The organism is Streptomyces sp. CC208A (assembly GCF_030010625.1).
Classification (GTDB): domain Bacteria; phylum Actinomycetota; class Actinomycetes; order Streptomycetales; family Streptomycetaceae; genus Streptomyces.
Map to the genome: position 1 here is coordinate 398,321 of NZ_JASCXN010000002.1, position 56,995 is coordinate 455,315.

At 73.0% G+C, this 56,995-nt stretch carries 46 protein-coding genes, 1 pseudogene and 1 riboswitch (1 of these 48 only partly in view); of the genes and pseudogenes, 18 read left to right on the plus strand and 29 right to left on the minus strand.

Annotated elements, in window-relative coordinates; genetic code table 11:
- Positions 1-8 precede the first annotated feature (8 nt).
- Positions 9-231: riboswitch (cobalamin riboswitch) on the minus strand.
- A 44-nt stretch (positions 232-275) separates the two neighbouring features.
- The 3 genes from QK442_RS04085 to dhaK are packed head-to-tail and all read right to left on the minus strand — an operon-like array spanning position 276 to position 2,297.
- Positions 276-683: a PTS fructose transporter subunit IIA gene (locus QK442_RS04085; RefSeq protein ID WP_282692392.1), complete on the minus strand. Its 408-nt coding sequence runs from the start codon at positions 681-683 to the stop codon at positions 276-278.
- Complete coding sequence (dhaL, locus tag QK442_RS04090; RefSeq protein WP_282692393.1) at positions 680-1,297, minus strand: dihydroxyacetone kinase subunit DhaL; 618 nt, start codon at positions 1,295-1,297, stop codon at positions 680-682. The genes QK442_RS04085 and dhaL overlap by 4 nt, the downstream gene beginning before the upstream one ends.
- 7 nt (positions 1,298-1,304) lie before the next feature.
- Positions 1,305-2,297, minus strand: a complete 993-nt coding sequence (dhaK, locus tag QK442_RS04095) for a dihydroxyacetone kinase subunit DhaK (RefSeq protein WP_282692394.1) — start codon at positions 2,295-2,297, stop codon at positions 1,305-1,307.
- A 277-nt stretch (positions 2,298-2,574) separates the two neighbouring features.
- On the opposite strand from dhaK, the gene QK442_RS04100 reads away from it, so the two are divergent.
- The 6 genes from QK442_RS04100 (at position 2,575) to QK442_RS04125 (ending at position 11,678) form a co-directional block, all read left to right on the plus strand.
- The gene (locus tag QK442_RS04100; RefSeq protein WP_282692395.1) at positions 2,575-3,558 is read left to right on the plus strand and encodes an esterase family protein; all 984 of its coding nucleotides are present in this window, start codon (positions 2,575-2,577) and stop codon (positions 3,556-3,558) included.
- Between the two features lie 87 nt (positions 3,559-3,645).
- The gene (locus QK442_RS04105) at positions 3,646-5,100 is read left to right on the plus strand and encodes a hypothetical protein (protein WP_282692396.1); all 1,455 of its coding nucleotides are present in this window, start codon (positions 3,646-3,648) and stop codon (positions 5,098-5,100) included.
- 628 nt (positions 5,101-5,728) lie between these two features.
- Positions 5,729-6,529, plus strand: coding sequence for a serine/threonine protein kinase (locus QK442_RS04110; protein WP_282692397.1), 801 nt, complete (start codon positions 5,729-5,731; stop codon positions 6,527-6,529).
- Positions 6,526-7,953: a serine/threonine-protein kinase gene (locus QK442_RS04115; protein WP_282692398.1), complete on the plus strand. Its 1,428-nt coding sequence runs from the start codon at positions 6,526-6,528 to the stop codon at positions 7,951-7,953. The genes QK442_RS04110 and QK442_RS04115 overlap by 4 nt, the downstream gene beginning before the upstream one ends.
- A 104-nt stretch (positions 7,954-8,057) precedes the next feature.
- Positions 8,058-10,544: a penicillin acylase family protein gene (locus QK442_RS04120; protein WP_282692399.1), complete on the plus strand. Its 2,487-nt coding sequence runs from the start codon at positions 8,058-8,060 to the stop codon at positions 10,542-10,544.
- Positions 10,545-10,601: 57 nt separating this feature from the next.
- Positions 10,602-11,678, plus strand: coding sequence for an alpha/beta hydrolase-fold protein (locus QK442_RS04125; protein WP_282692400.1), 1,077 nt, complete (start codon positions 10,602-10,604; stop codon positions 11,676-11,678).
- Between the two features lie 87 nt (positions 11,679-11,765).
- On the opposite strand, the gene QK442_RS04130 is transcribed toward QK442_RS04125, so the two are convergent.
- Positions 11,766-13,322 carry a hypothetical protein gene (locus QK442_RS04130; protein ID WP_282692401.1) on the minus strand — a complete coding sequence of 519 codons (1,557 nt, stop codon included), beginning with the start codon at positions 13,320-13,322 and terminating at the stop codon, positions 11,766-11,768.
- 111 nt (positions 13,323-13,433) lie between these two features.
- Positions 13,434-14,513 carry a BTAD domain-containing putative transcriptional regulator gene (locus QK442_RS04135; RefSeq protein ID WP_282692402.1) on the minus strand — a complete coding sequence of 360 codons (1,080 nt, stop codon included), beginning with the start codon at positions 14,511-14,513 and terminating at the stop codon, positions 13,434-13,436.
- 185 nt (positions 14,514-14,698) lie between these two features.
- Between QK442_RS04135 and QK442_RS04140 the strand changes: the two genes are divergently transcribed.
- Entirely contained in the window at positions 14,699-15,481 is a 783-nt protein-coding gene (locus tag QK442_RS04140) for an SAM-dependent methyltransferase (RefSeq protein WP_282692403.1), read from the plus strand.
- Positions 15,482-15,523: 42 nt separating this feature from the next.
- Here QK442_RS04140 and QK442_RS04145 read toward each other — a convergent pair whose 3' ends face one another.
- Entirely contained in the window at positions 15,524-15,799 is a 276-nt protein-coding gene (locus QK442_RS04145; RefSeq protein ID WP_282692404.1) for a hypothetical protein, read from the minus strand.
- A 201-nt stretch (positions 15,800-16,000) separates the two neighbouring features.
- Here QK442_RS04145 and QK442_RS04150 point away from each other — a divergent pair, with 201 nt between their 5' ends.
- On the plus strand, positions 16,001-16,300 hold the full coding sequence (locus QK442_RS04150) for a dsRBD fold-containing protein (protein WP_282692405.1): 300 nt from the start codon (positions 16,001-16,003) through the stop codon (positions 16,298-16,300).
- Positions 16,301-16,325: 25 nt separating this feature from the next.
- On the opposite strand, the gene QK442_RS04155 is transcribed toward QK442_RS04150, so the two are convergent.
- Positions 16,326-16,922: a CBS domain-containing protein gene (locus QK442_RS04155; protein ID WP_282692406.1), complete on the minus strand. Its 597-nt coding sequence runs from the start codon at positions 16,920-16,922 to the stop codon at positions 16,326-16,328.
- Positions 16,923-17,099: 177 nt separating this feature from the next.
- On the opposite strand from QK442_RS04155, the gene QK442_RS04160 reads away from it, so the two are divergent.
- Positions 17,100-18,386, plus strand: a complete 1,287-nt coding sequence (locus QK442_RS04160) for a YncE family protein (RefSeq protein WP_282692407.1) — start codon at positions 17,100-17,102, stop codon at positions 18,384-18,386.
- Between the two features lie 112 nt (positions 18,387-18,498).
- On the opposite strand, the gene QK442_RS04165 is transcribed toward QK442_RS04160, so the two are convergent.
- The 4 genes from QK442_RS04165 to QK442_RS04180 form a co-directional block, all read right to left on the minus strand.
- On the minus strand, positions 18,499-20,574 hold the full coding sequence (locus tag QK442_RS04165) for a discoidin domain-containing protein (protein ID WP_282692408.1): 2,076 nt from the start codon (positions 20,572-20,574) through the stop codon (positions 18,499-18,501).
- 149 nt (positions 20,575-20,723) lie between these two features.
- The gene (locus QK442_RS04170) at positions 20,724-21,317 is read right to left on the minus strand and encodes a TetR/AcrR family transcriptional regulator (RefSeq protein ID WP_282692409.1); all 594 of its coding nucleotides are present in this window, start codon (positions 21,315-21,317) and stop codon (positions 20,724-20,726) included.
- Between the two features lie 40 nt (positions 21,318-21,357).
- Positions 21,358-22,047, minus strand: a complete 690-nt coding sequence (locus tag QK442_RS04175; RefSeq protein WP_282692410.1) for a GntR family transcriptional regulator — start codon at positions 22,045-22,047, stop codon at positions 21,358-21,360.
- 76 nt (positions 22,048-22,123) lie between these two features.
- Entirely contained in the window at positions 22,124-23,308 is a 1,185-nt protein-coding gene (locus QK442_RS04180; protein ID WP_282692411.1) for a CoA transferase, read from the minus strand.
- Between the two features lie 201 nt (positions 23,309-23,509).
- Between QK442_RS04180 and QK442_RS04185 the strand changes: the two genes are divergently transcribed.
- Complete coding sequence (locus tag QK442_RS04185; RefSeq protein WP_282692412.1) at positions 23,510-24,694, plus strand: acyl-CoA dehydrogenase family protein; 1,185 nt, start codon at positions 23,510-23,512, stop codon at positions 24,692-24,694.
- Positions 24,695-24,728: 34 nt separating this feature from the next.
- On the opposite strand, the gene QK442_RS04190 is transcribed toward QK442_RS04185, so the two are convergent.
- From QK442_RS04190 to ectA, 10 genes are all read right to left on the minus strand, one after another.
- Positions 24,729-25,232, minus strand: coding sequence for an FBP domain-containing protein (locus QK442_RS04190; protein WP_282692413.1), 504 nt, complete (start codon positions 25,230-25,232; stop codon positions 24,729-24,731).
- 72 nt (positions 25,233-25,304) lie between these two features.
- The gene (locus QK442_RS04195; RefSeq protein ID WP_282692414.1) at positions 25,305-26,417 is read right to left on the minus strand and encodes a DUF6777 domain-containing protein; all 1,113 of its coding nucleotides are present in this window, start codon (positions 26,415-26,417) and stop codon (positions 25,305-25,307) included.
- Between the two features lie 366 nt (positions 26,418-26,783).
- Complete coding sequence (gene ehuA / locus QK442_RS04200; protein ID WP_282692464.1) at positions 26,784-27,566, minus strand: ectoine/hydroxyectoine ABC transporter ATP-binding protein EhuA; 783 nt, start codon at positions 27,564-27,566, stop codon at positions 26,784-26,786.
- Between the two features lie 46 nt (positions 27,567-27,612).
- On the minus strand, positions 27,613-28,248 hold the full coding sequence (ehuD, locus tag QK442_RS04205) for an ectoine/hydroxyectoine ABC transporter permease subunit EhuD (RefSeq protein WP_282692415.1): 636 nt from the start codon (positions 28,246-28,248) through the stop codon (positions 27,613-27,615).
- Positions 28,248-28,925: an ectoine/hydroxyectoine ABC transporter permease subunit EhuC gene (ehuC, locus tag QK442_RS04210; RefSeq protein ID WP_282692416.1), complete on the minus strand. Its 678-nt coding sequence runs from the start codon at positions 28,923-28,925 to the stop codon at positions 28,248-28,250. The genes ehuD and ehuC overlap by 1 nt, the downstream gene beginning before the upstream one ends.
- An 11-nt stretch (positions 28,926-28,936) precedes the next feature.
- The gene (gene ehuB / locus QK442_RS04215; RefSeq protein ID WP_282692417.1) at positions 28,937-29,848 is read right to left on the minus strand and encodes an ectoine/hydroxyectoine ABC transporter substrate-binding protein EhuB; all 912 of its coding nucleotides are present in this window, start codon (positions 29,846-29,848) and stop codon (positions 28,937-28,939) included.
- Positions 29,849-29,890: 42 nt separating this feature from the next.
- Positions 29,891-30,790, minus strand: a complete 900-nt coding sequence (gene thpD / locus QK442_RS04220; protein WP_282692418.1) for an ectoine hydroxylase — start codon at positions 30,788-30,790, stop codon at positions 29,891-29,893.
- Between the two features lie 161 nt (positions 30,791-30,951).
- Positions 30,952-31,356: an ectoine synthase gene (locus QK442_RS04225; protein WP_282692419.1), complete on the minus strand. Its 405-nt coding sequence runs from the start codon at positions 31,354-31,356 to the stop codon at positions 30,952-30,954.
- 29 nt (positions 31,357-31,385) lie between these two features.
- Positions 31,386-32,642, minus strand: coding sequence for a diaminobutyrate--2-oxoglutarate transaminase (gene ectB / locus QK442_RS04230; RefSeq protein WP_282692420.1), 1,257 nt, complete (start codon positions 32,640-32,642; stop codon positions 31,386-31,388).
- Positions 32,643-32,686: 44 nt separating this feature from the next.
- Entirely contained in the window at positions 32,687-33,235 is a 549-nt protein-coding gene (gene ectA, locus QK442_RS04235) for a diaminobutyrate acetyltransferase (RefSeq protein WP_282692421.1), read from the minus strand.
- 374 nt (positions 33,236-33,609) lie between these two features.
- Here ectA and QK442_RS04240 point away from each other — a divergent pair, with 374 nt between their 5' ends.
- Positions 33,610-34,944 carry a streptophobe family protein gene (locus QK442_RS04240; protein ID WP_282692422.1) on the plus strand — a complete coding sequence of 445 codons (1,335 nt, stop codon included), beginning with the start codon at positions 33,610-33,612 and terminating at the stop codon, positions 34,942-34,944.
- 23 nt (positions 34,945-34,967) lie between these two features.
- Here the strand turns inward: QK442_RS04240 and QK442_RS04245 are convergent, their stop codons facing one another.
- From QK442_RS04245 to QK442_RS04255, 3 genes are all read right to left on the minus strand, one after another.
- Positions 34,968-35,972: a serine/threonine-protein kinase gene (locus tag QK442_RS04245; protein ID WP_282692423.1), complete on the minus strand. Its 1,005-nt coding sequence runs from the start codon at positions 35,970-35,972 to the stop codon at positions 34,968-34,970.
- Entirely contained in the window at positions 35,969-36,703 is a 735-nt protein-coding gene (locus QK442_RS04250) for a hypothetical protein (protein ID WP_282692424.1), read from the minus strand. The genes QK442_RS04245 and QK442_RS04250 overlap by 4 nt, the downstream gene beginning before the upstream one ends.
- A gap of 135 nt (positions 36,704-36,838) precedes the next feature.
- Positions 36,839-39,382: an FHA domain-containing protein gene (locus QK442_RS04255; protein ID WP_282692425.1), complete on the minus strand. Its 2,544-nt coding sequence runs from the start codon at positions 39,380-39,382 to the stop codon at positions 36,839-36,841.
- 126 nt (positions 39,383-39,508) lie between these two features.
- Between QK442_RS04255 and QK442_RS04260 the strand changes: the two genes are divergently transcribed.
- A complete protein-coding gene (locus QK442_RS04260) occupies positions 39,509-40,147 on the plus strand; it encodes a TetR/AcrR family transcriptional regulator (protein WP_282692426.1) in 639 nt (212 codons plus the stop codon).
- 111 nt (positions 40,148-40,258) lie between these two features.
- On the opposite strand, the gene QK442_RS04265 is transcribed toward QK442_RS04260, so the two are convergent.
- Positions 40,259-41,104, minus strand: a complete 846-nt coding sequence (locus QK442_RS04265; protein WP_282692427.1) for a DUF3626 domain-containing protein — start codon at positions 41,102-41,104, stop codon at positions 40,259-40,261.
- Positions 41,105-41,386: 282 nt separating this feature from the next.
- Here QK442_RS04265 and QK442_RS04270 point away from each other — a divergent pair, with 282 nt between their 5' ends.
- Positions 41,387-42,784 carry an NADP-dependent succinic semialdehyde dehydrogenase gene (locus tag QK442_RS04270; protein WP_282692428.1) on the plus strand — a complete coding sequence of 466 codons (1,398 nt, stop codon included), beginning with the start codon at positions 41,387-41,389 and terminating at the stop codon, positions 42,782-42,784.
- Positions 42,785-42,834: 50 nt separating this feature from the next.
- Here the strand turns inward: QK442_RS04270 and QK442_RS04275 are convergent, their stop codons facing one another.
- Complete coding sequence (locus QK442_RS04275; protein WP_282692429.1) at positions 42,835-44,919, minus strand: SpoIIE family protein phosphatase; 2,085 nt, start codon at positions 44,917-44,919, stop codon at positions 42,835-42,837.
- Positions 44,920-45,093: 174 nt separating this feature from the next.
- On the opposite strand from QK442_RS04275, the gene QK442_RS04280 reads away from it, so the two are divergent.
- The 4 genes and pseudogenes from QK442_RS04280 to QK442_RS04295 form a co-directional block, all read left to right on the plus strand.
- Complete coding sequence (locus QK442_RS04280) at positions 45,094-45,294, plus strand: hypothetical protein (protein WP_282692430.1); 201 nt, start codon at positions 45,094-45,096, stop codon at positions 45,292-45,294.
- Between the two features lie 131 nt (positions 45,295-45,425).
- Complete coding sequence (locus QK442_RS04285; RefSeq protein ID WP_282692431.1) at positions 45,426-46,604, plus strand: acyl-CoA dehydrogenase family protein; 1,179 nt, start codon at positions 45,426-45,428, stop codon at positions 46,602-46,604.
- A 437-nt stretch (positions 46,605-47,041) separates the two neighbouring features.
- Positions 47,042-48,388, plus strand: coding sequence for a PHB depolymerase family esterase (locus QK442_RS04290; protein WP_282692432.1), 1,347 nt, complete (start codon positions 47,042-47,044; stop codon positions 48,386-48,388).
- A 7-nt stretch (positions 48,389-48,395) separates the two neighbouring features.
- Positions 48,396-48,636, plus strand: a pseudogene (locus tag QK442_RS04295) (transposase); the annotation flags it as partial.
- An 897-nt stretch (positions 48,637-49,533) separates the two neighbouring features.
- Here the strand turns inward: QK442_RS04295 and QK442_RS04300 are convergent.
- The 3 genes from QK442_RS04300 to QK442_RS04310 form a co-directional block, all read right to left on the minus strand.
- Complete coding sequence (locus QK442_RS04300) at positions 49,534-52,356, minus strand: glycoside hydrolase family 2 TIM barrel-domain containing protein (protein WP_282692433.1); 2,823 nt, start codon at positions 52,354-52,356, stop codon at positions 49,534-49,536.
- 740 nt (positions 52,357-53,096) lie between these two features.
- Positions 53,097-54,980: an NAD-binding protein gene (locus tag QK442_RS04305; RefSeq protein ID WP_282692465.1), complete on the minus strand. Its 1,884-nt coding sequence runs from the start codon at positions 54,978-54,980 to the stop codon at positions 53,097-53,099.
- A 105-nt stretch (positions 54,981-55,085) separates the two neighbouring features.
- On the minus strand, positions 55,086-55,877 hold the full coding sequence (locus tag QK442_RS04310) for a hypothetical protein (RefSeq protein WP_282692434.1): 792 nt from the start codon (positions 55,875-55,877) through the stop codon (positions 55,086-55,088).
- Positions 55,878-56,480: 603 nt separating this feature from the next.
- On the opposite strand from QK442_RS04310, the gene QK442_RS04320 reads away from it, so the two are divergent.
- Positions 56,481-56,995: the 5' portion of a TrkA family potassium uptake protein gene (locus tag QK442_RS04320; protein ID WP_282692435.1), read on the plus strand. Its footprint extends 118 nt past the window's final position; only the first 515 of its 633 coding nucleotides appear in the window; its start codon is at positions 56,481-56,483; its stop codon lies off the right edge, out of view.

Consider the following 56,995-nt stretch of genomic DNA (forward strand, 5'->3'; position numbering starts at 1 on the left):
CACCTCGTGGATGGACAACGCGCCCTGGCCGGTCTCCTGGCTGACGGTCATGACGTCCGACTCCGCCTTCCCACCCCACGACGGTCTCCCGCGGCGGAGCAGTGGCTTCCCCTGAGGGACGGAGCCGGACCTCCCGATCACAGTGGCGAGGGCCGCACCGGTACTGCACCGGTTTCCCGAACACCAAGGCCCTGTGACAGTAGTGGGTTGACCTGCTTCATCACAATGCGGGGTCGCTCACGTGCGCTCCGGCACCCCCCTGCCACCCCGGACGGTCACTCCTTGCGGTAGGCGTACGCCTCCGAGGCCGCGGCCGCCACCGCGTCGAGACCGGCCCCCGCGCTCGCCGTCACCAGGGCCGCCACCGCACCCTCCACGAACGGCGCGTCCACCAGGCGCGCGCCCTCCGGCAGCTCGTCGCCCTCCGCGAGCAGGGCCTTCACCGTGAGGACCGCGCTGCCCAGGTCCACCAGGAGCGCCACCCCGGCCCCCGCGTCCACGGACCTCGCCGCCGCGGTGATCAGCTCGGCGCTCGTACCGAGGCCGCCGTCCGGGGTGCCGCCCGCCGCCGCGACCGGCGCCAGGTCCCCGCCGCCGGCGAGGCCGCGGGCCAGCTCCGCCACGGCCGCCGCGACGGCCGCGCTGTGCGAGACCAGCACGATCCCGACCCGCTCGCCGCTCATCCGGCGGCCACCTCCTCCAGCGCCGCGAAGAGCAGGGCCGAGGACGTCGCCCCCGGATCCTGGTGCCCGACCGACCGTTCGCCGAGATAACTGGCCCTGCCCTTGCGGGCCCGCAGCGGGACGGTCGCCGCCGCGCCCTCCTCCGCCGCCGCGCGCGCCGCCGCGAAGGACTCGTGCAGCGCCGCCGCCGCGGGCGTCAACGCGTCCAGCATCGTCTTGTCGCCCGCCACCGCCCCGCCGAGCCGCCCGACCGCGACGACCCCGGTCGCCAGCGCCTCCGCGAGCTCCGCCCGCGTGACCTCACCGGCCTCGCCCAGCGCCTTGCCCGCCCGCCGCAGCAGCGTCCCGTACAGCGGTCCCGAGGCGCCGCCCACCGTCGAGACGAGCTGCCGTCCGGCGGTCGCCAGGACGGCGCCGGGCGTCGCGGGCGGCTCCTTCGCCAGAGTGTCGGCCACGGCGGCGAAACCGCGCCGCAGATTGGCGCCGTGGTCCGCGTCGCCGATCGCCGCGTCGAGTTCGGTCAGCCGGCCGGCCTCGCGGTCCACCGCCCGCGCCGCCGCCTCCATCCACCGCACCGCGAAGGCGCCGTCGTACGTCTCCGCCGTCCCCGTCATCGCCGGCTCACCGGCCCCAGCGCAGCGCGGCCGTCGACACCGGCGCGTCCCACAGCCGCAGCAGCTCCTCGTCCGCCGCGCACACCGTCACCGAACAGCCCGCCATGTCCAGCGAGGTCACGTAGTTCCCGACCAGCGTCCGCGCCACCGGCACCCCGCGCGCGTCGAGCATCCGCCGCACCTCCGCGTTGAACCCGTACAGCTCCAGGAGCGGCGTCCCGCCCATCCCGTTCACCAGGAGGAGGACCGGGTCCGAGGGCCGCAGGTCGTCGAGGACGGCGTCGACGGCGACCTCCGCGATCTCCCGCGCGGTCATCATCCCGCGCCGTTCCCGTCCCGGTTCACCGTGGATGCCGACGCCCAACTCCAGCTCCCCGGGCGGCAGATCGAAGGTCGGACTGCCCTTCGCGGGCGTGGTGCAGGCGCTCAGGGCGACCCCGAACGACCGCGACCGCCCGACCACCCGCCGGGCCAGCGCCTCCACCCGCTCCAGCGGCGCCCCCTCCTCGGCGGCCGCCCCGGCCAGCTTCTCCACGAAGAGGGTGGCGCCGGTCCCGCGCCGCCCCGCCGTGTACAGACTGTCCGTCACCGCCACGTCGTCGTCGACGAGGACCTTGGCCACCTGAATGCCCTCGTCCTCGGCGAGCTCCGCCGCCATCTCGAAGTTCAGCACGTCCCCGGTGTAGTTCTTCACCACGAACAGCACCCCCGCCCCGCTGTCCACCGCCGCGGCGGCCCGCACCATCTGGTCGGGCACCGGACTCGTGAACACCTCCCCGGGACAGGCGGCGTCCAGCATCCCCGGCCCCACGAACCCGGCATGCAGCGGCTCGTGCCCCGACCCACCCCCCGACACCAGCGCCACCTTCCCCGCCACCGGCGCGTCCCGCCGCACCACCACCCGCCGCTCGGCGTCCACGGTCAGCTCGGGATGAGCGGCGGCGATCCCCCGCAGGGCATCGGCGACGACGGTCTCCGGTACGTTGATCAGCATTTTCACTGGTACCTCCTGGGCCGACCTGTCGCCGACTCTTCCGACGGCACGTCAGACCGGGTCGGCGGCGGGCGATCTTCGCGAAGGTGCATCATGGCGCAATTATCGGCGCGAGGGTGCGACCGCGCACCGGTGCGTCATCGGCCGGGTGCCGTTCCCCGCCGGTGCCTCCTAGCCCACGTGCCCTCGGGTGTCAGTCCGTAATCTTCCGGGGTCCCTGCTCTGCCGTCCCGTTGCTACTTTCCAGGCCGTCCGACCACACGGTCCCGACCAGGAGGCCACGTTGAGTGCGCAGCAACCCTCCCGCAGGAACATTCTCAAGACCGCAGGCGGCCTGTCGGCCGCGTTGGCCCTGGGCGGCGCGGGGGTCGTCGCCGCGGCCGGGCCGGCGGCCGCCGTCGGTGACGGTTTCGGACTGCGGATCGTGGAGCGCGGGGAGACCGACCACCGCATGTGGTACTACCGGTTCTCCACCGGCGCGATCGGCTGGAACCCCGCCGTGAACGTGCTCCTTCCCGACGACTACCACTGGAGCGGGCGCCGGTATCCGGTGCTGTACCTCCTCCACGGCGGCGAGCAGGACTTCATCACCTTCGACCGCGAGGGCGTCCGCGCCTGGACCGCGGGCAAGCCGATCATCGTCGTCATGCCCGACGGCGGGCGGACGGGCTGGTACTCCAACCCGGTCAGCTCCCACGTCGGCCCGCGCAACTGGGAGCACTTCCACATCGCGCAGCTGATCCCGTGGATCGACGCGAACTTCCGGACCTACGCCGAGTACGACGGCCGTGCCGTATCCGGCTTCTCCATGGGCGGCTTCGGCGCACTGAAGTACGCGGCCAAGTACTACGGCCACTTCGCGTCCGTCAGCGCCCACTCGGGCCCGGCCAGCCTCCGCCGCGACAACGGCATGGTGGTCCACTGGGCCAACGCCACCTCCGCGGCGCTCGAACTGGGCGGCGGTACGGTCTACGGCGCGCCGTTCTGGGACGAGGCGCGGGTGAGCGCCGACAACCCGGTGCAGCGGATCGAGAGCTACCGCCACAAGCGCGTCTTCCTGGTCGCCGGCACCAGCCCGGACCCGGTCAACTGGTTCGACACCGCCAACGAGACCCATGTCCTCGCCGGGCAGCGGGAGTTCCGCTCCCTCCTGGGGAACGCGGGGATCCCGCACGAGTGGCACGAACCGTCGGGCGGCCACTTCATCCGCCACGACATGATGCAGCGCGACATCGACGGCATCATCGGCCGGCTCCGCAAGGCGTGAGCACCGGTGTGCGGCGCCGGTACCGGTGCCGCACACCTGCCCCACCCGTCCCATCCGTCCGAGACGTTCGAAGGGGAGGAGCGGCTCGTGTCACTCGGACTTTCCCGCCGCGCGCTGAACTGGGTCCTCACGTCGCTGCTCGTCACCGGCGCCGCGCTCGCCGGCGCGTCGCCCGCGCACGCGGCGGCGAGCGACCTGTGCGCCCAGGTCGGTCACCAGGCCGGCTTCCGGGGCGACGCGCTGGTGACCGCTGTGGCCGTCGCCCTCGCCGAGTCCGGCTGCGACCCGTCCGCCTCCAACACGCAGAACAACTCGCCCGCCTCCACCGACCGCGGTCTGTGGCAGATCAACGACTACTGGCACGCCGAGGTCGACGACGCCTGCGCGTACGACGCGCAGTGCAACGCGAACGCGGCGTTCGCGATCTCCTCCGGTGGGACGAACTGGCAGCCCTGGTCCACCTACAACCAGGGTCTGCACCGGCGGCACATGGACGAGGCGCGGGCCGCCGTGGACCGTCTCGGGCGCCCGGACGAGCCCGGGCCCGCTCCGCTGGTGCATCCGGCCGAGTCGGGCCGCGTCGTCTCCGCCCGGTCGGCGGACGGCCGGCTCGAGGTGTTCGCCGCCGGTGCCGACGGCGTGCACCACGCCTGGCAGGTCGAGGCGAACGGCGCCTGGTCGGCCTGGGAGCCGATCGGCGGCCCGGCCGGCGCGGAGCTGGCCGTCGCGCCGAACGCGGACGGCCGCCTGGAGCTGTTCGCGATCAACGGGAACACCTTCCAGCACCGTTACCAACTGTCCCCGTCCGGGGGCTGGTCGGGCTGGGAGGCCTTCGGCGGTGGCGGCGAGGACGCGGCCGCCGGGGTGAACGCCGACGGCCGGATCGAGGTGTTCGCCTCCGGGCCGGTGGGGCTGTTCCACAAGTACCAGACGGCGCCGAACGGCGGGTGGTCGGACTGGGAACCCACCGGCGGCGGTCCTGCGGACAGCCGGGTGGAGATGGGGAAGTCCCGGGACGGGCGCCTTGAGGTCTTCGCCCTCAACGGGGACGTCTTCCAGCACCAGTACCAGACCGCGCCGAGCGGCGGCTGGTCGTCGTGGGCCACCTTCGGAGGCGGCGGCCGCGACCTGACCGTGGACCACAACGCCGACGGGCGCCTTGAGGTCTTCGCCTCCGGTCCGGTCGGTGTCTTCCACAAGTACCAGACCAGCCCGACGAGTTGGTCGGAGTGGGAACCCACCGGCGGGCCGGCGGACTCGCAGCTCACCAGCGAGCGCTCCCCGGACGGACGCGTCGAGGTCTTCGCGATCAACGGCAGCACCGCCGCGCACGCCTGGCAGACGGCGGTCGACGCGCCCTACAGCGCCTGGGAGACCTTCGGCGGCGGAGGCACCGAGATCGGCGCCGCCGCCAACGCCGACGGCCGGATCGAGGTCTTCGGCGCCAACCCCACCGGCACCTTCCACCGCTGGCAGACCGGCTTCTCCACCTGGTCCGCATGGGGCTGGGTCAACGACACCCCGGGCCCCGGCCTCGACTGACCCGCCACCGGCCGGCCGAGCCCTCGCGGCACGGCCGGCCGCCTCGCACCTTCTCCTCGGCGCCCGGTGGTGCCCGGTGGTGCCCGGCCCGCCCACCGCCGGCAGCTCGTTCCAGACGGGGCCCGGGACCCCGGGAGCCTTCGGGGCCGACGTCCGGATCGCGCCACCCGGCGGGCGGGAAGGGGCCCCGGGCGGGCCGGAAAAGCGGCTGAGTCCGCCCGGTCGGCCGCCTTGGGCAGTGACCTTTCCCACTTTGCGGCCCAAGGCGGGGTCGTTCAGAGCCCTTCCCCGCTTCCCCTGTCGTGGCTTGATCCGGCCGTTCCGCCGACGTTCGTCGCGTCCGGACGGATTCCGGGAACCGCTTCCTCCGCCGACCAGAAAACTGGAAATCCGTTCTAAAAGACCGCCTTTGGCGGAGGGTGGAGGTGTCCTGCGTCACAGCGGGCGCCCCCCAGGTCCGCCTGCCACCGGAGCGCGCCCGCCACGGCCTTGTCGTATCCGCGACCCCGTCATGGAAAGCCCGGGTCCACGACCTCCGCCGAGTGGCCGAAGCATGCCGGTCCACCCCGTCAAGGGGTGGGTATCGTTCCGCGCGTCCGACCATCGGGACATGCGGAAGGGGGGAGCGATGAGCGGCGTGGTCGTCCATCTGCCGCGGGGCGGCAGGGGCACCGACGGCGACGAACGGTGCGCCGACGCGGTGACGTTACGGCTCGGTCCGGGGGAGGTCGCCCGCTTCGGCCGCGGCTCCCCGGACACCCCGGTCGAACTCCGTCTCTCCGACGCGGCGATCTCCCGGCTCGCCGGCGAGATACGCGTGACCGACGACCACTGGCAGCTGACGAACCACAGCGGCACCCACAGCTACCTCGTGGAGAACCCCGAGGGAGCGGGCGAGTACCTCAGGGTCCCGCCGCGCCGGGTCGGGGCGCCGGTCCCCTTCGAGTTCGCGCGGGTCGTGCTGCCCACCCGCGGTGAACTCCCCGTCGCCTTCCAGGTGTTCGCGCCCGACCACCTGTACCTCGACCCCGGGGTCATGGGCGGCCCCTGGGGGAGTCGTACGGTCACCGCGTACTCCCTGGACGAGACCGCCACGTACTTCCTCGTCCTCGTCGCGCTCTGCGAACCGCGGCTGCGCGACCAGTCCCGCGTCGCCGTCCCCACCACGCCCCAGATCGTCGACAGGCTCAGGGGACACGCCGGCTGCGCCGCGCTCACCGCGCGGGCCGTCAGCTCGCACATCGACTACCTCGCCGAGGAGAAGCTGCGCATCGACGGCCGCGAGCCGGGCAAGGGCGACCGCCGCAACGGCAAGCGGGAGGAGATCGTCGGGCTCGCGCTCCGCTTCGGGCTCGTACAGGAGGAACACCTCGCCCTTCTGCCGCCCGCGACCGGGACGGGCGGACGCGGAGGGAACGCCGCCCGATGACACCTCCGTACGCACGGGGTGGCACCACGGGGCTCGACGACCGTCCCGAACTCCTCCCGGCCGGCCACCGGGTGGGGGAGTGGGAGGTCATCGAGCCGATCGGGACCGGTGGCTGGTCCACGGTCTACGCGGCGCGCCCGGCCGGTACCACCCGCCGGGCCCCGGGACGCCCCCGTACCGCCTCCACGGGACGGGCGTCGGATTCCGCCGAGGTCGCCCTCAAGATCATGCCGACGGCGGGGCTCGCGCCCCTCCAGACGCGCAGGATCGTGGAGTCCGCGCACCGCGAGGTCGAACTCGGCCGCAGAGCCGGACATCCCCGGCTGATCGGTCTCCTGGACTCCTTCGCGCTCTCCGCACCGGACCGCCCCTCGGCGGACGGCGCGATCGTACTGGTCATGGAACGGGCCGCGGGCAGCCTGCGGGAGCTCCTCGACGCGGGCGTTCCCGAAGCCGACCGCGGCCGCATCGTCGAGGGCATCTGCGAAGGACTCGCCCACCTCCACCGCTCGGGCTGGGTCCACGCCGACCTCAAACCGGAGAACGTCCTGCTGGGCGAGGACGGCTCCGTGAAGCTCTCCGACTTCGGTCTCGCCACCGAACTGACCGGCACCCACGGCTACGCGCCCCCTCTGGGCACTCTCGACTACCTGCCCCCTGAACGCTGGCGGGCTCCCCTGGGGGAGCTCGGCGTCCAGATCCGCACGAGCGCCGACATCTGGGCCCTCGGCATCGTCATCCACGAGATCTTCGCCTCCGGCGTCCCGCCGTTCCCCGGCGCCACCCCCGTCGCCCGCGGCGCCGCCGTCCAGGAGTACGGGGCGGGCCGCGCCCCGCTCCGCCTGGACCCCGCCGTACCGCCGTTCTGGCGCGAGCTCACCGCCGACTGCCTTTCCCCCACCCACGCGGCCCGCGCCCCGCACACGGCCGAAAGCCTGCTCGCCCGCATCGCCGCCCGGCGCGGCGGTTCCGGCGGCCCCGGCGCGCGGACACGCCGGATCCGCGCCGCCGTCCTCGCCGCCGCGCTCTGCGGAGTCGGCGCGGCCCTGTGCTCCGACGCGACGGGGCACGGTCCCGCCGCGCCGGCCGGCACCGTCCTCCGGGTCTTCAACGCGGAGCGGGGCTGCCAGGAGCGGACCGACCGGGACCCGCGGTGCAGCCTCGGCCTGGCGGTCGACCCCCACCGGCCGTACACGGCGGAGAACGTCGTACGGACCCGGGTCTGGCACGACGACCTGCTCACCGCCGACTGCCGGGTCACCGACGGGCAGCCCATCGTCGACGAGGAGGACCTGCGGTCCACGGGCTGGTTCCGCGTCCGTCTCCCCCGCGGCTCCGTACCACCCGACGCCTGGCTCCCCGCCGTCCGTACGAGGGACCGCCCGGCCCTGCCGACGTGCCCCCGCACCACCGCCGCCCCCTGACACCCTTCGTCCGCATCACCGGATCGCATCATCGGGATTTCATCGCTCCTGCCTAGCGTGGCCGCGTCCGGACGAAGGCCCGAACCCCAGGGAGAGGCGTATCGATGGCGCGAAGAAGATCACGAGCGAGACTTCCGGTGGCGGTCGCCGCCGCGGTGGCGGTGGTGAGCACCACGGCGCTGGGCGGGACACCGGCAGGCGCTGCCGGCACGGGACCGGAGCGGCCGACGATCCGCTACACCGAGTACGGGATCCCGCACATCATTGCCTCCGACTGGGAGGGGCTGGGGACGGGGTACGGATACGCGGCGGCCAAGGACAACATCTGCACCCTGGCCGACACCTATCTGATGGTCAACGCAGAGAGGTCCCGCCACCTGGGACCCGACGGCAGGGCGAGCCCCGGGCAGAACCAGCACACCACCACCAACCTCAACAGCGATCTGTACTTCCAGCGGATCAAGGACGACGGCGTGGTGGAACGGCTGCTGGCCCGGCCCGCGCCCGACGGGCCGGAACCGGAGGTCAAGGAGGCCATCCGCGGCTACGTCCGGGGATACAACAGGTACCTGGCGGAGACGGGCGTGGACGGCCTCTCCGATCCTGCCTGCCGCGGAGCGGCCTGGGTACGGCCGATCACGGAGCTGGACGTCTACCGGCACGCGCACGCCGAGATCATCATGGGCAGCGCCGACGTGCTGCTCGACGGCCAGGTCACCGCCGCGCCCCCGGGGGCGCCGGCCGCCGCGGAGGCTTCCACGCCGTCGTCCGAGGAGCGCGCGAGGACCGCGAAGAAGACGGCGAAGGAGACCGCGAAGAAGATCGGCGAAGCGCTCGCGGCGAGCCGCCGGCAGAGCATGGGCAGCAACGCGCTGGCGGTCGGCTCGCAGGGCGTCTCCGGCGGCACCGGCATGCTCCTCGCCAACCCGCACTTCCCGTGGCACGGCAAGAACCGGATGTGGCAGAGCCACCTGACGATCCCGGGGAAGATCAACGTCTCCGGAGCCAGTCTGCTCGGCCTTCCCGCCGTGAACATCGGGCACAACGACGACGTCGCCTGGAGCCACACCGTCGCCACCGTGGCGCCGTTCGGCCTGTTCGACGTGCAGGTGGACCCGTTGAACCCGACCATGTACCTGGTCGACGGCGCCTGGGAGCGGATGACCTCGCAGCAGGTCTCCGTCGACGTCCGCAACGCGAACGGCACGATCGGCAAGGTCACCCGGACGCTGTGGGCCACCCGCTACGGTCCGGTCACCACGTCGATCCTCGGCTACCCGCTGCCCTGGGTGGTCAGCGCCCACGCCGTACGCGACGTGAACATGGACAACCTGCGCGCGCTGAACACCTGGTTCGGCCTCGACAAGGCCAAGGACGTCCACGACGTGGTGAACGTCCTGGAGACCACCCAGGGCGTCCCCTTCTTCAACACGGTTGCCGCGGACCGCAAGGGGAACGCCCTGTACGCGGACATCCAGGCGGTCCCGAACATCACCGACGCCCACGCGCAGTCCTGCCTCACCGAGACCGGCAAACTGCTGTTCCACCAGACCCTGGCGCTGTCGAACGTGCCGCCGGTCTCCATCCTCGACGGCAAGCGCAGCACCTGCGACTGGCCCGACGACCCGAACGCGGCCGCGCCGGGCCTCCTCGACCCGGCGAAACAACCACGGCTGATCCGCTCCGACTTCGTGGGCAACGCCAACGACAGCCCCTGGCTGGCCAACCCGGCGCAGCCGCTGTCCTTCCCCCGGGTGATGGGGGACAGGGCGACGCCCCGATCGCTGCGCACCCAGGAACTGATCCTGACCGCGCGGAAGCGGATCGACGGCACCGACGGCCTGCCCGGCAGGGGCTTCACACCGGAGACCATGGGGAAGCTGCTCTTCGCGGACAACAGCAGGGCGGCCGACCTCACGCTCAACACGACGGTGGCGGCGTGCCAGGGCGTCGCCTTCGGGCTCGTCCTGGTCGACGGCAACCTCGTCGACATCAGGGAGGCGTGTCCGGTCCTGGCCGGCTGGAAGAGCCACGACTTCACGGCGGACAGCCGCGGGTCCTGGCTGTTCGCGAACTACTGGCACCACCTGCAGGGTTCACGGCGGATCGACAAGCTGCCGTGGCGGGTCCCCTTCGACCCCGAGGACCCGGTGCACACGCCCAACTCGCTGGACGGCGGCAGCTCCGCCGTCCGCGACTCCCTCGCGCGGGCCGTCCTCGCGCTGCGCAAGGCCGGCATTCCGCTGAACGCGGCACTGTCGGACGTGCAGAGGATCACCCGCGGCGGTGAACGGATCCCGATCCACGGCTCGTTCGGCGCCCTGGGAGTGCTGAACGTGATCGAACCCGGCCAGGTCGACGGCGAGTTCGACATCGTCTTCGGGTCCAGCTTCATCCAGCAGGTGCGGTTCACCGCCGAGGGCCCGCCGGAGACGTACTCCGTCCTGGCCTACTCCCAGTCGGCGGACCCGAACTCGCCGCACCACGCCGACCAGACGAAGTTGTTCGCGGCCGGCGGATGGGTGACCGAGCGGTTCACCGAGGAACAGATCGCGGCCGCCCCGGACCTGCGGGTCGTGGTCCTGGACTGAGACCGGCCGGCGGGCCGGCCGTGCACGAACGACCCCACTCGTGAAGGGAACAGCACTGTGACGAGGACATCGCTCTGGTGGAGAACGGTGGTGGCGTGGACGATCGCCGCCGTGGCCGTCATCGCACCGGCCGGCTCGGCCCGGGCCGGCGGCGGCACCACCCCGCCGCACCTGCCGGACGGCTTCGGCCTGACCCGGACCGGCCCGGCCGTGGGGAACGCCCACGACTTCTACCTCACGGTCACCACACCCCAGGTGTCGGGCGAGCAGCACATCAGGATCATCCTTCCGCGCGGGTACTACGACGACCCGGACCGGCGCTATCCGGTCCTGTACTTCCTGCACGGCTCACCCGACGACCCCGTCAACCAGACCTACCCGGCGCTGTCCATGTCGGACCGGATGATCACCGTCATCCCCGACGGCGGCGCGCGCAGCTGGTACGCCAACTGGCTCAACCAGAACACCGTCCTCGGCGCCCAGAACTGGGAGACCTTCCACCTCGACCAGGTGATCCCGTTCATCGACGCGAACCTGCGGACCCTCGCGACCAAGAAGTCCCGGGCGATCGCCGGCATCTCCATGGGCGGCTTCGGCGCCTTCCACTACGCCCAGGCCCGCCCCGACCTCTTCGCCCAGACCGCGTCCCTGTCCGGCGACATCGACCTGTCGGCCAACTCCATGGACCTGCGCATGGCCGTCGTCGCCTCCGTCACCGACGCGCTGGGCGCGATGTGCGCCTCCTCGTCCGGCTACTGCGACCCGGACAACTCGGCGTACAAACCCGGCGTGGACAGCGACGCCCTGTTCGGCTCGCCCTACCCGGTGTTCAACGTCGACTGGCGGTGGAACCAGGTCGACCCGTCGCAGCACATGGACCGGCTCAAGGGCATGGGGATCTCCCTCTACACGGGGGACGGCGGCGGCTCGCCCCTGAACATGGAGTTCTGGGTCTCGGGCGCCTCCAAGAACGTCAAGGCCCGCATGGACGCCCTGGGCATGCCCTACTACTACGTCAACTACGGTGACGGTTCCGGCTGGGGCACCGAGTGCGACGGCGGCCACAACGCCGGCTGCTGGGCGCAGTCCCTGCTGGACCTGATCCCCCGGCTGGAGCGGGCCTTCGCCTCCTGACCGCACGGCTTCGCCGTCCCGCAGACCGTACCGGCGGCCTGCGGGACGGCGGCGTTCACCCTCCGAAGCGGTCCGCCGACGGACCGGTCAGGGCATCGCCGGGCCGGGACCGTTCAGCCAGGCCCACTCCGACCAGTCGGAGAAGCCCGTCTGCCACCGGTGGTAGACGCCGGCGCGGCTCGTGCCGAAGACTTCGATCCGGCCGTCGGCGTTGGCGGCGGCGCCGATCTCGGTGCCTCCGCCGCCGAAGGTCTCCCAGGCCGAGTACGGGGCGTTCGGCCCCGTCTGCCAGGAGTGGCTCGCCGTGGCGGCGTTGATCGCGAACACCTCGACGCGGCCGTCGGCCGTCCGCGCGGTGGTCAGCTCGGCGTCGGGGATTCCCCCGGTGCCCGTCCACTGCGACCACGAGGCCGGACCGGTCTGCCACTTGTGGAAGACGCCGTCGGCGTTGGAGGCGAACACCTCCAGCCTGCCGTCCTGGTTGTGGCTGACGGCGACGTCGTGCCCGCCGCCGCCGAAGTGCTCCCAGCCGGACCAGCCGCCGTTGACGGCGGTCTGGTACAGGTGGCCGAAGGTCGAGTCCGACAGGGCGAAGACCTCGAGGCGCCCGTCGGGCGCGGTCTCCATGGCGAGCCGGGAGAGGGCCGGGCCGCCTTCGACGCCCTCCCATGACGACCAGCCGCCGCCGGGCGCGGTCTGCCAGCGGTGGAACACACCGCCGGCGTTGGACGCGAACACCTCGATGCGGCCGTCGGCGTTGCTGCCCGCGGCCAGCCGGTACCCGCCGGTGCCGAAGTTCGCCCAGCCGGACCAGCCCGCGCCGGGCGCGGTCTGCCACATGTGGTCGAAGGTGCTGTCCGAGAGCGCCAACAGCTCAAGCCGGCCGTCGGCGTTGGGCGTCAGCGCCAGCTGCGCGTTGCGCGGACCCCCCTTGAACCGCCAGGGTGACCAGCCGCCGTTCACCTCCGTCTGCCAGGAGTGGTAGACGCCGTCGGCGCCGGCCGCGAAGGCCTCCAGACGCCCGTCCGCGGACCGCGCGGAGACCACCCGGCCGGAGGGGGTGGGGTGCGGCCTTCGCGTCTCGGGCTCCTCGACGATGTTGTCGTACCGGCGCGCCTGGTAGTCGCCGTTCGGGTGGCCGTCGATCGAGGCGCTGTTGATGTTCCCGATGAAGTGCCCGGGCGGCTCGACTCCGCTGGAACCGCCGCCGAAGCTGTAGTAGGAGAAGCCGCCACGGTCGTCCACCCACTCATGGAAGACGATCACGTGGTTGTAGAACGAGTTGAGGATGTCTCCGGCCCGCAGCTCGTCGCGCGCGATCGCGTGGGAGAAGTTCGGCAGGGTCCGCGTGTTCGGGTTCGCGTCGAGATGCCAGGCCATGGCGACGAACCCGGAGCAGTCGGTGCGGTAGGCGAAGTCGCCCCCGGGCCCCGGCACATAGGCTCCCTGGCTGTACGGCGGCCGCTGGTCGACCCAGTACTGGGCGCGCCAGATCACCTCGCTCCGGGTGATCGGGCCGCCGCGCTCGGAGGACACGGCGGCCGTGGCGCCTGCCGCGGCGGGGGGCGCGGCCGCGGCCAGCAGGAGCGTGCCGGCTATCAGGGGCAGGAGGAATCTGCCCCACCAGGATCGTGACGTGGTCATGCGGACCTCCCAGGTCGTCGGCGGCCGACCCTAGGAGGGAGCGATGAAATACGGATGGAATCGCCGGGGGAGACCGGCACCCCGGCGCGACCCCGTCCGACCCCCGCGTCGTCAGGCGAACGGCACCGACACGTCCGCCCCCGCCGGCGCGTCAGGACCGGCCTCGTCCCCGCACAGGATCATCCGGCGGGCCCGCCGCAGCAGCATGCTCGGAGCGACCCCCAGATCGTCGGCGAGGCGCCGGCGGGTGCGGTCGAACACCGCCAGCGCCTCGGCCTGCCGGCCGGTCCGGTACAGCGCGCGCATCAGCAGCGCCGCCACCGGCTCGTTCCACGGACGCTCCGCGGCCAGGGCGGACAGCTCGGCCACGGCGTCCGCGCACCGGCCGAGCCGCAGCTGCCCCTCCGCCTTCCGCTGTACGAGGGCGGTCCTGCGCTCGCCGAGCCGCACCCGCTCCAGCTCGGCGAGCGGCCCCGGCAGGCCGTCCAGGGGCTCGCCCCTGAACAGTTCGAGCGCCCGGGAGCAGAGGCGTACCGCCTCGGCCGGATCGCCCTCCCGGTCCGCCGCCCCGATCTCGGCCGTCAGCTCCTCCAGGCGCGCGAGGTCCACGTCGACCGCGCCCGGCACCAGGCGATAGCCGCGTCGCCGGTCGTGCTCGATGACCGTGTCCGGTCCGTCGCCGGTCCGCAGGTTCCCGCGCAGGCGGTAGACGTACACCGGCACCACGTTGGCGGCCGGGGGCTCCATTCCCCAGATGCCGTCGAGCAGTTCCCGTCGGCTCAGGGTCCGCCCCGCGTCCAGTGCGAGCGCGGCCAGGACGGCCTGCTGGCGCGGCGGCCCCAGACCCAGCGGCCGCCCGTCCTTCCACGCCCGCAGCGGCCCGAGCACGGAGATCCGTATCTCCGGCGCGCGCCCCCGGCCGGCGTGGGCCCCCGACGCCGGCCGCGCACGGGGGCCGTGCCCCGGAGAGACCAGACCCGAGTCGAAGGCGTGGACGATGGCGGCGGCCCGGTCCCGCAGACCGAGCTTCACGAGAACCCGCGCGAGGTGCTCGGCCACCCTCTCCTCGGGCAGGGCGAGGGCGGCGGCGATCTCGTCGTCCCGCAGACCGCAGCCGACCGCGGCGAGAACCCGGCGCTCCAGGTGCCCGAGCGCGACGGCGGTCGGTCGACCGGTGGTGGTCGTCGGCAACACTGTTCCCCCGGCTCAGGACTGCTCGCTCTGGCGGACTCCGCCGCCACGGTAGGACGGGACACGGCGGGCACGGCATCCGGAACGATCCGGAGTGACACGCGCGGGGGAACGAGCCGGGGGGAACACGCGGATCCGGCACGGGGGCAAGGGAGTTGTCGGGAGGACTGCGCTACGTTGAAGGGGTGACCGACAACGAATCGCGCATCGACACGTCCCGGCCGCACACCGCCCGGATCTGGAACTACTGGACCGGCGGCAAGGACAACTATCCGGTCGACCGGGAGGCGGGGGACCGGATCCGGGAGCTGCACCCCGGCATCGGGGAGTACGCGAAGGCGGACCGGCTGTTCCTGGGGCGGGCGGTCCGGTACCTGGCCGAGCAGGAGGGCATCCGGCAGTTCCTGGACATCGGCACGGGACTGCCGAGCGCCGACAACACGCACGAGGTCGCCCAGCGCGTCGCCCCCGACGCGCGGGTGGTGTACGTGGACAACGACCCGCTCGTGCTCGCCCACGCCCGCGCGCTGCTCGTCGGGACGCCCGAGGGGCGGACGGACTACCTGGACGCGGACCTGCGGGACGTCGACACGATCCTGGCCGACGCCTCGAAGACGCTCGACCTGTCGAAGCCGGTCGCGCTGATGCTGCTCGGGGTCGTCATCTTCGTCGAGGACGACGAGGAGTCGTACGCGATCGTCCGCCGGCTCATGGACGCCCTCGCGCCCGGCAGCCACCTCGTCCTGTCCCACACCGTCACCCACCCCGACATGCCGGACGTCGACGCGGCGGTGGCCTTCTGGAACGAGCACGGCACCCCGAAGCTCACCCAGCGCACCCCCGAGGCGATCGCCCGCTACTTCGACGGCCTGGAGCTGCTGGAGCCCGGCGTGGTGTCCTGCTCGGCGTGGCGGCCGGAGACCCCGGCGCCGGACGTCGCGATGTACGGGGGCGTCGGCCGCAAGTAGGCGCGGGCGAAGGCGCGCGCGGCCGCGTGACGCCGGGCCCGCTCAGGAGGACCCGCCCCCGTGCCCGCCGCCGTCCGGGTGGCGTGGGCGGCTCCTCCGCGAGGGCGGGGCGGGGTGGCGGGACAGGAAGGCGTCCAGCTTCGCGAGCGCGGCGGCCGTGGCCATGAGGACGAGCGCCGTCGCCGCGAGGCCGACGCCGACGTGCAGGCCGTACGCGGTCAGGACCACGCCGATGCCCAGGCTCCCGGGGACCCCCAGACCGGCCACGGCCATCTGGAGCACCTCCAGCCGTCTGCGCGCGCCGAACCGGCCGCCCATAGCGGTTCCCCCTCGCCGTGAAGTGTCGGTGCGGGGGTGGTTCCCGTGCCGCCGGGGCGGAACACACGCCTCCAGGTACCGTCCGCCGCCCCGTCCCCGTGCGGCCGGGGCCCCGCGGGCGGATCCTGGAAGGGACGGGGGAGCAGCGCCCCGGGGCCGTACGGCACCGGCGGCGCCGGACGGCATGTGAGGAGGCAGACCATGACGCGGCACCTGGAGTGGAGGGTCGGCCTGGAGCTGAACGAGGAGGCCGGCCGGACCGAGGCCGAGGCACGGCTCGACACGGGGACGACGACCTTCACCGGGCACGGTACGGCCCGCTGCAACCCGTCGGACACGGACGTGCCGGTGATCGGCGACGAGCTCGCCGCGAGCCGGGCCATGAAGGACCTGGCGGGCAAGCTGATGCGGGAGGCGAACCGCGAGATGGAGGCGGTGGGCGCCGGGACGGTACCCGGGCGCACCGGTCCCGGATACGGCTGGCCGGAGGCGGTCTCCTGAGGAGCCCGCCACCCCGTGCCGCCGCTCACTCCTGAGGCGGCTCCACGGTCAGGTGGTCGACGACCTCGACCACCCCGTCCACGGCCTCGCACAGGCGCACCAGGAGCGGGGCGAGGTCCTTGCGGTGCACGGTGCCGCTGAGGGTGACGCGCCCCTCGTCGACGTCGATGTGGACCGCCGCGGGGGAGAGCCCGAGGATGCGCATGACGACGTCCTCGCGGATCTCCTCCTGGATGGCGCGGTCGCGGCGCAGGAAGAGCTGGATCAGGTCGCTGCGGCTGAGGACGCCGATGAGCCGGCCGTCCGCGTCCACCACCGGCAGCCGCTTGATCCGGTGCCGCTCCATCAGCCGGGCGGCCTCGACGGCCGTCCAGGAGGGGCGGGCGGTGTGCACCGGGCTGGACATCATCGCCTCGGCGCTGCTGGGGCCGTCCTTGGCGGTGTGCCGGCGCAGCAGGTCCGCCTCGGAGACCACGCCCACCGGCCGGTTCTCCTCGTCGACCACCGGCACCGCCGTGATGCCGTACTCGTCGAGGAGCCGCGCGATCTCCTTGAACGGTGTCCCGCGCTGGACCGAGACCGCCGTCGGGGTCATCAGGTCCGCGACACTGCGGTTCCTCATCGTCCGTTCCGTCCCTTCTGCGGGTGATGATTCCATGATCCCGCATCCGCTGCGAAGGGGATGCGAGCGGGGTCGGCGCAGGCTGACGCGGAAGGCGTCTTGTGGGCGTGGCGGGTCCGTGGTTACCTCCGAGTTACCTCCGGTAAGTCGCTGTCCCCACACGGAAGAAGGCTTCCCATGCCCTCGGTTCGTACGACCCGGACCCGCCGTCTCGCGGTCGCCCTCGCCGCCTCCCTCACGGCCTCCCTCGCGCTCCTCGCGCCGGCCGCCGCCGCGCCCCCGCCCGCCCCGTCCGCCTTGTCGGGGGCCACCGACACGCCCCTGCGCGAGGTCATGTTCGTCGGCAACAACTGGGACGGCACCGCCGATGTCATCGCCGCCCGCGGCGACTTCCACCGCATCGGCCGGGTGAACGTGATCCCGGACAAGGAGGAGCGCCTCCGCGAGATCTACCTCAACCCCGTCAAGCTCGCCTTCTTCCTCGGCGTCCGCAGCGGCCCGGGCGAGGGCCACGACCAGTTCGTCGACGACATGTACGCCACCCCCGACGGCACCGCCATGGTCGTCTCGCGTCCCAGCTTCGCCGACGTCGTCTCCCTCGACCTCCGCACCGGACGGATCAATTGGCGCTTCCCGGTGGCCGGTTACCGCTCCGACCACATGGCCGTCTCGCCCGACGGCACCCGCGTCGCCGTCTCCGCGTCCACCGCGAACACCGTCCACGTCCTCGACGTCTCCACCGGCCGCCAGGTCGGCTCCTTCAAGACCGGCGACAAGCCCCACGAGAACGTCTTCACCTCCGACGGGCGCCTGTGGAACATGTCGATCGGCGAGGTCACCACCGCCCTCGACGCGCCCTGGCTCGACTGGACCAAGGGCGACCGGAGGATCACCGTCGTGGACGCCACCACCTTCGAGACGGTCCGCGTCATCGACATGCGCTCGCGCCTCGACGCCTTCGGCCGCGACGACCTCTCCGACGCCGTCCGCCCCCTCGTCCTCACCCCCGACGAGAAGAAGCTCTACTTCCAGGTCTCCTTCCTCAACGGCTTCCTGGAGTACGACGTGGAGAGCGACCGGATCACCCGGCTGAAGACCCTGCCGGGCAACCCCGCCACCAACCCCGACCGCACCACCTGGGTCAACGACTCGCGCCACCACGGCCTGTCGATCAGCCCGGACGGCCGCAAGCTCTGCGTCGCCGGCACCATGGACGACTACGCCACCGTCGTCGACCGCGAGACCCTGCGGCAGGGCCCGCTCGTCCCGGCGGACAAGCCCTACTGGGCCACGGTGAGCGGCGACGGACGGGCCTGCGTCGTCTCGGAGAGCGGCGCCGACCGGGTCAGCGCCATCGACTTCGCCACCGGCGAGCGCGTCGCCTCGGTGGCCGTCGGCGACCACCCCCAGCGGGTCAGGCTCGCCCGCGTACCCGCCGACTGGGCGTCCCCCACGGGGAACTGACGTCACGCCGTACAGGAGGAGGGGCCGGCCGGATCACCGTCGGTCCGGCCGGCCCCTCTTCTCAGGACCGGGTCAGGTTTCCCAGGGACGGGTCAGGTTTCCCAGGGACGGGTCAGGAACGGGTGACCGTCACCTCGTAGAGCGAGTAGCCCCACTGTGTGGCCCGCCGCTCCCCGTGGATCCGTACGTACCGGGCGGGCGTGGAGGAGAACACGGCCGTGTCGTAGCCGCCGTCCCCGGCCTCCGTCGACCAGACCGTACGCCACGCCTCGCCGTCCTCGGAGACCTCGATCCGGTACTGGCGGGCGTAGGCCCGCTCCCAGTCCAGGGTCACCCGGCCGACCCGCCGCACCTCGCCCAGGTCCACCCGGAGCCACTGGTCGTCCGACCAGCCGCTGGCCCAGCGGGTGCCGGTGTCGCCGTCGAAGGCGCGCCCGGAGGCGTAGCTGACGAAGGGGTTCCACTCGGTGGAGCTGGCCGAGGTGGGCCTGCCGGCCGCCAGGTTCACGCCCGGCTCGTGCCGCTCGGTCGCCCGCCAGGTCCGCAGGTAGGACTCGGCGCCGAGCGCCAGGTCGTCGATGACGGCCGGACCGCCGGGGGTGAGCCGGATCTGCTCGATCCAGTCCGGCACCAGGCCCGCGTGCGCGGCGCCGTCCGTGTTGAGGTCCCAGGTCCGCTCGCCGGTGACCTGACGGTCGAGGACGGTGCCGCCGTCGAAGCTGCGGTACGGGTACGTCACCGCGTTCGGCGCGTCCGTGCCGACCGGGCCCGGCCAGCCGCCGACGCCGTTCATGTCCGTGCCGTACCCGAGGCCGACCCCGTACTTCTCACGCAGCTCGGCCTTGCCGTCCGCCTCGCCGATGAAGCCCTCGGCGCTGTGCATGTACGGGGCGGTGAACCCGCCCAGCTTGTACAGCCGTTCCGTCCAGTCGAGGTCCATCCAGCTGTGCGTGGACAGCACGCCCGGATACTCCTCGGCCTCCAGGATGTCCAGCGCCCGGCCGGCCGCCTTCACGCTCATGTGGTCGAGCTCCAGCATCATGCCCCGGTCGATCATGCCCCGGAGGGCGTACTCGCCGAGCCGGGTCAGGCCACGGGTGTTGCAGCGGGCGGCGGAGTCGTAACCCGGCACGCTCACCCCGGCTGGCAGCTTCGCCGCCATGCCGGCGGGCGCGGTCAGGCCGATCGGGTTGTCCTTCTGCGGGCCCGCGCACCGCTCGGTCGCCCAGAAGGTGCCGGTGGACAGGAACTGGCCGATGTTCACCGCCACCCCCGTCGTGCCGCTGTCGAAGCGGACGCCGCACAGCGCGTTGTCGAACTTGTGGCACAGGAACATGCTGCGCACCCCGAGCCGGTACAGCTCGTCCAGGCCGCGGTCGATGTCGGCCTTGTCGCACTGGGCCACGTCGAGGATCTGCTTGCAGCCGAACGGCTCCGAGGTCTCCACGCCGAGGACGACGGCGAGCTTGCCCTGCTCGATCACCGAGCGGGCCTGGTCGGCGCTGGTGACGATGCGGAACCAGCCCTTGCCGGGGCCGCCGAACATCGAGTCGACGTAGTCCTGCATCTCATAGGTCTTGCGGGCCTCCAGGCGGATGGCCTCCATCTCGTCGCAGCCCCGGTCCCGGGGCATGAGCGAGCACAACAGGCCATTGGAGACCAGGTCGTTGACGAGCACGCGCTGCCCGCCGCGCCAGGCCCGCTCCAGCCAGGCGTAGTAGTTCTGCTGGTGGGTCAGTGAGTTGTGGGCCGGCCAGTCGGTGAAGGTGGGCCAGCCGTCCGGGTCGTGCTTCCCGTTCGCGCCGCCGGTCAGGTTCTCGAAGAGGGCGCCGGAACCGTCCGGATAGTGCTCGGGACAGTCCTTGAGGGCGTCGGCCACGCCTGCCGTCGAGAACGGTTTGCCGCAGATCAGCCGGCCGCCGAAGCCCTCGTTGGACATCACGTGGTTGTGCGCGTCGACGAAGCCGCGCACGCGCCCCTGGGCGTCGGTGCCGGTGAACGGCGTGCCCGTGGCGTTGATCTGGGAATCGGGCGCCGGTCGTGCGGACGGCTCCCACCAGGGGGAACCGGCGGCGGGAACGGGGGCGGCGCCGAAGAGCACGGCCGCGAGGGCGAGGAAGAGGGACACGAGGCCGAGGCGGCGTGTCCCGCGGAAGGGGGAGGTGCTCCGGGTGGTGCGTGGGCTCATGGTCGCGAAGCCTCCGGTCGGTGGGGGTGTACCGGGCGCGGGTGTACCGGGCGCCCCGAGGATCGCGGTGCGGGAGGACCGAGTCAAGAGTCCGGGTCAAATGACCTGTTGATGAGGAGGGAGCCCCTGTGCCGTCCCGCCCCGGAGGTTCAGCCCTCGATCAGCCGAACCAGCTGATCAGCCGTCAGTTCCAGTTGCTCCGCGGCCGCCTCCTCGTCCCGCAGGACCAGGTACTGGAGCGTCATCCCGTCCACGGCCGCCGCCAGGTGCCGGGCCAGCGTCCCCACCGGAACCTTCGGCTCCTCCCCGCGCACCGCCCCCACCTGCTCCACGAGCGCCGTCGCCGACCGCACGTACTGCTCGTACTGGGCGCGCGCCAGATGCTCGAAGCCGGGCTCGCGCAGCGCGTACTGGGTGAGGTCGTACGTGAGCAGGTGGTGCCCCGGGTGGGCGGTGACGTCCTCCCAGTACGTCCGCAGCGCCGCCAGCACCGTCTCGCGCAGGGTCGCCCTCGGCTCGACCGCCTTCATCACCCGTGCCACGTAGTCGCCGATGATGGTCTCGATGGCCGCTTCGAGCAGGGCCTGCTTGGAGTCGAAGCAGTAGTGGAAGACGCTCAGCGAGACCCCGGCCTCGGCGGAGATGGACCGCGTGGTGGTCCTGGCCACGCCGTCCCGGGTCATCGCCCTGATCGCCGCCTCGACCAGCTGCCGGCGTCGCTCCGCCGACGGCATCCGCGCCATGCTTCCTCCTCGGGTCCGGGCGTCAGGGTAACCGCCGGGTTCAGTCCTGTTCCGCGGCCGGGGCCGGTCCCGGGGCGAGGACGGCGCGCAGGGCCGCCACCGCGTGGGCGCGGTGGTCGTCGAGCCAGTGGACGGCGGCGGCCTTGTCGCCCTCGCGCAGGGCGGAGAGGACGGCGCGGTGCTCGTGGACGGCCTGGGCGCGGTGGGCGGCGTCGGTGTAGTAGAGGGAGCGGTAGGCGTCCGTGGCGTCCCACAGGGTGGTGATCATGCGGACCAGGCGGGGCATGCCGCAGGCGTCGATCAGGGTGAAGTGGAAGCGGCGGTTGGCCTCGGCCATGGCCGTCACGTCACCGGCCCCCGCGGCCCGTTCGACCTCGCGCTGGATGGCCTCCAGGGTCGCGGTGAGGTCCTCCGGGCCGACGTCCATGGAGCGGCGGACCGCCTCCGTCTCCAGGAGGGCGCGGATGCGGTAGATCTCCTCCAGGTCGGCGAGGGACAGCTCGGCGACGAAGTAGCCGCGGTGTATGTGGTGGACGACCAGGCCCTCGGCCTCCAGGGCCTTGAGTGCCTCCCGCAGCGGGACGCGGCTCACTTCGAGGCGAGCGGCGAGGGCGTCCTGCCGGATGGGCGCGCCCGGGCGGAGCTCACCGCTGGTGATGGCACCCCGCAGCTCCTCCAGGACGAACTGCTGGGCCGTCCGGGGCCGTCGCCTTTCCACCGCGTCGCTCATCGATCCGACCTTCCCTCGCCGTTCCTCGCGCACCGGCGGCTGTCTCCGCCGCCGGTGACCGTCATCTTCCTACGGATCACGGCCCCGCCGCCGAGTTGTCCACAGGCGGGATTCCGGCCAGCACCTCGGCGGTGTGCTCGCCGAGCCGCGGGGGAGCGGAGCGGTACGAGGGCGGGGTGGCGCCGAAGCGGACCGGGTGGGCGACCTGGCCGGGGCCCGCGGCGTCCCCGGGGACCCGGGCGCCGAGCCCCAGCCGGTCGGCGAGCGCGAAGGCGCCCGCCAGGTCGTTGATCGGGCCGCAGGGCACACCGGCGGCGGTCAGCTCCTCGAACCAGGCGTCGGCGGTGCGGGAGGCGAGCGGCCCCGCCAGCGCCGCCGTCAGCTCCTCGCGGTGGGCGACCCGGGCCGTGTTGGTGGCGAAGCGGGCGTCCTCGGCCAGGCCGGGGAGTCCGATCCGCTCGCACAGCGCCCGGAACTGCCGGTCGTTGCCGACCGCCAGGACCAGCGGCCGGTCCCGCGCCTCGAAGACCTCGTACGGCGTGATGCTCGGGTGGCGGTTGCCCATGGCGCGCGGGACGACGCCGGCGCCGAGGTGGGCGGCGGCCTGGTTGGTGAGCGCGGAGAGCAGCGAGCCGAGCAGCGAGACCTCGACGCGCTGGCCCTCGCCGGTGCGCTCGCGGTGGCGCAGGGCGGCGAGGACGCCGAACCCGGCGTGCAGGCCGGTGATGACGTCGACGAGGGCGACGCCCGCCTTCGTCCCCGGCCCTCCGGGCTCGCCGGTGACGCTCATCAGGCCGCCCATGGCCTGGACGAGCAGGTCGTAGCCGGGGAGCGCGGCGCCCCCGTCGGTGCCGAACCCGGTCACCGAGCAGTAGACGAGGCCGGGGTTGGTGCGGCGGACCTTCTCGAAGCCGAGGCCCAGCTTCTCCATGGTGCCCGGCCGGAAGTTCTCCACGAGGACGTCGGCGCGGTCGACGATCGCCCGTGCCGCGGCCAGGCCGTCGGGGTCGGTGAGGTCGAGGGCGACGGACCGCTTGTTGCGGTTGACCCCGAGGAAGTAGGTGGCCTGGCCGTCCGCGAAGGGCGGGCCCCAGGCGCGGGTGTCGTCCCCCGCGCCCGGCCGCTCGATCTTGATCACGTCGGCGCCGAGGTCGGCGAGGAGCATCGTCATGTACGGCCCGGCGAGGACCCGGCCGAAGTCGGCGACGACGATGCCGGAGAGGGCGCCGGGGCCGGTCTCGTGGGGGTGGTCCGTGGGCATTCCCGCGCTCCCTCGGTGGTGGCATCGGACGTGGTGCGTCGGACAGTGGATCCAGGAGATTGGAGATCGGAGATTGGATCCAATCGGACCGTAGGGGCCGGAGATCGGATTTTCAATACTGGATCCAAAATCCAATCTGCGGCTACGCTTCGGCACGCCACGCCGAGCACGACCCTCGTCACAGCCGCCAGGAGGCCGCCCGTGAAGTCCTCGCCGTCCACCCCCACCCACCCTCTCGCCCTCCTCGCCGTCGACGGCCTGCTCAGCGACGAGGAGCGCGAGATCCGCGCCACCGTCCGCGCCGCCGCCGACCGCGAGCTGCGCCCGCACATCGCCGGCTGGTTCGAGAAGGGGGAGATCCCGGCGCGTGAACTCGCCCGCACCCTCGGCGGCCTCGGCGTGCTCGGCATGCACCTGGAGGGGTACGGCTGCGCGGGCACCAACTCCGTGGCGTACGGCCTGGCCTGCATGGAGCTGGAGGCCGTCGACTCCGGCCTGCGCTCCCTCGTCTCCGTCCAGGGCTCGCTGGCGATGTACGCGATCTGGAGGCACGGCTCCGAGGAGCAGAAGCAGCGGTGGCTGCCGAAGATGGCGGCCGGCGAGTACATCGGCTGCTTCGGCCTCACCGAGCCCGACGCCGGCTCCGACCCGGGCGCGATGCGGACGAACGCCAAGCGGGACGGCGACGACTGGATCCTCAACGGCACCAAGATGTGGATCACCAACGGGTCCGTCGCCGACGTCGCCGTCGTCTGGGCCCGCACCGAGGAGGGCGTCCGCGGCTTCCTCGTCCCGGCCGGCACCCCCGGCTTCAGCGCCCCCGAGATCAGGATGAAGCTGTCGCTGCGGGCGAGCGTCACCGCCGAACTGGTCCTGGAGGACGTCCGGCTCCCCGCCGACGCGATGCTGCCCGGCGCCCGCGGCCTCTCCGGCCCGCTCGGCTGCCTCAACGAGGCCCGCTTCGGCATCGTCTTCGGCGCCCTCGGCGCCGCCCGCGACTGCCTGGAGACCGCGATCTCCTACGCGAAGGACCGCACCGTCTTCGCCCGCTCCCTCGCCTCGTACCAGCTCACCCAGCAGAAGCTCGCCGACATGTCCGTCGAGCTCGGCAAGGGCATGCTGCTCGCCCTCCACCTCGGCCGCCTCAAGGACGCCGGCGAGCTCACCCCCGAGCAGATCAGCGTCGGCAAGCTCAACAACGTCCGCGAGGCCATCGCCATCGCCCGCGAGTGCCGGACCATCCTCGGCGCCAACGGCATCACCCTCGAATACCCGGTGCTGCGCCACGCCAACAACCTGGAGTCCGTCCTCACCTACGAGGGCACCAGCGAGGTCCACTCCCTCGTCATCGGCAAGGCGCTCACCGGCGAGCAGGCCTTCCGCTGAACCGCGTGAGGGCCCGCCCGCCCCTCGCGGGCCCTCAGCCCGCCGCCACGCGCGCGAGGAACGCGTCCAGGTTCCCCATGGCACGCGCCACCCGCTCCTCCAGCGACAGAGTCTCCTCGTGCCGCAGCCCCCGCAGCTTCGGCACGCGCTTCCCGCGCAGGTAGAGGGAGCAGGCCAGATCGGCGCAGACGTAGACGCCGACCGTGTTCCCCTCCCGGCCCCGGGCCCCGGCCAGCGGGGCGGCCAGCAGCGTGACGCCCGAGGAGGCGTGCCCGGTCATGCAGATCTGGCACAGGCTCGTCTTCACGGCGCTTGTCCGGCCCGTCGCCGGCACCCGCAGGGACACCCCCAGCGGCCCGTCCTGCCGGCGCACCACCAGGTGGGCGCGGAGCGGCGCCCCCGGATCCACCCACCCCAGGAAGTCCAGGTCCTCCCACGGCGTCTCGGCGAAGTCCAGCGGCAGCTTCAGCCGCGCGGCGTCCCCCTTCGTCGCGTTCACGAACGACGAACGGATCTCTTTCTCAGTCAACGGTTCCACCCGTCGGACCGTACAGGTGCCCCCACCTGCGGGGCATCCCGATTTCCGCTGCCCCCGCCAGGGGCTCGGCCGTCAGGGGCCCGACGGCGTGTTCTCCGCCGGGGCCCCGCCGGTCGTCGTGCCGGGACCGTCCGGCGGCGACTCCGGCGGAGTGTTGTCGGACGGGGTGTCGTCCGGCGGCGGGTTGTCCGTCGGCGTGTCCGCGGGGGTCTCGGGGGACGGCGGAGGGGAGTCCGTCGTCGGGGTCGGCGTGGGGGTGGTGGGCGTGGGCGTCGTCGCCGTCGGCGAGAGCGTGGCCGGGCACGGGGACGGCGTCACGCCGTCGACCGGCGTCGGCGTCTCGTCGCCGGTCACCGTCACGCACGGCGGCGGCGAGGTCGGGGTGACCGACGGCGACGGAGAGGTGGTGGTCGGCGTGGGGCGGGGCGGCGGCGGGGTCGGCTTGTCGTGCCGCCCGGTGTCGCCGTGCTTCCGCGCGAACCAGGCGTCCTGGTCGGGGTCGTACACCACGAACACGTCGACCACCTTCACCGAGGGGGCCACGACCACGACCTGGGAGGCGTTGTAGCTCGGCCACGGGGTCCCCACGGTGCGGGGCTTCGGCTGGGCCACCGGCTCGGTCAGCGGGTTGCCGCAGGCGCACCGCACCCGGGGCACGCCCCGGCCGTCGACGAGTACCGCGGTCCCCGCCTGGAGGACCGACTGGTACGTGGTGGCGGCGCCGTCCTTGAAACCGTGGTTGGTCACCCGGGTGTCCACCCGGAGCTGGAGCGGCGTCAGGGAGCGGAGGTAGCCCGGCACCGCGTTCGCCTTCAGGTCGAGGACCTTGGCGAAGGCGGCGTTCTTGGCGGGCTCGGCGGCGAGGTAGCGGACCTGCTGCTCGACGTCGCAGCTCGCCACCGCGCGCGTGCCGCCGTACAGACCGGGTGTGGAACCGGAGACCCGCGGGGTGGCGGCCTCCGCGGTGCCGGTGCGCGGCGGCAGCGAGGCCGCCCCGGAGGCGCTGTCCGTACGGGCCGTGGAGGCGGTGAAGGGGTCGGGCCCGGAGGCGGAGGTGTTCTGCAGGAAGACCTCCCCGCCGCCGGAACCGGCGGTGTCGCCCTTGTCGTCCGACCGCCCCACGAGCACCACGGTGAGCGCGGCGGCCGCGACGACGAGGGCGGTCAGCGAGGCGACCTTCGGCACCGACCGCCACCAGGGCGACCCGCCGCCCTTCCCACGGCCTCCGCCCTCGGGCCCGCCCCCGTCTCCGTCTCCGCCACCTCCGCCGCCTCCGCCGGAGCCGTCGTGCGGCGGCACGGGCGGAGGCGGCGGACCGGCGACCCCGGGGCGGGTGGTCTCGCCGGAGAGCGGGCCCGAGGGCGGACCCGTGGGCGGACCGGAGGAGGGCGGAACCGACGGAGGGCCGGACGGTGGCGGCGGTGGGGAAGTCACGTTTTTCCCTTTCTTCCGTACGGCGCCCATTCTGAGCGCCCTACGGCCACCCCGCACCCGCAGACGGACCGCCGCTCCGGCGGACCGGGACCGGACGGACACCGGAGCGACGGCACCTCACCTGATCGACCGGAGGAAGGCCCGGGTCCGCTCGTGCTCCGGCGCGTCGAGGAGCGCCCCGGGCGGACCGGATTCGAGCACCCGGCCCCGGTCGAACATCAGGATCCGGTCGGAGACGTCCCGGGCGAAGCCCATCTCGTGCGTGACGCAGAGCATGGTGATGTCGGTGGAGCCGGCCACGTCCCGCAGCACGTCCAGGACCTCCGCCACCAGCTCGGGGTCGAGGGCGGAGGTCACCTCGTCCAGGAGCAGCAGGCCGGGACGCATCGCCAGGGCCCGGGCGATGGCGACGCGCTGCTGCTGACCGCCGGAGAGCCGGGTGGGGTGGGCGTCCTCCTTCCCGGCGAGGCCGACGAGGGCGAGCAGCTCCCGGGCCCGCGCGGCGGCCTCGTCCGCGTCGAGGCCCAGGACGTGCCGGGGCGCCTCCGTGACGTTCGCCAGGACGCTCATGTGCGGGAAGAGGTTGAACTGCTGGAACACCATCCCGATGCGCCTGCGGCGCGGGGCCAGATAGCGCTCGCTCGCCGGGACGAGCTTCCCGCCGGGCCCGGCCGGCATGTGCGAGAACGGCTCCCCGTCGACGTGGACGACCCCGTCCGTGACCCGCTCCAGGGTCATGAGGAGACGCAGGATGGTGGTCTTCCCCGACCCGCTCGGGCCGATCAGCGTCACCCGTTCGCCGGGCGCGACCACGAGGTCGAGACCGTCGAGGACGGTGTGCTCCCCGAACCGTTTCGTCACCCGGCTGAACCGGACCTTCTCCGGCACGCGCGCGTGCACGGCCTCAGGGGAGGACTCGGGGGCGGACTCGGGAACGGGATCGGTCTCAGTGGGCAAGGCGGGCCTCCAGTCGGCGGACGAGCACGGACGTCGGCCAGCTCGCCAGCAGGAAGACGGCGGCGGCCAGGGTGAAGCTCTCCAGATAGGCGAAGTGGGTGCTGCCGAAGGTGCCCGCCTCGTGGACCATCTCGTTCACCGTGATGACGGAGAGGAACGGCGTCTCCTTGAACAGGGAGATCGCGTAGTTGCCCAGCGCCGGAAGCACCTTCCGTACGGCCTGCGGCAGGATCACCGCCCGCCACACCCGCCGCCGTGGCAGCGACAGCGCCGTGCACGCCTCCCACTGCCCCTTCGGCACGGCGTCGATCCCGGCCCGGTACACCTCGGAGAGGTACGTGGCGTAGTGCAGGCCCAGGACCAGGACGCCGAGCGTGAGCGCGTCCAGGCCCGGCACCAGTACCCAGGCGGCGAAGAGCTGCACCATGACCGGCGTCGAGCGGACGAACGAGGCCAGCGCGCCCACCGGCACGGCGATCCACCGGGCCGCGGAGCGCTGGACCAGGGCGACGGCGAGCCCGGCGACCACCGCGACGGCGAAGCCGAGCACGGTGGCGAGCAGGGTGACGCCGAAGCCGGACAGCACGACGGGCAGCGCGGCGCGCGCCGCTTCCATGTCCCACATCACGCGTCACCGCCCACGGCGCCCAGCCGCTCCTTCGCCCGCCGCTCCAGCGCGTTCATCCCCGCCCCCAGGAGCGCGGCGACCCCGAAGTACAGCAGGAGCAGCAGCAGATAGGCGGCGGCGGTGCCGCCGGTCGCCGACCGCAGCTGGTCGATCTGGAAGGTCAGGTCGGCGACGGTGACCAGGGAGAGCAGCGGGGTCGCCTTGAGCAGCTGGATCAGCAGGTTCTTGAAGGGCGGGATCATCAGGGCGTACGCCTGGGGCAGCACGATCCGCCGCAGACGCAGCCCCGGCCCCATGCCCAGCGCGATCGCCGCCTCGGTCTGGGCGGCGGGCACCGCCGCGATCGAGCCCCGCACGACCTCCGCCCCGTAGGCCCCGTAGTTGAGGCCGAAGGCGAGCACCCCGCAGACCATCGGCTCCAGCCGGAAGCCGAGCATCGGCAGCGCGAAGAAGAGCCAGAACAGCTGGACGTACAGCGAGGTGCCGCGCAGGAACTCGACGGTGAAGCGGGTGGCGCCGCGGACGACGACGGCGCGGGAGCGGGAGGCCAGGCCCAGGGCGAAGGCGACGAGGAGGGCGAGGGCCGCGCCGAGCACCGTCGCCTCCAGGGTGACCAGGAGGCCCTCGCCGATCGCCGGCAGGGCCCGGCCCAGCTCGGGGAGGAACGCGGCCATGCCGGAGCCCGTCACCCCGCGCACAGGTCCGCGGTGCGCAGGGTGCGCGGCGGGACCTCGCGTTCGGTGAAGCCGTACTTGCCGATCAGCCGCACGTACCGGGCGGGGTCGCCGGTGATCTTGGCGAGCTCCTCGTCGAAGGCCTTCCGCAGGGAGACGGCGCCCTGCCGGAAGACGGCGCCGCCGGGGCTGTGCTGCTCGACCCCGTCCACCACCGGCACGAACGGATCGAGGACCTCCACGGCCGCGCCCTCGTTGGTGCGGGCGAGCCAGCGCAGCGAGATGCCGGTGAGGGCGAAGGCGTCGATCCGCCCGGCGAGCAGGGCGTCCAGGCCGTCCTGCTGCTTGGCCACCGCCACCACGGACCCGTCCCGGACGCCCGCCGCCTTCGCGTACGAGGCCTCGACGGCGGCCGTCAGGACACCGACCCGCACCTGCTTCCCCGCGCACGAGGCCAGATCGCTCAGGCCCTTCGGGTTGCCCTTGCGGACCATGAGCGCGGTGGGGGAGACGAACTCCGGCTCGGAGAAGGCCACTTTGGCACACCGCTCGGGCGTGATGGCCATGCCCGCGCTCACCACGTCGAACCGCCCGGCGAGCAGGCCGGGGATGAGGGTTCCGAACTCGGTGAGCGTGGGCCGGAGTTCGGGTATGCCGAGGGCGGTGAAGATCTCCCGGTGGAGGGTGGGCGCCTCACCGGCGAGCTCGCCGCCGTCCTGGAAGCCGTACGGGGCCTCGCCGGCGAAGCCCACCCGGACGTGGCCCTGCTTCCGCAGCCTTTCCAGCAGGTCTGCGTCGCCGGCCGGCGCGCCGGTGCCGGCCTCCGTCCGGCTGCACGCGGTGAGGAGCCCGGGCACGGCGAGCGCCCCGCCGAGGAACGCGCCCCCGGTCAGGAGACGTCTGCGGGAGAGATGCGTGGTCATGTCCGTCCTTTCGGCAGTGGCGGGAAGGGAAGGGAGCCGGGCTCAGTCGATGGGGGTGGTGTCCCGGGCGGCGATGAAGGAGGGACGGCGGACGGGCGCGGCGAAGGGCAGCTCCGGGGCGTTCTCCACGCTGTTGAAGACGAGGAAGACGTTGCTGCGGGGGAAGGGGGTGATGTTGTCGCCGGAGCCGTGCATGGCGTTGCAGTCGAACCAGACGGCGGACCCGGCCTCGCCGGTGAAGTGCTCGATCCCGCAGGCCTCGGCGAAGGTCGTGAGCGCCTTGTGCGAGGGGGTGCCGGCGTCCTGCATCCGCAGCGACTTCTTGTAGTTGTCCTTCGGCGTCTCGCCGGCGCAGCCGAGGAAGGTGCGGTGCGAACCCGGCATGATCATGAGGCTGCCGTTGGTGGTGAAGTTCGGGGTCAGCGCGATCGACACCGACACGGTCCGCATCAGGGGCAGACCGTCCTCGGCGTGCCAGGTCTCGAAGTCGGAGTGCCAGTAGAAACCGCTGGCGCCGAAACCGGGCTTGACGTTGATCCGGGACTGGTGGATGTAGACGTCGGAGCCGAGGATCTGCCGGGCGCGGTCCACGAGGCGGGGGTCGGCGGCGAGCCTGGCGAACACCTCGCTGATCCGGTGCACCTCGAAGACCGAGCGGATCTCCTGGGACCGGGGCTCGACGATCGCCCGCTCGTCCTCGCGGATCCGCGGGTCGGTGACCAGCCGGTCGAGTTCGGCGCGGAGTTCCGCCACCTCCTCCGGGGTGACGAGCGCGTCGACGGCGAAGAAGCCGTTGCGCTCGTACTCCTCCAGCTCGCGCGGCCAGAAGGGGCCGGGCGTGCCGGGCTCGGACCAGACGACGGGCTCCTTGCGGTAGACGAGTGCCTCCTCGGTGCCGCGCGTGGGGTACGGGTCGACGGGGCGGGCGGGAGCGGTGGTCATCGCGGTGCTGGGCCTTTCTCTTGCGTACGGGATCGTGCGTAGGGGGGGCGTGCTCGTGCGTACGGGGGCGCGCTCGTCGTCGGGCGGTCGTGCTTCGTCCGGGCGGTCGGGCGTCCCCGGGCGGTCAGGCTTCGGCCGGGCGGTCGGACGTCCCGGGGCCGTCAGGCGTCGTCCGGTTCGGTGAGCAGCGGGTAGACGCCGTTCTCGTCGTGGTCCTCGCGGCCGGTGACCGGCGGGTTGAAGACGCACAGGCAGCGGAACTCCTCCTTGACCTTGAGGGTGTGCCGCTCGTGGCCGTCGAGGAGGTACATGGTGCCGGGGGTGATCGTGTACGTCGTCCCGGTCTCGTGGTCGGTGAGTTCGGCCTCGCCGGCGGTGCAGACGACCGCCTCGACGTGGTTCGCGTACCACATGGCGGTCTCGGTCCCGGCGTACAGGACGGTCTCGTGGAGGGAGAAGCCGACGCGCTCGCGGGCGAGGACGATGCGCTTGCTCTCCCAGGTGCCGGAGGCGGACCGCACGTGCCGGTCGGTGTTCTCCAGCTCGTCGAAGGAACGGACGATCATCGGTGGGGCGGACCCTTCTGCGGGGGGATTCAGGCGGTGTGGCGGACGGCGCGGGCGAGGATGCCGAGGCCCTCGTCCAGCTCGTCGTCGGTGACGGTCAGCGGGGGCAGCAGCTTGACCACCTCGTCGCGCGGCCCGGACGTCTCCACGAGCAGCCCCAGTTCGAAGGCGCGCCGGCACACGGCCCGGGCCCGCTCCCCGTCCGGGAACTCAAGGCCCCACACGAGCCCGCGCCCGCGGGGGGTGCTCCCGGAGCCGAGCGTGCTCAGGGCGTCCTCGACGCGCCCCGCCCGCTCAAGGGTCCGGTCCCGCAGCGTCGTGTCGCGCCAGTACGTGTCGAGGGCGGCGGCCGCGGTGACGAAGGCGGGGTTGTTGCCGCGGAAGGTGCCGTTGTGCTCACCGGGCGCCCACACGTCGAGCTCGTCGCGGAAGAGGCAGAGGGACATGGGCAGCCCGTAGCCGCTGATGGACTTGGAGAGGGTGACGATGTCCGGGGTGATGCCGGCCTCCTCGAAGGAGAAGAAGTCGCCGGTGCGGCCGCAGCCCATCTGGATGTCGTCGACGATCAGCAGCATGTCCCGGCGGCGGCACAGGTCGGCGAGGCCGCGCAGCCACTCGGCGCGGGCCACGTTGACGCCGCCCTCGCCCTGGACCGTCTCGACGATCACGGCCGCCGGGTGGTCGAGGCCGGAGCCGGAGTCCTCAAGGAGCCGCTCGAACCAGAGGAAGTCGGGGGTCCGGCCGCCGAGGTAGTGGTCGAAGGGCATCTGGGTGGTGTGGGTCAGCGGCACGCCCGCGCCGGCCCGTTTGCCGGCGTTGCCGGTGAGGGCGAGCGAGCCCAGGGACATGCCGTGGAAGGCGTTGGTGAAGGAGACGACCGTCTTCCGTCCGGTGACCTTGCGGGCGAGCTTGAGCGCCGCCTCGACGGCATTGGTGCCGGTCGGGCCCGGGAACATCACCTTGTAGGGAAGGCCGCGGGGTTCGAGGACGGTCGAGCGGAAGGTCTCCAGGAAGTGCCGCTTGGCCGTCGTCGACATGTCGAGGCCGTGGGTGACGCCGTCGCTGCCGAGGTAGTCGAGGAGCGGGCGCTTGAGGGCGGGGTTGTTGTGGCCGTAGTTGAGCGAGCCGGCGCCGGCGAAGAAGTCGAGGAAACGGCGGCCGTGCTCGTCGAACAGGAGGCTGCCCGTGGCCCGTTCGAAGACGGTGGGCCAGGCGCGGCAGTAGCTGCGTACCTCCGACTCGACGGTCTCGAAGACGGTCGGGGCGGTTCCTGCGAGGAGCGTCATGCGGGACTCCAGTACGGGGGAGAGGAGGGAAGCGAGGGGGCTGGTCAGAAGGCGAGGGGCGCGATGCGGTGCAGCACCTCGGCCTCGTGGCCGGGAGCGGGGAAGGCGCCGGACGGGAAGAGGACGGTGCGGCTCACGCGGGCGCCGTGCCGCCTGGCGTAGGAGCCGAAGAGGCGCTCGGACGCGGTGTTGTCCGGGGTGATGGTCGTCTCGACGGCGTCGAGCGGGTACGAGCGGGCGACGCGCTCCGAGAGGTGGTCGAGGAGCGCCCCGGCGATGCCGAGCCCCCGGTACGCGGCATCGACGGCGACCTGCCACACCAGCAGCGTCCCCGGTGCGTCGGGGCGGAGGTAGCCGGTCACGAAGCCCACGGGCCGCCCGTCCGCGCCGCGGGCCACGGCGGACGTCTCGGCGAAGTCGCGGCACCACAGGAGGTAGCTGTAGGAGGAGTTGACGTCCAGCACCTCGGACTCCCGTGCGAGCCGCCAGAGTTGGGCTCCATCGCCGATCCGTGGCCGCCCGACGGTCCACTCGCGGACGGAGACCGGTGCTTCGTCTCGGAGGTGTTCCGGCGCTGTGTGAGCTGTGGTCATGGGCGCCGAAGTTACCCAGCGCAGCCGTGAACTTCCTGGGCCCGAGGGGTTCCGGTATCCGCCGATCCATGTTATGGATCGGCGGCGATGTGCCGACGGCCGGACGATCGCCCCGTGAATTCGAGGGGTGGTTAAGTGTCTAAAGTGGGGCAAAGCGTCCGTTTGTAACGACGGCGTAACACCTTCGTTCCGTGCCGCGCCGATGCCGGAGCGTTACCGCATCGTCGGTCAGGAGTCCGTTTGGCCACGCGGAATCCGGTTAGGGATGCCCCGTATGGGGTCGTGTTCACGGACCGTCACCGGCGCGGAGGCGACCCCGGCCGGCCGCCCGGACGGACCGCACCCGCAGGCGGAGCCGGCCGGGCCGGACTAGCGTGGTCAGGGTGAGCAGCCGGCTGCCCAGCACCCCGCCCCCCGCCCCCGATGGCGGCCCCGCCCGGAAGGGACTCCGCATCGCCGTCCAGGCCCTCGCCGCCGTCGTGGCGGGCTACGTGGCCATGGGCGTCACCGCCGCCCTCGGGCTCTGGGCCGCGGGCGCGGCCGACCTCCCCGGCGGTTTCGCCGCCGTCCTCGCCGCGGTCGTCGTCATGGCCGCCGGCGGACAGGTCGAGGTGACGGGCTCGGCCGGGTCCCTCGCCGGAGCCGAGGGCCAACTGACCGCCATGCCCCTCACCGTCACCCTCGTCGGCGCCCTCGTCACCGGCGCGGTCTTCCTCCTCCCGCTGCGCCACCACGCCGTGGCCAGGAGCGGGGACCTCGCGGCCCGCGCCGCGGCCGTCACCGTCCTCTGGCTGGCCGCCCTCACCGGACTCTCCGCCCTGGCCCGCCACGACTTCCGCCTCACCCTCGGCGGCGGCGAGCCCGAGGACCCCCTCGCGGACCTCTTCGGCGAGCTCATCGACGCCGCCGATCCCACCGTCGGCTTCCGCACCCTCCTCGGACCCACCCTCGGCCACGGCCTCCTGTGGATCCTCGGCGTGCTCCTGATCGCCCTCCTCGTCTCCCGCCGCAGTGCCCTCCCCACGCGCGTGCTGCGGTACCAGGAGGCCGTCAGGCCCGCCGCCTCCGCGATGCTCCTGCTGGTCCTCGCCTACGTGGCCGTCGGGCTCGTCATCGGCCTGGTCGTCGCCGCCACCAAGGGACACGCCGCGGAGACCTTCGCCGTCCTCCTCCTCGGCCTGCCCAACGTCAGCTGGCTCGCCTTCGGCGTCGGCATCGGCGGCGCCTGGGAGGGCAGGGTCGAGGGCCCCTTCGGGCTGCCGATGCCCCAGATCCTCGACGCCGTGCTGCGCGGTGGCGAGGGCACCGACCTGTCCACTGTGGACCTGTCCTCGCTCGCCGCCGAGGACGGGCGCGCCTGGTGGCTGCTGCCCGTCGCCGCCGTCCTCGTCCTCGCCGCCGCCTTCGTCGCGGCCGTACGCTCCCCGGCCCGGGTACGGCCCTGGCAGCACGCCCTGCACCTCGGGACCGCCCTCGCCCTCACGCTGCTCGTCGTCATGCCCCTCACCCTCGTCGAGGCGCGCTTCGGCCTGTCGATCCTGGGCATCGGCGACCTGGGGGCTCTCGGCGGCGAGGTCCTGCTCAGGCCCGAGGTGTGGCGCACGGTCGGCCTCGCCCTCCTCTGGGGGTTCGTCGCCGGCTTCCTCGGCGGCCTCCTCGCCACCCGTGTCCGGCACCGGGGCCAGATCCCCGCCGACGCCAAGGGCTGACGTCCGCCAAGGGCCGACGTCCGCTAAGGACCCACGTCCAGGCGCCTGAAGACCGGCCGCGCCCAGCCCGGAGGTTCCGGTGGCGGGCCCGGCGTCCGGCGCCCCGTCCCGGTCGCCGCGGCCGGTCCGCCCGGCGCCTCCGCCAGCGCGGCCCGCAGCGCCGCGACGAACTCCAGGCACGTCCCGTACCGCTCCTCCGGCGTCTTCGCCAGCGCCCGCGCGAACACCGCGTCCGCCGCCTCGGGCAGCCCGGGCCGGAACTCGTCCAGCGGCGGCGGAGGGTCGTACTGCTGCGCCCACAGCACCGCCCAGTCGGTGTCCCGGCGGAACGGCGGCACCCCGGCCAGCGTCTCGAAGACCACGCACGCCAGGCTGTACACGTCGCAGCGCCCGTCCACCGGCTTGCCCGAGATCTGCTCGGGCGCCACGTAGTCCAGCGTGCCGACGAACTCGCCGACCGTCGTGAACCCGGTCAGCGACAGCGACTTCTTCGTCAGCCCGAAGTCGGTCAGGTACACATGCTCGGGGTGCTCCCGGTCGGTGCCCTCGGCGACCAGGATGTTGCCCGGCTTCACGTCCCGGTGCACCAGGTCGTGCGCGTGCGCCGCGTCGAGGGCCGACGCCACCTGCGCCGCGATCCGGCCCGCCGTCGGCGGCGGCAGCGGCCCCTCCCGGGCCAGCAGCGCCACCAGGTCCTGCCCGGCCACGTACCGCATCGCGATGTACAGGACCCCCTCCGTCTCGCCCGCCTCGAAGACCGGAACGATGTGCGGGTGGTCGATGGAGGCCGCCACCCGCGACTCGTGCGCGAACCGCTTCCGGAAGGTGTCGTTGCGGGCCAGCTCCGGCGCCAGCAGCTTCAGCGCCACCGTCCGGTCGAGCCGCAGGTCCCGGGCCCGGTACACGACCGCCATCCCGCCGCGCCCGATCTCGGCCTCCACCCGGTAGCCCGCGATCTCCTTGCCGACGAGCCCGGACGGCCGCCCCGCCGGGAGCCCCGTGTCCCGTGCCCCGTCCCCGCCCGTCATCGGCTGTCGTCCTCGGCGTCGGGCGGGCGGCTCACGACCCGCGTCGGCGGCGGACCGGCCGCCGGCGGCGCGTCGACCTGCGGCACCACCTGCGTCGGTTCGTACGCCACCGGCGTCGGCTCGCGGACGACCCGCGTCGGCTCATGGGCGACAGGCGCCTGCCGTTCCTCCGGTACGGCCTCCGCCTCCGGTACGGGCTCCGCACCGGCCGCCGACGGCTCGGGGGCGGCCGGGTCCGCCGACCGTTCGGGGGCCGGGGCCGCGGCGGGCGTCCGGGACGGCGCCGAGGGGGCCGCGTACGTCGTCAGGCCGAGCCCGTCGCAGTACACCCAGCGCTCGTGCTCCGCGTCGTACAGCCACACCGACTCCCCGTCGACGACCATCCCGACCCGCAGCCCGCGCGTGCGCCGCCGGAAGGTCTCCCCGTCCGCCCGGCCCGCCGCCAGCTCCTCCACCGCCCGCCGGTAGCGGCCCAGGGCGTCCTCCGCCCGCGCGATGAGGGGCCGCGGATCGGCCGTCCGGGCGAGCGCCGGGCCCGCCGCCGGAGGGTCGTCCGGGACCGTCACCAGGAGCCGCGCGTCCACCCACGCGGACCAGCCGTTGGAGCACAGCACCCGCCCCCAGTCACCGGCCCGCTCCGTCAGTCGCACCGGCAGGAACGCGTCCAGCGGCACCGTCGGGAAGCCGGGGTCCGGCGCCTGCCAGGCGGGCAGCCCGTCGCGCGGCACCACGTGCGTGGGGCGGAACGTGGATCCAGTAGCCGAGATATCGGATCCAGTAGCCGGGATATTGGATCCAAAAGCCTGATCGGATCCGATATCCGAAAGGGGATCGGGGACGCTCACGGCCCACCTCCTGATCGCGGGTCAGCGGCGCATGACCACCGGTTCGTGCCGGCGCAGCAACCGGGCCACGGCGAACCCCAGCGCCACACAGAGCACGGCCAGCATGCCCATGTCGAAGAGCCAGGCCGCCGCCGTGTGGTCCATCAGCGGGTCGGCGGTCTTCGCGCTCGGCGCCACCTCCCCGATGTCGATCGTCGCGCCCATCGCGGCGAACGCCCACCGCGACGGCACCAGCCAGGCCAGCTGCTCCAGGACCGGCGTGCCGCGCACGCTCAGCAGCGCCCCGCAGAACACCACCTGGACGATCGCGAGGAGGACGAGCAGCGGCATCGTCACCTCCTCCTTGCGGACCAGCGCCGACACCAGCAGGCCGAGCATCATCGCGGTGAAGGCGAGCAGGGCGACCGCGAGCGTGATCTCGATCAGCGGGGGCATCAGCACGCCCTTGCCGTCGGGCACGTTCAGCGGCACGCCGATCAGGGCCACCAGGGTCAGCACCACGGCCTGCACGACGGTCACCGTGCCGAGGACGACGACCTTGGAGGCGAGATAGGCGGAGCGGGACAGGCCGACGGCTCTCTCCCGTCGGTAGATCGACCGCTCCTTCACCAGCTCGCGGACCGCGTTGGCCGCGCCGGTGAGGACACCGCCGACACAGAGGATCAGCAGCACGTTCAGCGTGGACTCGGGGTTGAGACTTCCCTCGGACAGGGCCCGGGCCATCGCGCCCATCACGAACGGCAGGGCGATCATGATGGCCAGGAAGGTGCGGTCGGCGGCGAGCGCGGCCGTGTAGCGCCGGACCAGGGTCCGCAGCTGCCCGCCCCAGCTCTGCGCCTTGGGCGGCGGGGGAGGCGCGGCCGCCGGAGCCACCACCGAGGCGCCGGACGCACCGGGCACACCGGCCACGGGCGCGTACGGCCGGACCGTCGCGTCCTCGATGTACCGCCGGTGGAAGCGGGAACCCCGGTACTGCCCCGCCCAGTCCCGGTCCCGCTCGGTCTCGAATGCCTCGAACGCCTCGGGCCACTGGCCGAAGCCGAAGAAGGACAGGGTGTCGTCCGGAGGCCCGTAGTAGGCCACCCGGCCGCCGGGGGCGAGCACGAGGAGCCGGTCGCAGACGTCCAGGCTGAGCACGCTGTGGGTGACGACGACGACCGTGCGGCCGTCGTCGGCGAGCCCGCGCAGCATGTGCATCACCGAGCGGTCCATGCCCGGGTCGAGCCCGGAGGTCGGCTCGTCGAGGAAGAGCAGGGACGGTTTCGTCAGGAGCTCCAGGGCGACGCTGACCCGCTTGCGCTGCCCGCCGGAGAGGCTGTGGATCGGCTGGTCGGCCCGCTCGGTGAGACCCAGTTCGCCGATCACCTCCTCCACGCGCGCGTGCCGTTCGGCGGGCGCGGTGTCCCCGGGGAAGCGCAGCTCGGCGGCGTACGAGAGGGCGCGCCGGACGGTCAGCTGGAGGTGCAGGATGTCGTCCTGCGGGACCAGCCCGATGCGCTGGCGCAGCTCGGCGTAGTCCCGGTAGAGGTCGCGGCCGTCGTAGAGGACGGTGCCGCGGTCGGCGGGGCGCTGCCCGGTGAGGGCGCCGAGCAGGGTCGACTTCCCGGCGCCGGACGGGCCGACGACCGCGAGGAGCGTCTTCTCGCCCACCGGGAAGGAGACCTCGTCGAGGAGGGTCTTGCGGCCGTGGTCGACGGTGACGGCGAGCTCCTGCACGTCGAGGGAGATCTCGCCGGTGTCGGTGAACTCGACGAGCCGCCCGCCCGCCAGGCAGAAGGCGCTGCGCCCGATGCCGACGATGTCGTCCGCCGTGACCCGGACCGGCTCGACCACGGGGCGCCCGTTGAGGAAGGTGCCGTTGTGGCTGCCGAGGTCGTGGATCCAGTACGTGCCGTCGGGCCGGGCGACGAGTTCCGCGTGGTGCCGGGAGACCACGAGGTCGGCGACGACCACGTCGTTGTCCGGAGCCCGCCCGATCCGCACGGTGTGCTCCGGCAGCGGCCGCACCGCCGTCGGCCGCCGGAAGGTCCCGGTGGCCCCGGGCCGGGACACCCCCGCGGGCCGGGGCACGTCCGAAGGAGCCCCGCCGTCCCGCACCTCTTCCCGGGGTACGGGCTCCGCGGGCGGAGGCGACGGGGACGAGGCCGGCGGTGGCGCACCGTGGGGTTCGGCCGCGGGCCGGACGGGGGCGGGGGAGCCAGGGGCCGGCGCGCTGGGAGCCGGGGCGGGAGCCGGGGTGCCCGGCGGCTCGGTGAGGACCGCGCGGGGGCCGTCCTGCGGATGCCCGAAGCGGACGACCGTGCCCGGCCCGACGGCGCGGGGAAGCCGCACCCGCACGCCGTCCGCGTAGGTGCCGTTGGTGCTGTCCTCGTCGGCGAGCGTCCACCGCCCGCCGGCGGCGCGGAGCACCGCGTGGTGCCAGGACGCCCGGGCGTCCGAGAGCACGATGTCACTGGTGGGATCACGCCCGACGCGGTAGACGCGGCCCGGGTCCAACCGTGTGACGACCCCGTCGACGAGGAGGACCAGACCGGGTGCGGCGGGCGCGACCGGCCGCTCTCCCATGCGTGAATCCTATCCGCCGGGGCCCGGTCCCGCCCGGCGTCGGGCCGGGGCGGGGCGCCGGACGCGGGTAGGGTGGGCGCCGGGCGGCGCGGGGAGCGGCGCCGGGACGACGGGAGGGACGCGGACGTGCCGAAAGGCGCCACGAGACGGCGGCCGCGCACCCGGGCGGCGCTCCTGAAGGCCGCGCTTGAGGCCTTCGCCGAGCACGGCTTCCACGCGACCACCATCGAGCAGATCTGCGAGCGCGCCGGATACACGCGGGGCGCGTACTACTCGAACTTCGCCAGCAAGGAAGAGCTCTTCCTCGCCCTCTTCGACGAGCACAGCGAGCGGACGGTGCGCCGCCTCGCCGACGCGATCGACGCGCTGACGGCCGAGGAGTACACCCTCCCCCGGCTCGCGGAGCTGGCCGCCGCCATCGAGCCGGACGAGCGCGACTGGTACCTGGTGACCACCGAGTTCACCCTCCACGCCATCCGCGACCCGCAGACGGCCTGGGTCCTGGCCCGGCACGACGAGCGCCTGCGCGCCGAGATCGCCCGCGGCCTCACCCTCGTACTGCGCCGCGCCGGCCGCGAACCGACCGTGGACCCCGACCGCTTCGCCCGCCTCCTCATCGCCCTGCGAGAGGGCGGCCTCGCCAAGAGCTACGTGGAACCCCAGGCCCTGCCCCCGGGCACCCTGGAACGCGAGTTCCTCCCCGCCCTCCTGGAGGCGTCGACCCGCCCCGCACGTCGGCCCCCGTCGCCTGACACGGCGAACTGATCCCACCGCGGCGGGGACGATCCGGGGCCGGATCCTGCGCGGGGCGCGGGTGGCGTGGGGTCGTGGAACGCGCGCTGCCCGGGCGGCTCCTCGGTTGAGGCGGGGCCCGTGTCACGCGTCGGGGGCGCCGAAGCGGGCCAGGCAGTGCCAGACCTTCTTCACGTCCTGGGGGTCGTACGTCCCCGACTGCGCGGCGTCCTGGACGATCCGCGCGTCCAGGTGGCCGTCGACCGCGATGCGGGCGCCCAGCTCGACGTAGGCGGGGCCCCGGAACTCCGGGTGGCGGCGGAGTTCTGCGACCGACAGCCGGAAGCCGCCGTGCCACTCCACGGGGCACGGCAGCCCGCGGGCCGCCTCCTCGACGGCGGTGCCCCGGTGGCTCGGGTCCAGGACCAGGGCCTCCACGTCCCGCGCGAGCTCGACCGGACCGTGGACCTGAGCCTCGACGTAGCCGTCCAGCAGGTCGGCCCCGTCCGCCTCCGCCAGCGCCACCAGCGCCATCCGGGACGCCACCCCGAAGGCGGACGGCTCCAGGAAGCTGTCCGGATAGCAGAAGCTCGTCCGGGCGGTGGCCTCAGGGGTCAGGCGCAGATGGGCGGAGCCGAAGCGCGGCGCGGCGCCGTAGGGGCGGCGGCGGAAGTCCAGGGCCCCGTACACCGGGCGCTCGTGCGCCGGCGCCGCGTCGTACGCGCCGCCGAAGATCCGGCTCTCCCAGCGCCACCGGTCTCCGCCGGGGTGCGCCGTCAGCCCGCCGTTGCTGGTGCCCGTCACGAACTGCGAGCGGTAGACGCCCTCGTCGGCCAGCCGGTCCAGGAAATGAGGGTGGAAATTGAGCGTGACGCGCAGGGCGGGGTCCAGCGGCGCGCCCGACGAGCGGGCCTCCACGTGCGCCAGTGCCCGTCGGGCCGCGTCGGTGAGCGGGGGAGGGGAGGGGCGGGAGGCGGCGGTCGTCGTCATGCGGGGAGTGTGCCCGGGGCGGCGGGCTCGTGGCACGGGGTTTTCGCCGGCGCATGGCCGTGGAGGCTGCGGAGGGGAGCCGGGAGAGCACTTCCCTCCGGTCTCCCGGCCTTCGCGTCCCTTTCTCCGGGAGTCCCCTGCCCACCCGCCCGCCCCCTCGTCCGCGCCCGCACCGCCGGACACCGCCACGCGCGTGTGTCACCCCACCGCACCCGCCCCCCTTGCGCCGCGGGCCGGGAAGCGGGAGGTTTCCGGTGGGGGCCGACGCAGGAGGAGAAGGCCATGGCCATCGCCACCGTGAACCCCGCCACCGGCGAGACGCTGCGCACCTACGAGGCGCACGGACCGGACGAGGTGGAGCGGCGGATCGACGCCGCCCACGAGGCGTTCCGCCACTGGCGCACCACGCCCTTCGCCGAGCGGGCCCGTCTGCTGCGCGCCGCCGCCACCCTCCTCGACGAGGACGCCGAGGACATCGCCCGCACCATGACCCTGGAGATGGGCAAGCCGCTCACCGCCGCCCGCGCCGAGGCCGGCAAGTGCGCCAAGGCCATGCGCTGGTACGCCAAGCACGCCGAGGAACTCCTCGCCGACGAGCACCCGGCCGAGAGCGACGTCCGGGACTCCGGCGCCGACCGGGCCCGCGTCCACTACCGGCCGCTCGGCCCGGTCCTCGCCGTCATGCCGTGGAACTTCCCGCTGTGGCAGGTGATCCGCTTCGCCGCGCCCGCCCTCATGGCCGGCAACACCGGGCTGCTCAAGCACGCCTCCAACGTGCCCAGGACCGCCCTCTACCTCGGTGACCTCTTCCGCCGCGCCGGCTACCCCGACGGCTGCTTCCAGACCCTCCTCATCGGCTCCGCCGAGGTCGAGGCGGTCCTCCGCGACCCCCGGGTGGCCGCCGTGACCCTCACCGGCAGCGAGCCCGCGGGACGGGCCGTCGCCTCCGCCGCCGGCGACGTCGTGAAGAAGACCGTCCTGGAGCTCGGCGGCAGCGACCCGTACATCGTGATGCCCTCCGCGGACATCGTGCGGGCCGTGAAGACCGCCGTCACCGCGCGCGTGCAGAACAACGGCCAGTCCTGCATCGCCGCCAAGCGGTTCATCGTCCACGAGGGCGTGTACGAGGACTTCACCGAGCGGTTCACCGCCGCCATGAACGCCCTCACCGTCGGCGACCCGCTCGACGAGTCCACCGACGTCGGCCCCCTCGCCACCGAGAAGGGCCGCGCCGACCTGGAGGAGCTCGTCGACGACGCCGTGGGCAAGGGCGCCCACGTCCTGTGCGGCGGCGCCCGGCCCGAGGAACCGGCGCTCTCCCGGGGCTGGTACTACCGGCCGACCGTCCTCACCGGCATCACCCCCGCCATGCGGATCCACCGGGAGGAGGCCTTCGGGCCCGTGGCCACCGTCTACCCGGTGCGCGACGCCGAGGAGGCGGTGACCGTCGCCAACGACTCGCCGTTCGGCCTCAGTTCCAACGTGTGGACCCGCCGAGACGAGGACGTCGACTTCTTCGTCCGCGACCTCCAGGCCGGGGGCGTCTTCGTCAACGGCATGACCGCCTCCCATCCGGCGCTCCCCTTCGGCGGCGTCAAGCGTTCGGGCTACGGGCGGGAGCTGTCCGGCCACGGCATCAAGGAGTTCTGCAACGTCACCACGGTCTGGCAGCGCGCCTGACCCACCCTCGTCACGAGTCGCGCCTGACCCACCCCTCCGTCACGGGTTTCTCAGCCGCCCGGGGCCGGCCCGCCCGCGCCCACCGGCGCCGGCCCGATCTCGCACCACACCGCCTTGCCCTCGCCCCGCGGCTCCACGCCCCAGCGCGAGGCCAGCGCGTCGAGCAGGAGCAGCCCCCGGCCCGAGGTCGCCGCCTCGCCGGGGGTGCGCCGCCGGGGCCAGGCGCTCGACCGGTCCTGCACCGAGAGCCGTACCCGCCGCACCGGTTCCGGCAGCACCTCCAGGGTGAGGACCGCGCCGCCCTCGGTGTGCAGCAGCACGTTCACAAGGAGTTCGCCCGTCAACAGTTCGGTGTCGTCGGCGAGTTCGGGCATGCCCCAGTCCCGCAGCGCCTGCCCCACGGCCGCCCGCGCGTCGGAGAGCCCCTGCGGGTCGGCCTGGTGGATGTACTGGTGGATGCGCGGCGCCCGCGGCGTCCCCGGGTCCGGGCTCCGCCGCAGCACGAGCAGGGCCACGTCGTCACCGGAGCCCCACCGCTCCCACAGCCGCTCCGACAGGTGGTCGGCCAGCGCCTCCGCCTGCGGGGGGCCGCTGCTCACCGCCTCGGACAGGGCCGCGAGCCCCGCCTCGATGTCCGTGCCCGGCTGCTCGACGAGACCGTCCGTGCACAGCACCAGCGTCTCGCCCGGCACCAGGTCGAGCCGCGTCTCGGGGAACTCCTCGTCGCCGAAGACGGTCGCGAGGCCCAGCGGCATCCCGCCCCGCAGCTTCGGCTGCCCCACCCGCCCGTCCGTGTGCCGGATCAGCGGCCCCAGATGCCCGGCCCGCACCGCACGCACTGTGCCGCTCATCAGGTCCACCTGCGCGTAGGTGCAGGTGGCGAAGCGCTTGGTGTCCAGCTCGGCGAGGAACCGGGAGGCCCGCGCCAGGACCGTCGACGGCGCGTGGCCCTCGCCCGCGTACGCCCGCAACGCGATCCGCAGCTGTCCCATGATCGCCGCCGCGTGCGTGTCGTGGCCCTGCACGTCGCCGACGACGATCCCGACCCGGCCGCGGGGCAGCGCGATCACGTCGTACCAGTCCCCGCCGACCTGCCGTCCGCTCCACGCCGCGTGGTACCGGACCGCGATCTCCCCGCCGGTGATCTCCGGGATCCGGCGCGGCAGCATCGTCTCCTGGAGCCCGGTGGCCAGTTCCCGCTCCTCGTCGAAGAGGATCGCCCGCTGCAGCGACTGCGCCACGATCGCCGCGAGCCCGAGCGCCAGGTTCCGCTCGTCCGCGGTGAACGCCGTCCGCCCCCGGTAGAACAGCGCCATCCCGCCCAGCGACCGCGCCTGCGCCACCAGCGGCAGGTAGCAGGCCGCCTGGAACGGCAGCCGCCCCAGGTACGGCGCCAGCTCGGGGAAGTCACGGCCGAGCGACGCGAACGAGGACACGAACCGTGGCCGGCCGCTCAGCACCGCCTCCGCCAGCGGCAGCCCCCGGTCGAGACGCCGCGTCCGCAGCCCGTCGAGCACGTCCAGGGAGTCGCCGCTGAGCGCGATCACGTTCAGCGAACCGTTCTCGACGAGCCCGAGCGCCAGCCCGTCCGCCCCCAGCCGCGCGAGCCCGCCCGGGCCGGTCAGCGCCGCCGTCACGTCGTCCACCGTCACCGCCCGTGACAGCGCGTGCGTGGTCCGCTCCACGATGCTCGTCTGCATCTCGCGGCGCTTCTCCAGCTGCGCCACGAACGCCGCGTGCGACACCTCGGCCGTGGTGTCCCGCACCGCCCCCACGATCCGGTGCGCCCGCCCGTCCGCGCCCCGCAGGATCCGCGCCAGCACATGCGTCCAATGGGGTGTCCCGTCGTCCTGCGGGATGGGGAAGTGCGTGCTGTACGAGGTGTCACCGCCGGTCACCGCGGCCCGCACCACCTGGTCCAGGCGCAGCCGCTCCGCCGGGTCGAGCCGCGCCACCAGACTCGCCGGCCGCCCGTCGAACGTCTCCGGGGTCATGCCGAAGACCAGCAGCCCGGACGCGTCGACATCGATGGTGCCCGTGTCGAGGTCCCAGTCGAAGCTGCCGGTCCGGTTCATGGCGAGCCACTCGGCGGGTCCGATCCCGCCGCCGTGGCCCTGCGGATCGTCGTCGGTCATCCCTCCCATTGTCGAACCCGCACCCCGCCGACGCCATGGCTGTGACACGGCGTGGCGCCCCGGGAAACACCCGACGGGAGGGGGTCCGCGGCGGGCGTCCGGATGCGGGACACGGGACCGGACACGAGAATGGCCAGTGCCGGGAGCCACCCGCAGAAGCATGGAGGAGACGGCATGAACGCTGAGCCCGACGAGAAGTCCCGGGGGGACGTACCGACGCCCGACCGGCTGCTGCACTCCGGTTCGGAGGGCGAGTTCACGGCCGAGGATCTGGTCCTCGCCTCCGGCCGCGACGTGACGCCGAAGACCCTGGCCTGGGCCGAACGCAGGATGGCGGAGAAGGGCCGCGCCTCCCTGGACGAACTCCTTCCGTAGGAAGCCGTACGGGTGCCGGGGCGGCGAGCCGGACGGCGCCGCCCCGGCCCTTCCCCATTGATGGAACACGTTCTACCGTGACCGCCGTCGCGCCGAGGAAGCCGACGCCGACGCCGTCACGGGAGGCCGGGATGCACCTGCAGTACACGCCGGAACAGAACCGCCTGCGCGCCGAACTGCGGGCGTACTTCACGGAACTCGTCCCCGAGGACGTGCACGGCCGGTACGGGGACCCGGCCGCCCAGAAGCGCTTCTACCGCGAGACGATCCGCCGCCTCGGCGCGGACGGCTGGCTCGGCGTCGGCTGGCCCGCCGAGTACGGCGGCCGCGGCCTCACCCCGATGGAACAGTTCATCTTCTTCGACGAGGCCGCCCAGGCGGGCGTCCCGCTGCCGCTGATGGCGCTGAACACGGTCGGCCCGACGCTCATGCGGTTCGGCACGGAGGAGCAGAAGGCGTACTTCCTGCCCCGCGTCCTCTCCGGCGAGATCGACTTCGCCATCGGCTACAGCGAACCCGACGCCGGCACCGACCTCGCGGCCCTGAAGACCCGCGCGGTGCGCGACGGGGACACGTACGTCGTCAACGGGCAGAAGATCTGGACGACCAACGGCGACACCGCCGACTGGGTCTGGCTCGCCGTCCGCACCGACCCGGACGCCGCCCCCCACAAGGGCATCACCATGCTCCTGGTGCCGACCACCGACCCCGGCTACTCCTGCACGGTGATCAACACCCTCGCCTCGCACGACACCACCGCCAGTTACTACGACGACGTCCGCGTCCCCGTCACCCACCGCGTCGGTGAGGAGAACAAGGGCTGGCGGCTCATCACCAACCAGCTCAACCACGAACGCGTCACCCTCGCCGCCCACGGCACCATGGCCATCCGCGCCCTCCACGACGTCCGCCGCTGGGCCGCCGGCACCCTCCTCTCCGACGGCCGCCGCGTCCTCGACCTCCCCTGGGTCCGCCGCACCCTCGCCCGCACCCACACCCGCCTCGACGCGATGAAGCTCCTCAACTGGCAGATGGTGAACGCCGTCCACCACGGCACCCTCACCCCCCAGGACGCCTCCGCCGTCAAGGTCTACGGCTCCGAGGCCCGCCGCGACGCCTACGCAGCCCTCCTGGAGGTCGTCGGCGCCGCAGGCGCCCTCAAGGAAGGCTCCCCCGGAGCCGTCCTCCACGGCGAACTCGAACGCGGCTACCGCTCCGCCGTCATCTTCACCTTCGGCGGCGGCAACAACGAGATCCAGCGCGAGATCATCTCCTGGATCGGCCTGGGCATGCCCCGCGTCCGCCGCTGACGGCGTTGTTCGGATGGTCGGGTCGGATGGTCGGGTCGGATCTCCGTGGCCCTGCGCACCGCACGCTCACGAAGCTCAGCAGGGGCCCGCCCGCCGGGCCCCTTGGCGGGCGGTTGCGGGGTGGCGTACGTCGGCACGTGGCCGGATAGCCCCTCGCGAGGTGTCGAAGCGCTTCATTTGATGGCTCATGTCAATGAGAACTCTCTGGCGAAACAAGAGGAATGAAGGCAAGGCGGCCTTGCTTCCCGTCAGGCATTGACATCGCCTCCAGGGTGATGGGAGCGTCGAAGCGCTTCACCTTCCGTTGTCGCTTCCTTCTCTTGCGGTGCGCTTTCGCGCGCCCTTGGCCACAGCAACCACCGTGCCCGCCACTCCGGTTCGGCAGGCGACCGGGAGTGTCGCTCCGGGCCGCGCCGGATTCCAGAAAGGACGCCGCCATGTCCCGGAAAGCCAAGAAGAGGCGTGTCAGAGATGCACTGGTAGCCCTGCTGGTGGGGATCTCGCCGCTGTTCGCGGCGCTCGTACTGACCGGTGCCTCGGCCACCACCGCGTCGGCCGCGTCGCTGACCGAGGTGACCGACTTCGGCAGCAACCCCGGAAACCTGCGGATGTACGTCTACGTGCCCGACAACGCTCCGGCACGTCCGGCGGTGGTGGTGGCAGTGCACTACTGCACCGGCACGGCGCCCACCTTCTACTCCCACACGGAGTTCGCCCGCCTGGCCGACCAGCATGGGTTCATCGTCGTCTACCCGGACGCGAACGTCAGCGGGCAGTGCTTCGACGTCTCCTCGCCCCAGGCGCTCAGGCATGACGGGGGCAGTGACCCCACGAGCATCGCCTCGATGGTCCGGTACACCGTGCAGAACATGAACGCCGACGCCGGCCGGGTCTACGTCACCGGCGCCTCGTCCGGCGCGATGACGACCAATGTCCTGCTCGGCGCCTATCCGGACCTGTTCAAGGCCGGTGCGGCGTTCGCGGGCGTGCCGTTCGGCTGCTTCGCCACCACTGACGGCTCCGGCTGGAACAGCGCCTGCGCCACGGGCCGGATCACCAAGACCCCGCAGGAGTGGGGCGACCTCGTCCGGAACGCCTATCCGGGGTACACCGGCGCCCGGCCGCGGATGCAGCTGTGGCACGGTACCGAGGACGACGCGTTGTACTACGCGAACTTCGGTGAAGAGATCAAGCAGTGGACCAATGTGCTCGGGGTGAGCCGGACCCCGGTCTTCACCGACTCCCCGCAGTCCGGCTGGACCCGCACCCGCTACGGCTCTGCGACCGCGCAGGCACCGGTCGAGGCGATCAGCGTCCAGGGTGTCGGGCACGTCCTGCCCTCCAGCGGTATGGCGGCCCGAGCCATCGCCTTCTTCGGACTCGACGGTTCCGGCGGGACCACCACAGGTCCGGTCCGCGCCACTGGTTCCGGCAAGTGCCTGGACGTGCCCGGCTCTTCGCGGACCAACGGCACCCAGACGCACGTCTGGGACTGCAACGGCCAGACGAACCAGACCTGGACCAGAACGTCGACCAAGCAACTCACCGTCTACGGCGGCGCGAAGTGCCTCGACGCGGCAGGCACCGCGGCCGGCGCCGAAGTCGTGCTGTGGGACTGCAACGGCGGCACCAACCAGCAGTGGTACGTCAACTCCGACGGCACCATCACCGGCGTCCAGTCAGGCCTGTGCCTGGACGTGACCGGTGCCTCCACCGCCAACGGCGCACTGGTCGGACTGTGGGGCTGCAACGGCGGCAGCAACCAGCAGTGGCGCCTCGGCTGACAACGGCCCGCCGCCCCTCCGGCTGAGGTCGTCGACCACCGGCCTGGCCGGCCAGGACATCGACGCGCGCCGACAGGCCTTCCTGAGGAGGTTCGACCCGGAGCACGCCTTCCGGCTGCTGAAGCGGATCCTCGGCCGGACCCGGCCGAGGATCCGCGGTCCCGAGCTCGGACCGCTGGACGTGGCTCGTGATCGCCGCCCACATACAGCTCGGGCTCACCCGCGAAGCGGCGGCGGACCTCCGCCGTAGAAGGCCCGCAGGAGGCCGCGGTGGCAGCGGCGTGACCGACGCGTGTCGCCGCTGACGCGGCCGGAGTCGCGGGGTACCCCGGAGCCGCGGAGCACCGGTGGCAGGTCTTCGAGGGCAGCCACCCCCTTCGCGAGGCGGGCCGCCATCGAGGCGGCCGGCTCCTCGCCATGCAGCGCAGTGTGCTGAGCCGGGGCTGCCTCGACGGCGGCCTGGGCGATTGAAGCAGCGCCTCCGACCTTGTGGTTCTTCCGCCAGGTCTCGACGAGCTCGGTGCCGCTGCGGCGGTCCCCCGTCGGCGTCTGACAGGCCGGTCAGCAGCAGTAGCGGGATCGGATCTGTCCCTTGTCGGTCGGACTCGGCGCACGCCGAGATCCTTGCGCGTGCAAGCCTGGCCGACGATGACGAAGGTGCCCTTGGCGCCCGTCCTGCCCTGACCCGGTACGCGGCTGATGCCTGGTGAACGGCGAGGCCGTCGAGATCCACAACGGGTCATGCGGCCACTGCTCGCGGCCAGTGGGTGTCGGAGCGCTGGGGGGTGCCTGCTCGTGGGACCGGCCTACGCGGACCGTCGTGTTACCGAGGGCGCGTGCGAGAGGTTGTCAGGGTGTGTCCGGTGTGCCGAAGCTCGTAGAACCGGAAGCCGTCCGGGAGGGCGACGGCCGCGCGAGCGCGTCGTCGCCCTCCCGGACGAAGGGGGCGCACCGGAAGGGCGCCCTCCAGCAGAGGAAGACCGGTCCGTCGGGCTCCTCCTCGGCGAACCAGGCGCACGTCGGCGCTGACCGTCACGGTCGTGGGGCAGGTGCACGCCTCGGGAAAGCGAGGTCGAGCACCTGTGGGAAGCGCCGGTCGGCAGGGGGGGCGGGCCGCGTGCGGCGTCGGCGAGTGGGTGGACGTGTCACCGGGAGAACGAGAAGTACAGGGTTCGGCCGTAGTCGCCCGTCGCCGTGGTGGGGGCGCCGCTGGGGCCGAGATCGGCCGGTGGGTCGAACTTGGTGCCCATCGCCGGGATGGCGTCGAGGAAGGACAGGTCTCCCTGCGGGAAGGGCGGCGCGGTGTGGCGGGGGTCGGGGCCGAAGCGGGGTGTGAAGAGGCGGAGGTAGAGGTCCTCGTCCTCGGAGACCACGGTGAGACGTCCGGCGGTGGTGTGCAGGGACGCCCAGCGGACGCCCGCGTGGTAGCCCTTGAACTCCGGGTACACCCAGCCGTCGGCACCGGTCGCGGTGTCGTTGTACTGCTTGGTCCAGACGTCCGTCGCGACGCCGCGCAGCCGGTTCTTCCACACCCGGTGGGGTCCGTGGCCGAGCCATGTCACGCCGGTCACCTGTGATTCGGGGTGGTCGAAGCCGACGCCGAAGAGGTCGTGTTCGCCGGTGAGGTGGTAGCGGTAGTCCAGCTGCAGCCAGCCGCTGGGGTGCAGACGCCACCGGACGTGGCGCAGGACGCCGGAGTACTCGGCCCGCGCCGTGTAGCCGTTGCCGTCGGCCCCGTGGGTCAGGCGGGTGAGGTCGGCTGTGCCGGTGGTGGGCAGCGGGCCGCGGGACAGCGCGAAGTCCCTCCCCTGGTGGGTGACGCCGGCCAGCATGCCCGTCGTGGCGTCGAGCGTGACCGTGGTGTGGCGGGATGTGAGGGTGAGCCTGTCGTCGGCGAGCCGGCCGCGTACGGCCGGTCCCGGACCTGTCCGTATCAGCCGTCGGGCCTGGTCGGCGGCGGACGCGATGGTCCATGTCCAGCGGCGGATCTCGAGGCCCTCGGCGTCGGTGACGGTGAGCGCCATGGCGTCGGCGCGGCGCCAGCCGGACGGCAGGGGCAGGCGCAGCACTCCTTCCGCGCCGGGCCCGATGTCCGGAGCGGAGGCGGTGCCCTGGGCGCGCACCGTGTGGCCGTCCCGCCGCTGCGACGGGGTGCGGAAGTCCAGGAGCTGCCACGTGAACCGGCAGGTACGGGTGTTGGTGAAGGCGTAGTGGTTGATGAGCCTGATCCGCCCGTCGAAGTCGTTCGGCAGGCCGGAGGCGAACCGCTCCGGCTCGGCGAGCTGTACGGGGGACCAGATGTCCTTGATGGTGTAGAAGCCGGCCTCTTTCTCCCGGAAGGGGCCGAGGATGCCGTCGGGTGCGGCGTTGCCCGCCACGTCGATGGCGCCGCCGAGGTCGTCGCGCACGATGCCCTCGTCGAGCAGTGCCCACACGAAGCCTCCGGCGGACAGCCGTTCATGGCCCATCAGCTTCCAGTAGTCGTCGAGACCCGCGCCCGCGCCGCCGTCGTAGAGGCCGTGGAGGAACTCGGTGGGCATGAAGATGTCGCCCTTCTCCTGAAGGATGCGGCGGGTGCTCTCGTAGTTCTCGTAGTGGTCGGTGTTGATGCCGCCGAAGTTCGCCCAGGGGTGGAGCACCGTGCGATTCTGGGGGTCGTGGCGGGCGTAGTCGTCGTCGAGGGCGGTGTTCCAGCCGCCTTCGTTGCCGTTGCACCAGAACAGGACCGACGGGTGGTTGACGTCACGGGCGACCATCGAGGCGACGAGGGGCCTGCCCGCCTCCTCGTCGTAGAACTTCTGCCAGCCGGCCAGTTCGTCGAGGACGTACAGGCCGAGTTCGTCGGCGAGGTCGAGGAAGTGCGTGTCCGGCGGGTAGTGGGACATCCGGACCGCGTTCATGTTCATCTCCTGCATCAGCAGGATGTCCTTGCGGCTGATGCGCGGGCTGGTCGCCCGGCCGGACGTGGGCCAGATGGTGTGCCGGTTGGCGCCCTTGAGGATGACCTTGACGCCGTTGACGTACACGCCGTCGCCGGGGCGCACCTCGACGGTGCGGAAGCCGAACCTCTCGTCGACCCGGTGGACGGTACGGCGGTCACCGGCGCGGAGCGTGACCTCGACGCGGTACAGGTGCGGGGTCTCCGCCGTCCACTGCCGGGGCGAGTTCACCGTGGTCCTGAGGGTCACCGTCGTGTCGCCGGGGGCGACGGCCGCGGTGAACGGGGCGCCGACCGGGCGCCCGGACAGGTCCGTGACGCGGGCGACGAGACGGTCGGCGGAACCGGTGTCCGACAGATGGGCGTCGACCCGGAGCGTGCCGTCGGCGCGGGCGTCGACGGCGATGCGCTCGATGTGCCGGCGCGGGAACGCCTCCAGGTGGACGGGGCGGTAGATGCCGCCGAAGTTCCAGTAGTCCCCGAGGCGTTCGGCCCGGTTGACGGACTCGTCGCCGGACTCCTTGCTGACGGTCACCTCCAGGAGGTTCTCCTGCCCCGAACGCAGCTTCTCGGTCACCTCGTGACGGAACCGGTAGAAGCCGCCGCGGTGGACGGGCCCGACCGACTCGCCGTTGATCCACGCCTCGGTGTCGGTCATCGACCCTTCGAAGACGAGGAAGACGCGTCGGTCACGCCAGTGGGCGGGCGGCGTGAAGGTGTGCCGGTAGTGGCCCTTCTCCTCCGGCCGCAGGTTCCATCCGTAGTTGTACGTGCCGTATCCCTGGAACTCCCAGTTGGACGGGACCGGGATGCTGCCCCAACTGCCGCTGCGCCGACCGCTGGTGCACAGAAAGTCCCAGTCGACCGGGTGGTCGGCGTCCTCCCCGGACAGATACAGGCGCTCCGTGCGCGTGGAGGCGGCCGTTCCGTCGGCCGTCCCGGCGGCCCACGCTGAGCGCGCCGGGAGGCCTCCGGCGACGGCCGCGCCTGCGGCACCGAGGATCAGAACGCCACGGCGTGACAATTGCATGACATCTCCAGCCTTCGAGGAACCATCGGGATGGGGAACGGCAGGGACGTTCGGGGGAGCCGACAAGCCCGGTCGGCACACGGCAATCGAAGCGCTTGCGCGCACAACGTCGCATTTCAGAGCACACGTGCAGGAGTGACGACGACACTAGGAGTCGAATGAATCGAATACAAGAGGGCGGCAGCCGCAGGTGCCTCGGAACCGCCTTGTCAGTCCCCGGTACCGCAAGCCTCGGCGTCGCGAGCTCAAGGGCGGACCCGTGCCGGATCCTGCGGGAACCACGGGTGACACCGGGGACCGGTCGACCGCCCGCCAGGCGCCGACGGCTGCACCGCGAGTCGGCTCCATGGACGGACCCCGCCCATGGCGGCCAGTCCATGGATCAGGGCCACTCCCTGCCTACTGGCTGCCCGCACCTGCGCAATCCGGCCCGCGCACCGAAACCGGACCGTGGCCGAATTCGTAAGGGCGACCTAAGGGGCGTACCGCTTCAGGCCGGGCTCGATGACGCGACTGCCGACGGGCGGCTGTCCCCAGCCGTCTCGCGGGAACACGGCGACGTGGCTGCCCGCGGTCCTGTCGCCGCCGAAGATCTCCGGCCCGGCTGTGCCGGTACACGCCTCATGATCTGCGCTGTACCGAAGTGCCGACCGTTCCGCTGGTTCTGGGGCTCCGGCCGCTGAAGCTGCTTGGCATCGGTGCAGGTCGTGAACGTGGCCCGGTGCCAACCGGCGAGCCGGTCACAGTCCGGGCCCCTCGGACGGGACCGGTGGGCCCGTCGGGGCCTCGGGGGCCGGCTCGGGGCCGGTCGCGAGGAGTTCGGCGAGGCCGCGGCGGGTGGTGGCGATGACGACGCGGTCCTGGGGGCGGAGGATGTAGCCGGGGTGGAGGTCCCACAGGAGCTGGGACTGTTCGCCGTCGTGCGGGGCGGCGGCGAGGTCGGGGCGGCGGGCGGCGGGGTCGGCGGTGTCGAGGGCGAGGACGCGCCAGGCGTTCGGGCGGAACGACTCGGCCACGGTGCGGCCTTCGAGCTGGGGGTGGCCCGCGACCAGGAGCGCGGCGAAGAGGAGCACCTTGCGCTCGACGGGGATCGCCCCCAGGATCTGACGGCCCATCATGGCCCCGGCGAAGGCGGGGGCGGCGAGGTGGGAGACGCTGCGGCTGCGGGTGATCGCGTCGGGATGGGCCGAGCGCAGGGTGCGGTAGACGGCGGTGGCGAAGTCGTCGTCGTAGATCCGCAGCACCGTGCGCAGATCGCCCTTGCGCGCCCGGGCGGCGAGAACGGCTTCGAGGTTGGTGGTGTCGGAGCTGGTGAGGGCGAGCAGGGCGTCGGCCCGCCGGACACAGGCCGCGTCGAGCACCCCGTCCTCGGTGACGTCGCCGACGAGCACGGGGACGCCCAGGTCGCGGGCGAGGGGGATCCCGCGGGCGTCGGGGTCCTGCTCGACGCAGACGACCGGGATGTCGTACTCCCGCAGACCGGCGAGGACCCGGGCGCCGATCTTGCCCAGGCCGAGCAGCACGACGTGCCCGGACAGGCCGCGGGGCGGGCGGCGCAGCGCACCGGTCGTGCGGAAGGTGCCCAGCGCCTCCAGGGCGCCGGCCACGAGCAGGGGCAGCAGGGCGAGCCCGACCAGACCGGACAGCAGCTGCAGGACCTGCCGGGTGAACGAGTCGTCGAGCGCGGGGTCGTTGATCGCGAAGAGGTCGAGCAGGGTCAGGTACGCGGCGTGCGCGGGCCCGACGTCGGTCAGCGCGGCCGTGGTGGCGGCCAGCGCCAGGACCGCGGCCACGATGCCGGCGAGAGCCCACCGCAGCCGGGCGGAGAACACCTCGCCCAGCGGCGCTCCGCGGCGTGCGAGGCGTCGGGGCGGCAGAGCGGGACCGGCCCGCCGGACCGCCTCCAGGACGACGGTGCCCCGCCCCTGGGCGGCCTGGACGACCCGGTCGTCGGGCAGGAGGTCGGGCCCCTGCGGACCGCTGGCGTCGGAGCCCTCGGAACCCGCCGGGTCGGTGGTGGTCGAGGAGAGCAGCGCCAGGGTGCACAGGCCGGGGTTCGGGACCTCGCCCCGGCCGGGGGCCGGCCGCTCCGCCGCGCGCAGCAGCAGACCGTCGGCCTGGACGACCTTCCGGGTGTCGGCGATGGCGGTGGCCACGAGCGCCGGCGCGGCGGTGTCCGCGTCGGACAACACCGTCGTGGACGCGTCCAGAAGGGCCCGGTCCGCGGCGGGATCGTTCACGAGGGCGGCCTGGTCGAGGAGTTCCTCCAGGTGGTCGCCGAGCTTGCGGTTGTACATGCGGACGACCAGACGCAGACCCGGGTTGAGCCTGCGCACGACCAGCGCCGCCCGCAGGTTCGTCTCGTCGTCCTCGTAGAGCAGGGCGAGCGCGGCCGCCCCCTCCACCCGCGCCCTCAACAGGGCCTCCCGCGTGGGCGCCGGGGCCGGCACGCTGCGCAACGGCGGCACCGTCCCCGCGCGCGCCCCGGCCGGGACCACGGGCGGTTCCGCCCCCTGATCGCCGGCCTGCCCGTCGGGGACGACGAGGACGACGTGCCGCCGGTAGATGTCGCGCAGTTCGGCCGCCAGCCGGTGCGCCAGCCCGTCGTCCCCGCAGACCACCATGTGGCCCTGGGGCCACGGGCCTTCCTGATGCGGCAGTACGGTCATGATTCCCCCGATGTACGGACAGGACGCGCCGGCCGCGATGCGCCGCCGGCAGCGTAAGTATCAGTGCTCCTCGGACCGCTGGGCGAACGGGCGGCGAAGGCACTCCCGGAGCGGCCTGACCAGGAGAAGGACCGTCACCACGAGGACCGCGGGGGCCCACAGCCCGAAAAACCTCTGCAGGCTCGGCTCCCGCTCGTACAGGAGCGCCACCAGGACGAAGGCGTAGACACCCAGGGCGCCGGCCGCGCTGATGGCCACGGTCAGGGGAGCCGGCCGCCGGGCCGGTGTGCCGTCGGGGTGCCGGGTCCACCACCAGGCGGCGTAGCCGCCCAGGCCGCCCGCCAGGACGAGGACGATGCCGAACCCCGCCGCGAACAAGGAACCTCCCACCGGATGGGCGGCGGTCCGCTGCCCGCCCTCGGCGTCGGAGAGGGACACGACCGACCCCCGCCACAGGGTGCCCATGACGCGGTCTCCCGGGCGGATCCGCTCCAGGAACTCGCCGACTCCGCTGAACTCGACCGTCCTGGAGCCCTGTTCGGGACCGGAGACCTCCACCCGTCCGTTCGACTGCTTGCCGCGCTGGACGCGGACCGAGTCGACGGAGAACCACACCGTGCGCAGACAGTCGTCCGTCGCGTTCCCCTGGCACGGCGATGCCGAGAGGAAGGCGCGCTCCTCCGTCACGGCCCGGGGCAGCACGCCGATCAGCAGCGCGGCGCCGCACAGGAGGGCGAGGACGCCGACGAGCCCGACGAGCGCGTTCTGGGCGCGTCGCCGCCGGGCGCTGACGGGTGTGCCGTGCCGGGGCCCGGTGTTCTTCGTGCCCTTGGTGTTCTCGGTCCCCGACATGACGCCCCCTCACGGGATGATGAGCCGTGCTTCGCGGTCCGGCCGTACCACCGCCTCGAACCGCCCTCGTGAGTGACAGGGTGTCAGGGACCTGCCGGTGCGTCGACCGCCCGGTTCCGGCAATCCGGCGGCCTTTTCAGTGCCGTGGCCGTACGGGGGAAGGGGGATCCGGCGTCCTGGGTTCGGCGCGGGCCTGTGGGCAGGGTTACGGCCGGTTCTTGAGCATCGCCGACACGAGGCAGGCACATGACCGGTTCGGACTCGGCCTCGTCATGGCCTCCACCCTGGCGCTGCTCCCCGTCGGAGGCGCTTCCTTCGAGGCGCCCCTCCTCGACGCCGTCTCCGCCTCCGCGACCGTCGGGCTCTCCACCGGCATCACCGCAGACCTGCCGGGCAGCGGACAGCTCGTCCTCGTCGCCCTGGTGTTGACAGGCCGGATCGGCCCGATCACCCTGGTCTCCGCGCTCGCCCCGCGCGAGCGCGCCCGCCGTTACGAACCGCCCGAGGAACGGCCTGTCATCGGCCGGCTTTCTGCAGAACCTGCGCAAGCGCCGGACCCGTCGGCCGGACGACCACCGGACACGGCCGGACCAGCGCGTCGCCGTGATCGGCCTCGGCCGCTTCGGCAGCTCCCTAGCCAACGAACTGATGCGACGGGGCTGGGACGTCCTCGGCATCGACAGCGACGCCCGCCTCGTCCAGAAGTACAGCGACCAGCTCACCCACGCCGCCGTCGCCGACGCCACCGACCCCGAGGTGCTCGGCCGGCTCGGCGTCCACGAGTTCACCAGCGCCGTGGTCGGCACCGGCAGCGACATCGAGGCGAGCACCCTCATCGGCTCCAACCTCCTCGAAGCCGGCGTCCCCAACATCTGGGCCAAGGCGGTCAGCCGCCGGCACGGCCGGATCCTGGAGCGCCTCGGCGTCCACCACGTCGTCCTGCCGGAACACGAGACGGGCGAACGCGTCGCCCATCTCGTCACCGGCCGCATGCTCGACTTCATCGAGTTCGACGACGACTACGCCCTCGTCAAGACCGTCGCCCCGAGCGTGGCGACCGGCAGGCCCCTGGGCCGGTCCCACGTGCGCAGCCGCTACGGCGTGACCGTCGTCGGCAT

Excerpts from the sequence above, each read along its gene's own strand:
- ectA (WP_282692421.1), bottom strand. The coding sequence starts at position 33,235 with ATGACCACAGCTCACACAGCGCCGGAACACCTCCGAGACGAAGCACCG.
- QK442_RS04110 (WP_282692397.1), top strand. The coding sequence starts at position 5,729 with ATGAGCGGCGTGGTCGTCCATCTGCCGCGGGGCGGCAGGGGCACCGAC.
- QK442_RS04275 (WP_282692429.1), bottom strand. The coding sequence starts at position 44,919 with ATGACCGACGACGATCCGCAGGGCCACGGCGGCGGGATCGGACCCGCC.
- QK442_RS04245 (WP_282692423.1), bottom strand. The coding sequence starts at position 35,972 with ATGACGGGCGGGGACGGGGCACGGGACACGGGGCTCCCGGCGGGGCGG.
- QK442_RS04165 (WP_282692408.1), bottom strand. The coding sequence starts at position 20,574 with ATGAGCCCACGCACCACCCGGAGCACCTCCCCCTTCCGCGGGACACGC.
- QK442_RS04280 (WP_282692430.1), top strand. The coding sequence starts at position 45,094 with ATGAACGCTGAGCCCGACGAGAAGTCCCGGGGGGACGTACCGACGCCC.
- QK442_RS04150 (WP_282692405.1), top strand. The coding sequence starts at position 16,001 with ATGACGCGGCACCTGGAGTGGAGGGTCGGCCTGGAGCTGAACGAGGAG.
- thpD (WP_282692418.1), bottom strand. The coding sequence starts at position 30,790 with ATGACCACCGCTCCCGCCCGCCCCGTCGACCCGTACCCCACGCGCGGC.
- QK442_RS04130 (WP_282692401.1), bottom strand. The coding sequence starts at position 13,322 with ATGACCACGTCACGATCCTGGTGGGGCAGATTCCTCCTGCCCCTGATA.
- QK442_RS04085 (WP_282692392.1), bottom strand. The coding sequence starts at position 683 with ATGAGCGGCGAGCGGGTCGGGATCGTGCTGGTCTCGCACAGCGCGGCC.
- QK442_RS04180 (WP_282692411.1), bottom strand. The coding sequence starts at position 23,308 with ATGCCCACGGACCACCCCCACGAGACCGGCCCCGGCGCCCTCTCCGGC.
- QK442_RS04300 (WP_282692433.1), bottom strand. The coding sequence starts at position 52,356 with ATGCAATTGTCACGCCGTGGCGTTCTGATCCTCGGTGCCGCAGGCGCG.
- QK442_RS04115 (WP_282692398.1), top strand. The coding sequence starts at position 6,526 with ATGACACCTCCGTACGCACGGGGTGGCACCACGGGGCTCGACGACCGT.
- QK442_RS04255 (WP_282692425.1), bottom strand. The coding sequence starts at position 39,382 with ATGGGAGAGCGGCCGGTCGCGCCCGCCGCACCCGGTCTGGTCCTCCTC.
- ehuD (WP_282692415.1), bottom strand. The coding sequence starts at position 28,248 with ATGTGGGACATGGAAGCGGCGCGCGCCGCGCTGCCCGTCGTGCTGTCC.
- ehuC (WP_282692416.1), bottom strand. The coding sequence starts at position 28,925 with ATGGCCGCGTTCCTCCCCGAGCTGGGCCGGGCCCTGCCGGCGATCGGC.
- QK442_RS04155 (WP_282692406.1), bottom strand. The coding sequence starts at position 16,922 with ATGAGGAACCGCAGTGTCGCGGACCTGATGACCCCGACGGCGGTCTCG.
- QK442_RS04225 (WP_282692419.1), bottom strand. The coding sequence starts at position 31,356 with ATGATCGTCCGTTCCTTCGACGAGCTGGAGAACACCGACCGGCACGTG.
- QK442_RS04160 (WP_282692407.1), top strand. The coding sequence starts at position 17,100 with ATGCCCTCGGTTCGTACGACCCGGACCCGCCGTCTCGCGGTCGCCCTC.
- QK442_RS04265 (WP_282692427.1), bottom strand. The coding sequence starts at position 41,104 with ATGACGACGACCGCCGCCTCCCGCCCCTCCCCTCCCCCGCTCACCGAC.
- ectB (WP_282692420.1), bottom strand. The coding sequence starts at position 32,642 with ATGACGCTCCTCGCAGGAACCGCCCCGACCGTCTTCGAGACCGTCGAG.
- ehuB (WP_282692417.1), bottom strand. The coding sequence starts at position 29,848 with ATGACCACGCATCTCTCCCGCAGACGTCTCCTGACCGGGGGCGCGTTC.
- QK442_RS04310 (WP_282692434.1), bottom strand. The coding sequence starts at position 55,877 with ATGTCGGGGACCGAGAACACCAAGGGCACGAAGAACACCGGGCCCCGG.
- QK442_RS04285 (WP_282692431.1), top strand. The coding sequence starts at position 45,426 with ATGCACCTGCAGTACACGCCGGAACAGAACCGCCTGCGCGCCGAACTG.
- QK442_RS04290 (WP_282692432.1), top strand. The coding sequence starts at position 47,042 with ATGTCCCGGAAAGCCAAGAAGAGGCGTGTCAGAGATGCACTGGTAGCC.
- QK442_RS04145 (WP_282692404.1), bottom strand. The coding sequence starts at position 15,799 with ATGGGCGGCCGGTTCGGCGCGCGCAGACGGCTGGAGGTGCTCCAGATG.
- QK442_RS04305 (WP_282692465.1), bottom strand. The coding sequence starts at position 54,980 with ATGGTGGTCTGCGGGGACGACGGGCTGGCGCACCGGCTGGCGGCCGAA.
- dhaL (WP_282692393.1), bottom strand. The coding sequence starts at position 1,297 with ATGACGGGGACGGCGGAGACGTACGACGGCGCCTTCGCGGTGCGGTGG.
- QK442_RS04270 (WP_282692428.1), top strand. The coding sequence starts at position 41,387 with ATGGCCATCGCCACCGTGAACCCCGCCACCGGCGAGACGCTGCGCACC.
- QK442_RS04175 (WP_282692410.1), bottom strand. The coding sequence starts at position 22,047 with ATGAGCGACGCGGTGGAAAGGCGACGGCCCCGGACGGCCCAGCAGTTC.
- QK442_RS04170 (WP_282692409.1), bottom strand. The coding sequence starts at position 21,317 with ATGGCGCGGATGCCGTCGGCGGAGCGACGCCGGCAGCTGGTCGAGGCG.
- QK442_RS04120 (WP_282692399.1), top strand. The coding sequence starts at position 8,058 with ATGGCGCGAAGAAGATCACGAGCGAGACTTCCGGTGGCGGTCGCCGCC.